Here is a 52,410-nt window from a genome sequence, read left to right as displayed (position 1 = left end):
CGGCCTCGCGCAGCGGGCCGCACTCGTCGGGGTGGAGCCCGTCGATGCCCGCCTCGCCGCTGGTCACCATGCAGTAGACGACCCGCTTGCCCTGGCCGGTCCACCCCGCCACGGCCGCCGCGGCGCCGTACTCGATGTCGTCGGGGTGGGCGACCACGAAGAGGGCGGTCTCCCAGTCCTCGGGGAGGGGCTCGAGACGGGGTGCGTCGCTCATGGTCCGAGCATCGCACCCGCGACCGCGCGTGTCTGCCCTCGTCAGGCCATGACGCCGACCGCCTGCGGCGCGAAGCCCGGGAAGACCTGCCCGACGGAGACGCCGAAGCGGCGGGTGACGACCTCGGTGAGCACGCTGCGGTAGTCGGTGGTCACGAGCAGGTCGGCGTCGAGGGCGTCGGTGAGCCCGGGCCAGGAGCCGAGGTAGCGCCCGCCGCGCACGCCCGCGCCGGCCACGAACATCACGTTGCCGAAGCCGTGGTCGGTGCCGTAGTCGTCGTTCTCCTTGACCCGCCGGCCGAACTCGCTCAGCGTCACGAGCGTGACGCGGTCGGCTGCCGGCCCGAGGTCGGCGAAGAAGGCGGCGATCGAGGAGGCGAGGTCGCCGGCGTTGCGCTTCATCTCGCCCCACTCGAGGGTGCCGAGGTCGGTGTGCATGTCCCAGTCGCCCTGGTCGACGGTGATCACCTCGGCGCCGACGCCGGAGCGGACGATCCGCGAGACGTCGGAGAGCGCCTTGCCCAGCTGGCTGCCCGGATAGGCGGTGGCGGGGCTGCCGGCGGGCAGGTCGCGGGCAGCGCCGAAGGTCTCGGCGCCCGCGATCGCGTCGCGTACGGCACGGCCCATCGGCGAGCGGCCCTTCCACGCGTGCTGGAGCGCCCGCAGCCGGCGCCCGTCGTCGTCCGCGCCGGCCACCTCGGCCTGGTCGACCCGGCCGACCACGAAAGCGGGGTTCGTGCCGAAGAGCGACGTCGGCACCTGGTTGCCCATCGCGGTGCCCTGCAGGGGAGAGGCCCTGGGCAGCTCGCCCAGGAGGCGGTTGAGCCAGCCGTTGCGGGCCGTCGACCCCGGCGCCGCGTCCTCGATGGCCTCCATCGCCGCGAAGTGGGAGCGGTTCGGGCTCGCCATCCCGGTGGCGTGCACGGCAGCGAGGGTGCCGGCGTTCCACATCGGCAGGAGCGGCGCGAGGGCGGGGTGCAGGCCGAACATGGCGTCCGGCGCCAGCAGCGCCGTGCGGGGTACGCCGATGCGCGGGCGCGCGGCGTAGTAGGCGGGGTCGCCGTGCGGCACCACCAGCGACAGCCCGTCGGCGGCGCCGCGCAGCGACAGGAGCACCAGCACCGAGCCGGTCGTCGAGGCCAGGCCGGCCGCGGTGCGCCCGGCGACGGCGTACGCCTGCGGTCCCGAGCCGGTGAGCCCGGAGCCGAGCGCGATCGCACCCCCGGCCAGGACGGTCCCACCGAGGAACGCGCGACGGCTGAGCGCCAGGCGGGCCTCGTCGTAGTCGGGGCAGCCGCAGGCAGGGGCGGAGCCGGAGGCAGATGAGGTGGGTCCGTGGGTCGTCATGTCAGCACCCCAGGTGGTCGGGGGAGTCGAGGACCGCGGCGAGCAGCCGGGGGAATCCCCATCGGTAGAGGTCGTGCTCGCGGTCGATCTTCTCCCGGCGGCGACAGCCCGTCGCCAGGGACGCGGTCTCGACCATGGACCTCGTCGCGCGTCGGTGGAGCAGGTCGCGGCACACGTCGTCGACGAGGTCCTCGAACCTGACCGGCTTCTTCGCCGGCACCCAGGCAGCGGGCTTGCGGTAGCGGAGGTCGGTGGTGGGCCACCAGCCGCCGGCCATCGACCAGTGCATGCTCATCGACCCGAGCGCCCGCGACGGCGAGGCCCAGACCGCGTCGGTCACGGGCGTGCCGTCGGGTCGCGGCCAGGCGTGCGGCGACAGCCCCAGGCCGGAGGCCTGCCAGAGCATGGCGTTGGCGCCGGAGTCGTTCTCCGACGGGCGGCCCACGTCGACACCGAGGGCGCGATAGGTCGCCACGACGTCCTCGCTGGGGTCGCGCAGCTTCTTGCCGGCCGAGGACCGGAACTCCTTGCTCGCCACGAGCGCCTGCAGCACCGGCACGATCGCGGTGTCGTTCGTGAGGTAGACCTTCGCCAGTCGTCTGACCAGCGAGGCCGGCGGGTCGTCGCGGACGAACTTGGTCGCGAGCCGCTCGGCGATCCGGTGCGCGGTGTCCGGGTGGTGCGCGAGGTAGCGCAGGTAGTCCCTGGTCAGGCGGCGTCCGTCGGCCTTCCGGTTCTTGTCGCGGAAGCCGCGGACCTGCACGGTGCCGGTCCAGTGGTCGTCCTCGACGTAGGACGCGGCCCACGTCTTCCACAGGTCGACGTGCCAGCCGGTCAGGATCCGCGACGAGGCCTTGACGTCGTCCTCGGTGTAGTTGCCCGCGCCGAGGGTGTGCAGCTCCAGCAGCTCGCGGCCCAGGTTCTCGTTGGGCGCGCGCTTGGTGGAGGTGGCCGCCGACAGGAAGATCAGCATCGCCGGGTGCGTCGTGGTCTCGACGAGCATCTGGTCGAAGCGACCGAGCGCGTGGCGCCGGATCGTGTCGCCGTAGTCGACACGCCAGGTGAAGTGGGCGTCACCGCTCACCGGCACGTGCAGCATGGCCTCCCAGAACTCGGTCATCTTCTCGAGCACCGGGCGGCGGGTGCGGATCCGACGCACGAGGAGCCAGCGGCCGTAGTCCTCCATCACCTGCCAGCCGCCGCGGACCTCCTGGACCTGGCGCTGCCAGAGGTCGGCGGGCTCCCGGTCGAGGTCGGGCCACCAGCCGCGCACCTGCTCGGCACCGCGATCGGGGACCGCGCCGGGACGGGTGAGCTGGCGCTCGAACCACGCCTGCGCGCCACCGGCACGGCGTACGTCCTGGGCGAGGGTGGCGTCGACGCCGTAGCCGAAGCGCGTCACCAGGTGACGCTGCGACGGGCTCAGCAGCTCTGCGCGGTCCTTGGCCACCCGAGGTCCTCCCATCCCGAGACGGCCCACTGTCCCACGACCCGTCGCGGGCGTGGAGCCGAACCCGATATCCGGTTGTCCCGGTCGCGCGGGTGGGGTCGGATGGGCCGGTGGACATCCGCGAGCTCGACGTGACCGACCCCGACGCCCGCCGCCGCTGGTACGACGTCCAGGACCGGTCCGCCCGGGCCGACCGTCCGTACGCCCTCCTCCAGGCGTTCGACGCCTTCGAGGTCTCCGCCACGCAGCCGGGGCCGTACGCTGAGCGCGTCCGCTGGGAGGCGCACGACGGCGACCGGCTGGTCGGCGTGGCCGAGCTCGAGCTCCCGCTCGCGGAGAACCTCGACCTCGGGTGGGCCGAGGTCCACGTGCTGCCCGAGCACCGCAGACGCGGGGTCGGCCGCGCGCTGTGGCACGTCCTGGCCGACCGCGCTCGGGCGGCCGGTCGGACCCGGGCGGGAGGCGAGGTCAGCGTCGACCTCGCCGTCGCCGGGGCAGGCTTCGACTTCGCCACGGCGATGGGCGCGGTCGAGAAGCACCGCGAGGACCACCTCGTCGCGGACCTGCCCGTCGCCCCGCTCGGGATCCACCCGGACTACGAGCTCGTCACCTGGCGCGGTCGCTGCCCCGACGAGCACCGCGAGCACTACCTCGCCATGCGCAACCAGATGAACGCCGACGTCCCGGCCGGAGAGCTCGACGTCGAGACCACGGTCCTCGACGACGCCAGGCTCGCCGCTTCCGAGGAGCGCCTCGCCCGCTCGTACGACGTCCGGGTGGCCGCCGCCCGCCGCCGGTCCGACGGCGTCCTCGGCGGCTACTCGCTCCTGTTCGTGCCCCACGGTGCCGACCACGCGTGGCAGGACGACACGCTCGTCATGCCCTCGCACCGCGGCCATCGGCTCGGCGGCGCGCTGAAGGCCGCCGCGTACGCCGCCCTGCCGCCGTCCATCACGCTCGTCCACACCTGGACCGCCCCGTCGAACACCGCGATGCACCGCACGAACACCGCGATGGGGTTCCGTGTCGTCGAGCACATGTACGAGGTCGAGATCCCCCTCGCATAGGGTGCGCACCGAGGGGCGGTAGCTCAGTCGGTCAGAGCAGAGGACTCATAATCCGATCCGGCCTCTGGGGCGGGGTGCAGTGGGGTGTGTGGGCGCGCTCAGGTTGAGCGTGGCTGAGCGTGAGTCGGGGTCCCGAACCGAAGTGGGGTGTAGCGGCGTCGATCTTGTGGCTGCCCCATGTTCTGCCCCACGTCAGGCGTCGAGCTGCTCGTCGACGTCGACGTCGAGGCGGCGCGCAGAGCGCTGTCGCGCGCGGGCGTCGCGGAGGCGGCGGAGGCGGCGTACGAGGAGCGGGTCGTACGCCAGGGCCTCGGGCCGGTCGATGAGCGCGTTGACGCGCTGGTAGTGCCGCGTCGACGAGCAGTCGAACGTGTCCCGGATGGCTTGCTCCTTGGCGCCGGCGTACTTCCACCAGTGGCGCTCGAAGTCGAGCACGGCCTTGTCGTCCTCAGTCAGTGTCCCCATGCCGCAGGACCGTAGGTGGGGCCACCGACAGCGCTAGCCTGCCGTCGTGTCCGATTCGGGATGGATCACGCAGCGCGAGGCCGCGCGTCTGTTGGGCGTGCACCCGAGCCTGATCCCGAAGATGCTGCGCCGCGGCGACCTGGTTGCGAGGAGAGAGCGGCCGTCGCTGTCCCGCGCTGCTGTGCTCGAGCTCGCCGGCGTGCGCGCTGCCGCGGCCGAAGCGCGGCGCGCGGTGAAGCCGTCGGGGCCGGTGCCGCCGGACGACGAGCACGACTGGCTCCTCGCCCGCGAGGCGGGCGTCGTGATGGGCGTCGGGCCCGAGGCGGTGAAGGTGCGCGCGCGGCGCGGGCGGCTGCCAAGCGTGGTGCACGACAGGCGCAGGTGGTTCCGCCGCGATCACCTCGAGCTGGTGAAGCGTGCGGACGAGGTCAAGCGGGGGAGAGCATCCCCTGGCTGACCCACATCTCGACGATGGCCCAGCCGTCGGGTTCGGGGGCGGCGACGGCGATGCGGCCGTCGTAGTGGCCGCCGGTGTTGCGCCAGCCGAGGAGGAGGGCGGGCTGTCGGCCTCGTGGTCCGTCGTACCAGCAGTGCTTGACCGGCGGCGGATGGTCGGCGGGCGTGGCGTCGGTGAGGGCGTCGGCCCAGGGCGCCGGTGGTGTGCCGTGGAAGTCGGACGTGCCGTGGCCGTAGCGCCGAGCGGCCTCGCGCTCGCGGGTGGTCTGGGTGCGCTGCGCGAGGGTCTCGCGTCCCCCGGGAGTCATGCCGCCTGCCATGGCGCCAGTGTGCGCGCCGGGTGCGACAACGCAGAACAGGCCCCGGTCGTCGCCCTCGGGATGAGGACGACGACCGGGGCCGTGTTGGTGTTGCGGGAGCGCGCCGAGGTAGCGTGCGGCGGTGTTCTTCTTGGGGTGGTTGTGGCGGTATCGGATGACGACGCTTTGGCTTGTTGTGGCCTGGGCGCGCGTCGAGTTCGGTCCGCCGAGCAACCTGACGACGTTCCCGGGCTACTGGGTTATCGTGGCGACCGGGTTTGTTGCCGCAGCCCTCTTCGACCGTCGCCGAGAGCGCGAGAGGTCCGCCGGGAGCTAGGGGACGTAGGTGCCGGCGACGACGTTGGCTGCCTTGCTGTGTCCCGTGGTGCCTGCTCCGGTGGTCAGCGCGCCCTTGATGATGTTGCCTGTGGTGAGGCAGCGGGTGGACTGGTTGACGATCGCCGATCCGGCGAAGATGTTGTCGGAGACCACCGTGTCGCTGGTGCCGCCCGCGTCGGCGCCTACGGCAAGATCCGCGACGACGGTGCCAGGTAGTCCACCGACGTTGGTGTCGCGGACAACGTTGCCCCGCACGATGGCGTCGTTGGTGTTGTAGACCCAGATCGCAATGCGGTTCTGCGCGCTGCCGTTGTCATAGGTGCCGGTGTTCGTGATGACGTTCCCCGAGATGACTGCGCCGGTACCCCAGTCCACGCCGATGCCGTAGCGGCCTGCCTCGCGGATGATGTTGTTGGAGATGTTGACGGCTCGAATGTTCCGCGCTGCGCCAGACGTTCCGCCGATCACACCGATGCCTCGCCCCTGGGATGCGGGCTTGAGGTTCATCCGGTTATTCGTGATGGCGATATCAGAGACCACGGCGGCGGGTGCGCCGTTCCAAATGATGCCGCCGAAGCACTCAAAGATGTCGTTGCGGCTGATCTCGAGGTGGCCCCAGTCCCACGGCTTGATGGCCCAGTGGACGCTACGGAAGACGTTGTTGGTGATGACGATTTCGGTACTGGCGGTGCCGCTGGTGTGTGAGCCGATCCCGGTCGCGGTGGAGTCGTGGAAGTAGCAGCCCGAGACGATGATGTTGTTGCACGGGGTGTTGTCGTAGGGTCCGAACCAGGGCCAGACCGCGCTGTCCTTCATCAGGTCGATCTGGACAAGCTCGGTGGAGAACACGTCAAGGCTGTTGTCGAATTCGCAGTTGAGGATCTGGCCGTGCTGCACGCCGTTGAGCTCGACACAGTGCCAAGTGCCGGACAGATTGGTCATCCGCATGTCCCGGATGGTGATCCCCTTGGCGTGGGCGAATCCGACCAGTGTGCAGTTGGTGGTGTGGTTGAACCCGTTGCCGTCGATGACTCCACCGGAGATGGTGATGTTCTTGGATGCGTCGTAGCCGCCGATGCTGCCGTCGCTTTTGTTGCGGATCATGTTGGCGTAGGCGCTGGTTCCTCGGAGGAGCACGGCACCGGAGTCTAGGTCGAGGTGCGTGTTTGACCCGATCTGTAGGCCGGTGCCGATGTTGTATGTGCCGTCTGGGACGTCGACCCGTGCGCCGCCGCGTGCCTCTGCTTCATCGAAGGCGGCCTGGAATGCGGGTGAGTCGTTGGTGATGCCGTCGCCCTTGGCCCCGAAGTCCTTGACGTTGAGGGCGCGGCGGTCCTGCCGGGCGTACCGGGATGAGAGTGCCTGCGTGGTTAGGCTGCTGGGCGTCTCAACGAGGGCCGTGGTCTGCCCGTCTGTGGTGCCGAGGTCGTCGACTACGCGCGCCTCTACATAGGCACGGTCGGCCTCAACCTCGTCCCGCAGCCCTTCCATCTCGTCGCGGAAGTCGGAGCGCCACGACGGGGGCGCGGTGATGTTGTCCCAAGCCTCGTCGATGTCCGCGAGGTTCTTGTTCGACGTCAGCGGGAAGCTGCTGGTGACGATCGTCTCGGGATCCCTTGTGCGGCTGCCGGTGGGGGCGCACTCGATGGTCACGCGGTAGCCGAAGGGGCGGGGGTTGTCGGCGCTGTTGGTGGTGACGAGGTCGGGGAAGGTGACGATCCCGAAGGCGTCGGGCACCTCGCGGCGGCCGCCGATGCGGATGGTGGTGCCGTCGACGACGATCAGGCCGTGGGGGGTGTCGGGCTCGACCCACACGGAGGCGTTGGCGTTGGTGAATCGCTCGCCGATGACTTCCTTGGCGTTGACGGTCAGGGTGGCGTAGGTGGCCATGGGCGGCGGTCCCTCTCGCGGTGGTGGTGGTGGAGGTCAGAAGCGGTGCTGGTCGCCAGCGCTGGCGTCGGGCTCACCCGGGTCGGCGGGCGGCAGCGGCGTGGGGATGCTGGACGCGGGGTCGAGCACGGCGCGCATCACCCACGACAGCGCGGAGACCGCGATGGACTGGAAGAACGCGAACCCGACGAGCACGCCGCCGAACTCGCCCCACGACGCGGCGGAGGTGACGGCGGACAGCAGGGACACGACCACCGCGGCGGCGATGGTGAACGCGAGGCCCTGGAGGAAGGTCCGCAGCGCGCGGTTGCGGGCGTCCGCGGCGAGGGGTCGACTGGTCATGGCTCAGTTCTCCTTGGTGAGGTGGTTGCGGATCCGCTTCGGGAGGAGCGGCCAGCGCAGGGTGTGGACGTAGGGGCGGTGGTCGGAGGAGTCGTCGTCGGCGACGAGCCAGCACCAGGGTGTGGACCAGCCCAGGACCCGCCGCGACGTGACGACACCGTCGATGAGCTGCCGGCCGTGGGTGCCACCCCGCTCGGGGCTCGAGCCGTCCCAGCCCTGCACGAGCCGCAGCGGCCGCGCGACGTACTTGGCGATCGCGCCCCGCTCGGAGGGGATGCGGTGGTTCTTGTTCCAGTCGGCCTCGAAGACCAGCTCTGCGTGCGGGTCGCTGGCGCGGATGTCGGCCGCGAGGACCCTGAGGCCGCGGGCGACGTCGCGCCAGATCTCGGCGCGCAGGTCCGTGTTGTCGAGCGGCGCGTGGAGGACGACCACGTAGAGGTGGCGCCGGTTGGGGCGGCCAACGACCTTCAGCGGCACGACAAGCGCCTCGACGGGCGGTGCCTCGCCGCCACCGTAGGCAGCGGACCGGCGCCATGTCATGGTCGTGAGCTTGCGCGTGTACGGCGTGCCGGCGAGCTCGAGGTGGCTGGTGCGCCACGTGGCCCAGCACTCCCCGGCGCCGCGGCCCTTGATCCAGGCGTAGTCCCATGCCTGGTCGGTGCCGAGGATGTCCTTCATGTCCTTCCAGCCGCGGCCGGAGGCTTCGGTGCCGGTGACGTAGGAGACCCGGTGGCGGGCGAGCAGGCGGCCGCGGGTGACCTTGCGGAGTCGGCGGACCGAGCGGGCAAGGGACGCGTCGGTGCGGTCGAATCGGCCGGAGGAGTGGATGCCGAGCGCGCGCCGTGGCGCCCGGGTGGTCACTTCGTCAGCGCCTTGAGTCGATCGATGTTGGTCGTCGCGCGCTTCGTCCAGCGACGCCACTTCGCGCGCCTGGCCCGGGCGACCTCGAGCTTTACGATCCGGCGCCGGCGCAGCTGCTGCTCGCGGTGCCAGGCGATGCCCTGGCGCCAGGTGCGCTTGGGCCACAGCGCGGCGTGGAGCGCGGAGTCGTCCGGCACGTCACCGAGGAGGCCGTCGCCGCCGGCGTATGCCTCGGTGATCTGGTTGCGTCCCTGCTGGTGGAGGTGGGGGCACCCGATGAGCACCCAGTGGGTGTGTCGGTTGTTCGCGAAGGAGCCGGTGACGCGCGGCCAGGACACGGCGCCCATCTGCCGGGCGACGTAGGAGATCCGCTCGTCGGTCTCCCAGATGTCGCCGGCACCGCCGCGGCTGTGCACCAGGGCGGACGCGCTGGCCATGCCGATGAGCTGCGCGATCGTGAGCGGCTTCGTGATGATGCCCTGCTCGAGGAGCTCTTCCTCGAGGGCGGGGATCCACTCAGCGTCGCAGGGGCAGCCGGGCTTGCCTCGGACGGGGACGGCGTAGGGCAGGGACATGGGTCACTCCTCGGGGAGAGGTGGGAGCCACCTGCAGGTGCAGTGGCCGAGGGGTTGCCGACAGCCGCCCGGGCAGAGCGGCTGGAAGACCTGAGAGGTCCGGGCGATGAGGTGGGCGAGGTGGACGCGCAGCCGGGTCACTCGGGCAGGACGCCGCGCCCGCACTCGTAGGTGGCGGTGGTGCCGTCGTCGTAGGTGACGGTCAGCGTGAACGGGGTGACGGACTCGCAAGCGATGGTCTCGATGCCGCGGCCAGGAGCACCGGGCGCACCGGGCGCACCGGGCGCACCGGGCGCACCGGGGTCACCCTTCGGGCCAACGGCTCCGGGCTCACCAGTAGGTCCTTGCGGACCTGGCTCGCCGCGGGGCCCGGGCTCGCCGGCGGGGCCGGTGTCTCCGGTGTCGCCCCTCGCTCCGGTGGGTCCAGTCGGGCCGATCTCTCCACGCGCGCCGTCCTGGCCGTCTGCTCCGGCGGGGCCTCCGGGACCGACAGGCCCGGTGGGGCCGGGGAGGCCGGGCTCGCCCGCCTTGCCGGCGGGGCCGGTGGCGCCGCGCGGGCCGGTGGCTCCGGGCTGCCCGTCGCGGCCGTCGGAGCCGTCGAGGCCGGGAGGTCCGACAGGGCCGCGCTCGCCGCGGGGTCCCGGGATCAGGACGGCCTGGTCGTCGGACTCGACGCGCTCAGCGGCTTCCTCGAGTGCCGCGCAGGAGAAGCCGGTCTCCGCGAGGTCGGCGCGCTGGACAGGGTCCGCGCACGCCTCCTGCGCCTGCTCGGCGAACGTCACCACCACGGCGCCGCGGTTGTCGGCCTTCTGGTTGGCGTCGCGGGTCAGGAAGTAGAACGCGATCGCGACGATCGCGAGGCCGGCGATCGAGACGAAGATCCACCAGCGGGGTGTGGGTCGGGGCATGGTCAGTCCTTCCGCATCGAGCGGGGCTTGGGCCACCAGGCGCACAGCGCCAACGTCAGCAGCGACAGGGTGAGTGTGAGGACCGAGACGCCGGTCGCGGGTGCGTCGACCCGCGTGTACCAGAAGGCGCCCCACGTCGCGCCGGCGAGGAAGCCGGAGCCGATGATGAGCAGCAGCCGGTAGTGCCACACGTGGTCGGGCTTGGCCCAGTCGGCCGGCCATGCGCGGACGCTGCGGTAGACGAGCCACAGGAACGCGACCGGCGCGACGAATCGCACGATCTCGCGGCAGGTCTCGTAGAACTCGGTCACGGGCACGTCATGTCCCTCCTCGGTTGCGGGCGTTCTGGTCGATGCCGATGGCGGCGAAGAGGCCGCCGCCGATGAGCAGCGAGAGGGCCGAGTCCCCCTTGGTCGCGACGTTGAAGATCAGGAGCAGCAGGAGCGCTCCGAGGATCGTCAGTCGCGCCCAGAGGGGGAGTCCGCCGTTGTTCGTCGTGGGCACGCATGGCTCCCTCCGAGGTCATGCCGTTCGCGCGGTTGGGGAGTCACGCCACACCGGCTGCGGCCAGTGCGTCCTCCATCGGGGAGGACAGCCCGGCCGGCTCGATCAGGACCGTGGAGTCCCGGTGCCGGGTCCTGGCGACACGGATCAGCGCCGTGGTGCCGCCGTCGAGGTCGGCGACGTCCTCGGCCAGCCCGTGGGCGGTGATGGTCTGCGCGGGCTGCCCGAGGTCCCACAGGTCGACGGGCTCCTGGCGGACGTTCACGACGTCGCCGTACTGCACCTCGACGGGGCGCTCCCAGCCCATGCCCGCCCGGCCCTGGGACAGGATCCCGGCGAGGATGCCGAGGGCGGCTTCCTCGGTGATCGGCTGACCTTCGGCGAGAAGGACGGTCAGCGTGCGCTCGCGGTAGCCCCACCGCTTCGTGGCCTCGACGTCCTCGTAGACCGCGGGCTCGTAGAGGCCAGTCGTGACGGAGTTGTAGCGCGCGATGAGGCAGGAGGCGTAGCCGTCGGCGTTGCGGCCGAGGCCGTCGACGTCGGGAAGCAAGTGCATCGTCGGCGCTGCCCAGTCCTGCATGAACGCGAAGCGGTAGGGGTCCACTCCCCACAGGTGGCCGCGCTCCTTGGCGGAGGCGTCCATGAACTCCGACACCGAGTGGGTCCGGTCCGGGTCGAGGTTCGGCATCCCACGCACGAGCGGCTCCGGCGACAGGTCGTAGATCGATCCAGTGCCATCGGGGCCGCGACGCCACGGCATCCCTCGCCCGATCGGACCATCCACGGCCGCGTGAACTGACGTCGCAGGGGCCAACGAACCGTCGAGGGCAGTGAATTCCTCACCGAGCCGCCACAGCCCGACTGCCTGCAGCAGCTCGCCGCGCGTCGGACGGTTTAGCCGGCCCGCGGCGATCCTGATGCCGCCGTAGTCGAGCGTCACCAGCGCGCCGGGCCGGAAGAGAGCGTGGCCTCGCGAGATGTCGAAGGTGATCGACTCCGTGCCACCCGGCCAGCATTTCACCAGCTCGAGGTCCCCCCACGGCATCATCAGCGACACGCGGCGGCCGTCGATCAGGAGGTCGGGCTGTTCCACCTCACACCACCAGGACGGGCATGTGCGTGTTCCCGGCGGGGCGGAAGGTGGCTTCGACGGTGGTGTCGAGCGCGCCGGTGGTGCCGACGTACAGGTGCGTCGTGCCCGGGTTCATCGACAGCGCGCCGGCCCAGGCGGGGAGTTCGGTCTCGAGGCTCATCGGCGCGGCGTCGTACTTTGGGCCGGAGCCGGCGTAGACGACGTCGTGGTCGACGTCGAGGTTGGCTGCGTCGACCCAGATCTTGCGGTTGAGGCCGGCGTTGGCGATGACGAGCCGGCCGAGGGTGCGGTTGAAGAAGAGGACCTCGTCAATGAACAGGTTCCGCTCGTCGGGTGCAGCAGCGTCCTTGACCCACCCGAGCTCGACGCGCACGTATGTGAGCGACCCGGGAGGCAGAGCCGCGCCCGGGAGGTCGACGGCGCCCAGGAGGTCGAGCTTCACCTCGCCTGCGGCCCACGTGAGGGTCTGGGTGCGGACCGTCTCGAGGATGATCCCACCGGTGGCACCGCGGAGCTGGATGGTCGCGGTGAGGGTGCCGGTGGTGGTGACGCCGCCGGCGACGGGGCGGGCGCAGACGAACATGGAGTGGCTGCCGGTGTAGAAGTCGGTGGCGGGTACCTCGAACGCGATGGCGCTGCCGGAGGTGAGGGTGCTCTGACTGCCGGAGAGGTTGGACGAGGTGGTCGCGCGGGTGTGGGTCGCGCCGCGGGAGATCGCGGGGTTGTACTGCGGGCCGCCGTAGATGAGGGCGATCCCGAGCGGAGTGGTGGCGGACTGCACCAGCAGTGACGCGGGCGTACGCCGGGAGCCCGGGACCTCCACCGCGCGGGTCTGCTGCCGGGCCTCGGTCGACCTGGGACCGGACTGCTTGCGGATGTCGACGAACGCCATTGCGGTGAGCGCACCGGCGACGCCCTCCGGGCTGCCAGCCGCCCACGTGAACCGCAAGGCATCCACAGTCGGGTCAGCCAGCGGAGTGCCGTCGTAGACGTGGTAGTTGCCGTCCATGCCCCTCAGCGCGAGAGTGCGCCAGGTGCTGCCGTTGGCGACCTCGACCTTGTCGGGGCGGTTGCCCCAGGCGGTGAGGTAGCGGTCGGTCGTGAGATCGACCGAGCCCGAGCGGGTCGCGGTCATCGTCGTGCTGCCAGCCTCGGGCGTCACGACGAGCTTCCCGGCCGACGTGGACAGCGTCGCGCCCGTCGCGGTCCAGCCCGTCGCCGAGGAGCAGTCGTCGACGGTGACCGGCACCGACGCGCCCTGAACCAGGGCCGGCATCGTGATCCACGAGTCCGCGTACGCATGGGGCAGCGCCGACAAGGTGAGGCCGTAGCGCAGCTCGCCGAGCTCGTAGCCCAGGTCCCAGTCCTTCGTGCTGGTGTCGTGGTGCAGGTCGGCGAAGTCGATGACGAACACCGTGGGCGCGACCCCCAGCTTGGCCGGGGGAGTCCACACCAGCTCGCAGCGGCGGCCGTCGATGAGGTCGAGCTCCTGCTCGCCACCGACGAGGGCCGAGTGGGACGGGGCAGACACCTTCAGCTTCAGTGGGATGCTGCGGTTGCTGTCGCGGTCCTTCGTCGACCTGGCGCCGTCGAGCATCGCGGTGCGCAGCGTCCGGCGGACCGCTTCGATGTTGCCCCAGCTGGTGCCGTTGGTGAACGTCTTGACGTGGTACTCCCCGAAGGGACCGTCGTTCCAGCCGGTCAGGTTGATCGAGCCGCCCGACCAGCGGACAACGAGTTCGGTCGCGGCAGTCACTGGGTGCTCCATTCGCCTCGGGTGCGTCGTGCTGCCTCGTTGCCCCACCCGCGCACAGCGAGGGCCGCCTCGCGGCCAGCCGCGACACCCGTGCGGGCCGGGCCTTCCTCGTTCAGCTCCTCCACCTGCGACGCGGTGCGCTCCTGCGCGGCCGCGAGGCTGCCGATCTGCGCCTCGAGGGCCTTGAGGGAAGCCGTCTGCGCCTGCAGCTCGACGAACTCCTGCTGCTGCACGGCCTGCGCCTGGGCGTACTCCGACCCGAACGCCAGCTGCCCGGCCCCGCCGGCAGCGGTGGAGCTCAGCGACTGGTACTGGCTGTAGAGGGCGGCGTACTGGCCGATCTCGCCGCGCTGGATCATCCCGGCGATGTCCTCGTTCGTGCCGGTGAGGAGCTGCGACAGCGCGTCCCCGGTCAGCCCCAGGTCTCCGAGCTGGGCCTGCAGGTCGATCCGCTCGGTCAGCCCGGCGTTGGCGTTGGTGAGGTTGGACAGCGCCCCACCGCCGGCGCCCTCGGCCCAGGGGTTGGAGGAGCTGCTGAAGAGGTCGAGCCCGAAGTTGGAGAGGGTGTTGCGGCCGGCGTCGGCCATCTTCGAGGCCCACATGTCGGTGGCCTCGGTCGCATCCTCGAGGGCCGCGCGCTGGGCGTCGACGGCGGCGGTCTGGTTCTCCGCGACACCGGTGAGGCGGTCGATCGCCGCCTGCAGGGAGTCGGAGTTGTCGACCACCGAGAACGCGGTCCGCGACCGCTTCCTCTCCACCTGCCCGCCGGTCGCGTACCGCATGGCGTTGTAGCCGTCGAACATGTGGACGCCGTACTTCTGCACCGCGGCGGCCTTCACGACGTACTCGCCGTTGGACGCCAGGATCGGGATGTCGTCCGACGTGCCCGTGCCCGGGCCGCGGAGCAGCCCGCCGCCAGCCTTCCTCGTCGCGCCGGGGGCGCCGGACAGGTAGGGCAGCTCGCCGCCGCCACCGCGGCGCACGCTGACGTTGACGACGATGTTGCGGTCGATCGCCGCGAGCTGGGCGTTGATCGAGGTGATCGCCTGCGCGGCCGCCTCCTTGTTCACCTTCACAGTGGTGGAGACCTCGCGCGGGACCTTCGTCGTGGCGTCGACGTACTTGTTGATCTCGTCCTGCCCGCGCTGCCAGGCACGGTTGGCCTTGCGGATCTCGGTCTCCGTGGCGTTCGCGAGCTGCCGCATCCGCAGCGCACCAGCCGGGCCGGCGTCCTCGAGCGCGGCGATGAGGCCCTTACGGAGCCCCTTGTCGGCGGCCTTCTCGGCGTTGAGGCGGAAGTTGCGGAGCGCGTCGGCCTGGCTGGCCATCTGGGCGATCCACTCGTTGAGGGAGACCGTCGAGTCGTCGAGCCCGTCGCCGAGGTTGAAGAACTCCCGGGCGGTGTCGTTGGCGGCCTTGCGGGCCTCCTTCAGCGCGTCAGCCTGCCCCTTCGTGAGGGGCTCAGCGCCAGCCATGGCGGAGCCGACGCCCTCGGTGGCGGCCGCGAGCTCGGCGTCTGCCTGCGCGGCCAGCTCGGCGTCGTTGGCCTGCGCCGCGAGGGCGTCGTTGTAGCCGGGGAGGAGCGACGTCAGGCTCTTCACCTGGCCCTCGGTGAGGTCGTACTGCTCGGCGATCGTGGCGAGCGCGTCACCGGCGAGGTCGGCGTTGCCCGACGACACCAGCCCGGCCAGCGCCTCGTCGAGGGAGTCGATCTCAGCCTTCGCTGCGCGGAGGCTGGAAGCCTCACCGAACAGGCCCTCGAAGGGGGTCTGCAAGGTGTCGGAGATCTCGTCGGCACGGCCCGGGTCGGCGATGCGGTCGATGCTGTCGCCGATGGAGTCGAACTCCTCACCGATCCGCCCAGAGAAGCCGTCGGGGAGGTTGGCCATGTCGATCAGCCGACCCTCGAGGGTCTCCACGCCAGGCAGAGCCTCGTCGGTGGCACGCTGGATGGCCTTGATGCCCTCAGCAGCGACAAGCAGCACGGCAAGACCGGCGCCGGCGGCGGCGAGGCCCTTCATCACGCCGGTGGCCTTGCTGCCCGACGCCTCGAGAGAGTCGAGGGCCTCGCGGGTGTCGGCGATCCCGCGGACCAGCTTCGACCCGACCCAGATGGACCCGCCGATCAGCGCGGCGCCGCCCATGATCACGCTGGTCGCGGTCTGCGCAGAGGAGGGCAGCTCGTTGTAGGCGTTGATCGCGGACGTCAGCCCTTGAGTGAGTCCGCGAAGGAACCCCTGTGACCCCGACCCGGTCCCGATGAGCGCCGTCTCGAACGCGCCGCCGAGCTCTTCGAGGTCGCCCTTCAGGTTGTCGAGCTTGGTCTCGGCGGTCTCGGCCGCGAACCCGGCGTCGTTGACCTGGGAGGTCCAGTTCGCGATGCCCTCGGCGCCGTTGTCGTAGATGATCGACGCGGCGCGTACGGCGTCGGAACCGAAGATCGTCTCGAGTGCCATCGCGCGCTGCTCGTCGGTGAGGCCGGACAGGCCGTCGCGGAGCTGCCCGGCGAGCGCGGTCATCCCGACGAAGTTGCCCTGGGCGTCGAACGCGCTGATGTTGTAGGCGTCCATCGCGTCGGCGGCGGCCTTGCTGTTCGGGGTGAGCGCCGCCAGCATCGTCTTGAACGACGTGCCGGCGTCCGACCCGAGGAGCGACTGCTCGGCCATCGCGGACAGCGCGCCGACGGTTTCCTCGAGCGACAGGCCCGTCTGGGCGGACACGGTGCCGGCCTGCTTCAGCGCGAGCACCATGTCGGACACGTCGCCCTGGGCCTTGCCGGCGCCGGCGGCGAGGAGGTCGGCCACGTGGGTGGCCTGGTCGCCGTCGAGCTTGAACTGCGCGAGGGCACCGGCCGCGGCCTCGGCTGCGTCGGCGACCTCGAGTCCGCCGGCGGCTGCCAGGTCGAGGGCGCCGGTGAGGCCGCCGTCGAGGATGTCTTTCGTCGACACGCCCGCCTTGGCGAGGTTCTCGATGCCAGCTGCGGCCTCAGTCGCGGAGAACGCGGTCTCGGCGCCGGCCTCGAGCGCGGCCTCGCGCAGCGACTTCATCCCGGCTTCGGTCTCGCGGGTCGCGGCCTGGACGCTCGACATGGCCTGGTCGAAGTTCGCGGTCTTCGTGATCGCCGCGCCGAGTCCGACCGACAGCGCGAGGGACGCGCGGCCGGCCTGCCCGCCGATGCGGTCGAGGGCTTGGTCGGCGCTGACCGTGGACCGCTCGACGCGGCGCATCGCGTCCTCGCCGACCTTGCCGGCCTTCTGCGCCTCGCTGATGTAGTTCGACGCCTCCATGGAGAGGCGGACGACCACGGACCGGGTCTCGCTCACAGCTCACCGCCTTCCAAGGTCGCGTCGGTACGGCGCCCCGCCGATGGCGCGGGCGGGGTCGGGGCGGTGGTGGTGCCGCCCATCTCGAACGGCGGGAGCGGCTGGACGGTGAAGTCGCGGCTCGTGTCGGTGGAGACGAACTTCCGCTCCGTGCCTTCACGGGCCGTGCAGGCGTGGCAGACGTACTCGTGGACGTCGTCGAACCAGCCGTCCATGTCGGAGTGCCAGGCCACGTCGATCGCGAAGCCGCAGCCGCCCGGGCAGCGGGTCTTCTCGTACGCCCTGAGCCCGCCGATGAGGGCGTGGTCCTCCGCGGTGTACGGCGGCCCGGAGATCGCGCGCGTGATGCGCTCGGGGTGCTCAGGGTCGCCGTACTCGTAGGTGACGATGGGGAGCCGTACGCCGAGGTAGAGCGTCGGCGCGATCCCGGCCTCGCGGGCGGCCGAGATCAGGTCCCTTAGGAGTGGGTCCTCCGCAAGGAGAGAGGCAATTTTGGGACGTCGATGCCGCCCTCGGTGCAGGCCTCCCACGCCTTGTTGACGAGCTCGTTTATCGAGCGCTGCGTGAAGACCTTCCGCAGCTCGCGGACCTGGTCGAGGGTCAGCTCGGGCTCGATCGCGGTCTTCGACAGCAGGAGGTTGAAGAAGTCCTTCTTGTCGCCCTTCTCGGGCATGTTCTTCTTCACGAACGGCGCCCACTCATCCGACGACATGCCGCGGAACCTGACCGACCACATGGCCTGAGCCATCTCGCGGCGCAGCACGGGGATCCGCTCGTTGATCTGCGCGACGCGGGTCCGGGCGGTGACGTCGCCGAGGGCCTCGTCGGTGTCGTCCTCCATGAGCTCGCCGGTGGCGGTGACGAGGGTGGCGAGCTCGTCGAGCAGCTCGTCGAACTCGGCCTGGAGGTCGCCGCGGACGCACACGTTGGCGGTGCGCTCGATGCGGCGTGCGCTGGCAAGGACCTCGTCGACGGTGAATCGCTTGGGCTTCACCAGCGCGATGGGGTCGGGCGCGGGCGTCGACGTGGGGTCGTCGCTCAGGGTGGTGTCGTCGTTCATCAGGTGGTGCTCCTGTCGAGGGAGGTCGAGGGGTGTCGAGGCGGGCTGTCGAGAGGCTGGGTGACGTCAGGGGTGGTGGGTGGCCCTCGACGTCCACCCACCACCCCGCTCAGGGGATGCGACCGGTCAGGCGCCGGCGGCGACCACGCCGTCGTCGCCGGACTGCGGCTCCATCGGCACGCGGCGCTTGATGTAGCCGCCCGCGTTCGAGGGCCGCTGCGGACGGTCGGTGAGGAGCTCCATCCACAGGTACTCGTCGCCGTCGGCCCAGTCGGCCGTCGAGAGCTTCCCGGACTCGCGGAGGAAGCCCCACACGGTCGTGCCCTTCTCCTTCACGGCCTGGTAGGCCTCGTCCTCGAGGAGGTCGGCGGCGCCGGTGACCTCGTCGAAGTAGCGGAAGAAGGTGGCGCCGGCCTGGAAGTTGTCGGCGCCGATCGCGTTGGCGTTGTTGGTGGTGCACAGCGCCTTCTCGTTGACCTTGTCGGAGTCGGCGGGGGAGAAGGTGAAGTCGGAGGCGAGGACCGCACACGACGCGTCGACGCCGGCGTTGAGGATCGTCGCGGTGACGGCGCTCGGGTTGGCCGGCTTCTCGGTGAGGATCGTGAACTTGAGGTGGCCGTCGGCCAGGCTCTTGGGCATGGGGTTACTCCTGTCCCGCGGCGGCCGCGGACTCGGTGTTGGCCGACGCGTCGGGGGTGACGACGTCGGTGGCGGGGGTGGCCGAACCCAGGGCGCGGGTCTCGGCAGCGGTCTGCTTCGGGGTCTTGCGGAACGGCTTGCCGAGGGTGGGGTGGTCCATCCAGTGCGCCGGCACCCGGTGCTTGAGGCCGGTGGCCCTGGAGTAGACGTTCACGAACTGGCCCATCGGGGACTCCTCAGGTGGTGGCGGTGATCTGGAACGGCAGGCGGACGTAGAGCCGCTCGGGCTTCATCTGGTCGTCGACGAGCAGCGGTCCGGGCTCGTAGCCGACGGGGAACCGGATCCGCCCGCACGCCAGGCCGGGGATCGTCGGCGTCCAGCGCAGGACCCGGCCGGTGATGCGGTCGATGAGCGCGAGGAGGTCCTCGACGTCGCCGGCGACGGCGGTCACGGGGAGGCTGATGGTGAGGTCGACGTTCTCGTCGGCCAGGTCGGCGTCAGGGCCGGGACCGCCGGCGCCGGGGTAGAGCACGAAGTAGGCCCGGACCCGCATGTCGCCGTTCGTGGGGTCCTTGGCGGGCGGGTCGTCGGGGATCGTGCCACCGGCGCTGACCAGCGTCTGCCCGGGCAGCGGCCGCCCGATCTGGCCGTAGTAGCCGGTCGCCTGGGTGACCCCGACGAGGCGGGTGGCGACAGCGTTCGCGACAGTGCGGCGGGACACGACGGCGGCCACCGGGTCAGGCCTCGGTCTCGGCGATCGTGGCCAGCGCGGCCTCGAACGGCGTCACACGCCGGTCGAACGCGTCGGCCAGGAACGGGCGGCCGGGCATCACGGAGGTGCCCTCGTGGACGTACAGGCCGTAGTCGACGGTCGGGCCCACCTCGCCGGTGATCTCACCGGTGCGGCCGTCGCCGGAGATGGTCGACGTCGTGGAGTTCATCATGTCGCCGGTGTCGACGGCGTCGTACGCCTCGATGAGCATCTTCGCGTCAGCCTCGATGTCGAAGATCGTCTTGCGGAACACCGCGGACCCCTTGGCGCCGACGCGGCCCCCGGCGGCGGACAGGCGGGTGCTGTAGGCAACGACGGTGGAGGCGTCGAACTCGATGCCCATCGCGGCCTCCTCAGTCGATGTGGGTGCAGAACAGGTGGCGCTCGAAGCGCTCGGTGCCGCGGCCGACGTGCTGGACCCGCAGGGTCGTGCCGACGAGCAGCTGGTCGGTCGCCGCGGTGACGTGCACCAGGTGGCCGGCGGTGACGCCGTCGTGGTCGGCGGCAATCGCGACGAGGAAGTCGACGACGATCTCGGTGTCCTCGCCGGTGCGGATGGTGTTCGCCTCGCCGTTGAGCTCGAGGACGCGGGCGGGCACCTCGGTGGCGTACGGCGGGACCGGGGTCGTCACCATGGCCTGCTCGTCGTCGGAGAAGACCTGCACGGTGCCGGGGACCCGGAGGGACACGCGGCCGCGGTGGGTGCCGGCGGCGACGACGCGGTGCGGGGCCTCCCAGTCGGCCGGGATCACCTGGCGTCGGCCGGAGCCGGTGTGGTGGCGCCTCACGGCCAGTAGCCCGGCTCGTGGCGGGTGAGCTCGGGGCCGCGGTGGCCAACGTTCATGGGGACGATCGCGAAGAACCCGTCGTCCGCGTCGTCGTCGGCCTTGTCGGCCTGCGAGCGCAGGGAGGCGGCGCGCTTGCGGAGCGAGTCGGCGACCTTCGCGCCGTCGGTCGCGAGGTCCTGAGTGCGGATCGCCTTCGAGGTCAGGGCCTCGTCGTCGGCGATGGTGTCGAGGGCCTGCGCGGCGGCCCGCTTCACGTTGCCGTCCTCGAGGGCGAGGAAGGTGGTGATCTCGTCGTCGGTGAAGACCGGGTCGGTGGTGGCGGTGTCGTTGATGAGGAGCCGGACCTGGCCTTCGGGGGTGCTGCTGGTCGCCATCACGGGCTCCTCACGTCACGGTGGTGGTGCCAGGCGGGGCGAGGAGCGCGAAGCCCCTCGCCCCACCTGGAGGCGATCCGAGAACGGATCAGGCGGAGCCGGTGCCCGCGTAGGTGTGGATGGGGTCCACCTGGGCGGCGCCGGTGACGTGCCGCACGCGGTAGCGCACGGAGTCGTCGTCGAAGTCGCCCTCGTCGGGCTGGCGGGCCTGGCCGGCGTTGGCCTTCTGCCGGATGTCCGGGGTCTCGAAGCCGCGCAGGAACGCGACCGCGATGGCCGGGCGGCCCTGGTTGGGCGTCGGGAGGACGAACCACGCCAGGCCGGGGAGCCGGTTGACGACCTCGAGGTCGACCGTGCCGCGGAGCGGGTTGGGCTCCACGGACGTGCGGCTGCCGCTGGTGACGCGCAGCTCGGTCGCGTTGAGGATCCGGCGGGCGGTGAACTCCTGCGCGGGACCCACCACGAGCTTCAGGCGGGGCGCCGGGACGATGTTGCCCTCGGCGTCCTTGCGCTGACGCACGGCCTCGATGGCCGTCTGCAGGTTGGCCTCGTTCAGCACCCCGGCGACCGGGGCGGTGTTGAGGTTCCCGTAGCCGGAAACCGCCGAGTAGTCCTTGAAGAACCCCGTGTTGGGGGCGCCCGTGGTCAGGTCGGCGATCTGCTCGAGCGCGGCGTTGGTCTCCGTGATGGAGGCCGCCTCGGCGAACCGGTTGGGGATCTGCATGAGCTCGTCCAGGTCGTCGTTGACCATGGCCTCCCACGAGAACCCGAACTGGCGGCCGAACTTCGCCACCTGGATCTCGAACTCGCGGGTGTCGGACTCGGCGCCCGGGTAGGCAGTGAGCTCGGGGACGCGGTCGAGAGCGGTGCGGCCGCCGAGGATGTCGACCATCTTCTTCGGCTTGAAGTTCCGCACCAGGGTCCGGGTCGCGAACCCGGCCCACTCCGCCTGGATGTTGGTGTACTGCTGGAGCAGCTCCCGGTCCAGGACGTCGCCGGTGGCGGAGACGAACAGGTCGGAGGTGGACAGCGCCTCGCGGACCTGGACGGCGGCACGGATGTCGCCCTCGAAGACGCGCTGCCACAGGGTGGCGGCCTCGACGATCGCGCCACGGCGGCGCGGGGTGTACTGGCGTCGCGTGATGGGCGAGACCCCCGCGAGGGTCTGGTCCTCGGTGAGCCCGAAGGTCTCCGCGACGTTGATGAGCGTGCTGGTCATCGTGGTCCTCCTCAGACCTTGGCGAGCTTGACGGGGACGATCTCGCCGGCGGTGGTGCCCTTGGCCTCGACCACGTGGCCGAAGAGGGTGTTGCCGGACGCGACCGGGGTGAGGGAGCCACCCGAGGTGATGTAGACGGCGCCACCGACGGTGATGGCGGTCGTGGTGGTGATCGGGAGGCGGTAGACGCCGGCGAGCCACACCGAGGCGTAGCCGTCGGCGTTGCCGCCCTCGCCCTCGGCGGTCGCGGTGACGCCGGGGAGGGCCCCGACCATGACCGGCGCGCCGGAGGCGGTGTCGGCGGCGACCGGGAGCGACAGCTTGTCGGCCGGGTCGTTGGGGTAGAAGTGCTCGTTGCGCATGGGTCAGGCCTCCTTGACCTGGCGGCCGAAGGCGGAGCCCACGGCGGAGTCGATGTCGGACTCGCTGATCGCGGCCGGCTCGGTGGCGATGCCACCGAATCCGGACACACGGCCGGCGCCTGCCGCCTCGGCGAGCCCGGCGAGGTAGGTCTCCTCGGTGGTCCGGGCGGCGTCGACGGCGGTGTCGAGGGCAGTGGTGTCGAGCTGGCCGGCCTCGGTCAGCGGGACGGTGCGGGTCGCGGCCTCGACGATCCGGTCGACCGTGGAGGTCGGCAGGGCCGCGTTGGCGGTGGTGACGCGGGACCGAGCGTGCGTGATCGCGGACTCGCGGGCGCGCAGCTGGTCGCGCTCCCGCTCGGCCGTGATGGCACGCTGCTCGGCGGTGGTTGCGCGCTCCTCGAGCGCGGTCACCCGGCCGGCGTCCTCGCGAAGGCGAGTGAGCTCGCTCTCCTCGATGTTGGGCATGGTGTCCTCCTCGGACTCCTCGGTGGTGGTGCTTCCCGGCCGGGCGACCGGGACGTAGGTGGTGACGGTGCGGACCTCGGTCCGCTCGCCAGTGAGGGTGACCGCGCCGTCGGCCGCGGCGTACGTCTGGCCGTACATGCGCTCGACGCCGTCGGCGCTGACCTGGAACCAGACGGTCGTCTCGTCGAAGTCGCGGACGTAGGTCCAGCGGTCTTCGCCGCCGTACGTCAGGCCCAGCGCGTTCTGCAGCTGCTCGCGGGTGTCGTTGTGGGTGGCCTCGACGACGCCGGCGGACTCGAGCACCGACAGCACCCGCCCGCCTCGACCGGCCCTGGTCACGAAGTCGACGGACGACAGGTCGGCCAGGCCCTCGATGATCGGACCCTTGCGGCCCTCGGCCTCACCGACCGTGATGTCGGTCGCCGACCCCCGGATCGAGAGGCCAACGTTCTTGGCGAACGCCTCGTCGGTCAGGAGCTCCTTGTACGCCTGAAGCGGGCGGACCTTCCCGAGGATCCCGCCGGTGGCCGGGTTCACCGTCCCGGCCTCCTCGATGACGGCGGCGAGGTCCCGCACGGACCGCTCGGGCCGGTCCGCGTTCTCCGCGGCCGAGGGGTGATCGAAGTACATGTGGGTGCCGACCGCGAACAGCGGCGCGGCAGCCTCCACGACGGCGCGGGAGTAGTAGCCCGACGACCCCCACCCGGGAGTGATGAACTCGACCTCGAGGAGGCCGGACTCAGCACTCGGGTTCGTGGTCGCCTCGGCGAGAGACCTCACGGACTCGTGCAGCGGCTGGGGCATGGTCAGACCTCCCGGTCACGGGTAGCGTTCTGTCGGTGGGAATGGACGACGACGCCGACTGCGCCGGGCACGTCTGGGACCTCGATCAGGTGGTCGTGGCGCGCGGTGCGTCGACGGTGTCGTCGTGCGCGCGCTGCGGGGCTGTGCGGTTCGAGCCGGGTCAGGCTGCGGTGCGCGACGACCGGCCGCCGCTCGGCGGTGCCGGCGCCACCCCGTAGGAGTCGCGCCACCCGTCCGTCGTACGCCGCACCGACCAGGCGTCCATCGGGAACTCCCCGCGCGCCCACGCCGCGTGCCGGGCGGGGCCGAGGACCTCACGCTGAGCCGCGGGGGACAGGGCTGCGAACCGGGTCGCCGCGTCGGGCAGCAGCGACGGAGGCTCCTCGATGTCGATCCCGAGGTCGGCCCAGCTCTTCGTAGTCGGGACCGCGGTGCAGCGGCCCTGCTGGTGGTCGTTCGGGCCCTGCTCGTCGACCGGGCGGACGGTCCCGTGCTGCGCCCAGCACGACGGGCAGGTGCGCGCGTCGAGTCTGGCCAGCCAGGTCCAGCCGTCGAGCACGTCGGCGTGCGCCATTCGGCCGACCCGGGCGGCCTCGCGGTGGGCGTCGAGGGTCTCGGTGCGGCTGATGACCAGCGCCCGGGTGAGGCCGCCGTTGAACCCGACCCGCTCGGCGCGGCGGACCATGCGGCGCGCGGTCTCGCGGGGGTTGGACCCTGCGGCGACACCACGGATGAGCTCACGGCGCACGACGTCGTACGCGGCCGGCGCGAGAGGCTTGTGGAGCGAGGTGATCTGCTCGGTGGCACGGGCGACGATCGCGGTGATCTGGTCGGCGTCGACGCGTGACCAGGTGGCGAGGTCGTCGGGGGACATGAAGTTCACCGGCAGCTGGGAGTCGATGACAGACGCCTGCGCGGCGCCGGCAGTGTCGACCACGGCCTGCAGGTCGCCCACGATCCGGACCTGTGACGCCGCGGCGAGGTCCTGCAGTTGGTCGGCTACGACCGCGAGGGCCGCACGGAGGCGGGTGGAGCGGAGCAGCTGCGCGCGGGAGATCTGCTCGCCGGCGACGAGCTGCTCGAGGAGCGCGGCGGTGAGGTCGGGTGCGATCTCGTCCCACGCGATGGCCCAGGCGCGGACCAGGTCGCGGGTCTGGGCGTCGGTGATGGCCTGGAGGGCGTCGCGGAGGTCCTGCTCGAGGCGCAGGGTGCGGTCGGTGATCGGCACGTCAGGACTGCCAGATCGTGGTGGGCGCGTCGACGAGTTCGACGTCGTCGTGCTCGCAGTCCTGGCAGGCGGTCGCGGTGTGGAAGCACAGCGAAGGCCCAACCGTCACGGCGTAGCGCACGCGGATCCCGGCGGACGTGAGGCAGCGGTTGCACCAGTGCCCGACCTCGACGCCGATGAGCTCGGTGGTGACGCGGAGGGTACGGCGCCCCATCACAGGGCTCCCGTGGGGTCCTGACCGCGGCGGAACCGCTGCGCCGCGGCGTCGCCGGCGGTGGCCTCGGGGTCGATGAAGGCGCCGTCCTCGTCGGTGACCTTCTTCATCACCTCGTCGACGTCCTTCACCCCGAGGGCGTTGAGGAGCAGCCGGACCGTGGTCAGCGGCGGGACCTTCCCGGTCCCGTCGGCGTTCACGATCGCCTCGACGAGCTTCACCGGGTCCAGGTCGGCCAGCGGCGGCCAGGTGAAGTCCAGCGTGGGCTCGACGCCGCCGCCGAGGATCGTGTGCTTCAGGCCCCAGTCGTCGACGAGGGTGGTCCCGGTGAGGCGGCCGCGGGGGGCCTCGACGGCGGCGGTGATGACGTGCCGCACGATCCGCTCGAACGCCGCCTGCCACAGCAGCCTGCGCATCCCCATCTCGAGAATGGTGGGCCGGTCGAGGGTCTCCGCGGTCGCGCGGGCACCGGACACGCCGGGGTCGGCGAGCAGCATCGTGACCGGGACGCCCATGCCCGCGGCGACCATCGCAGCGAGTGGCTTCCCGGACTGAGAGTCGATGGTCGCGCCGGACTTCGACACCGCCTCCAGCCCCTGCCCGGGGCCGAGGACAGCGGCCTGCCCGGCACCGGCAAGCCCGTCGGGCGACGCGGCCGCGGCTGCGCGGGCAGACGATGCGGCGCGGGCGGCGCGGGAGCGGGTGTCGCCGGTCATCTTGTACGCGATCTTCGACAGCGCCTTCGTGAGGCCGGCCCAGTCGACGAGGAAGTCGCGGTACATGCGGGCGTAGGCGATCGCGACGTAGGCGTCGGGGACGCCGTACTGCCAGCCGTCGAGGCGGTTGACCGACACGTGCAGGATCGGGGCGTCCCAGCGGACCTCGTGGCCGTTCAGCGACTTGATGCGGGTCGCGGGCCGGTAGCCGAGCGCGGGGTGCACGACCTTCCGGGTCTGCCGGCGGGCACGGGTGGTGCCGGTGCCGTACCCGGCCTCGAGGGTGGTCTCGACGTACTCGCGGACGTAGAACCACGGGTCGTCGCGGTCGTCGGGGTTGGTGATGATGTCGACGATCTCGTCGGTCGGGGTGGACCGGACCTGCACGCGCCCGACGAGGGGGCTGGTGAAGCAGGCGAGGAACACGTTGCCGTCGGTGCCGAGGGCCCGCTCGAGCTCTTCTTGGGCCTGGGAGCCGGTGAGGGAGCGGTCGTTGTCGGTCTCGAAGTCGGCGAGGAGGTCGTTGACCTGGGCTTGCAGGGCCTCGTCGTCGCGGACCTGGGCGGCGACCTCGAGGCCCTGGCCCCAGATGTAGCCGATGCGGAGCTGGAGGCCGCGCTTCACGAGGGGGTTGGACACGGCCATGGTGCGGCACGCTGCGGCGACTCGGCGGCGGCCGTCGGCGGTGAACTCGTCGGCGACGCCGTGGGACAGCGCGCGCCAGCCGCGGTCCTCGAGCTGCATGGTGAGGTCGGCGATCGCTTCCTGGGCGAGGAGGTTGCTCTCCTGCTCGGCGCGGAGCTGTTCCTGGAGGTTCTCGACTGCGGGGGCGGTGGTGTCGGGCACGGGGTGTCACCGCCTCTCGGGTTGCTCAACTTCCGGCCATCTCGGTGAGATCGGCGGATCTTTAGCAGGTCAGGGGACGTAGGAGCCGAAGTCCGCGAGCTCCTCGTCGAGGTCCTCCGCGGTCACGATCCCGCCCTCGAGGAGGGGCTGCAGGATCAGCCGGTTCAGCGCCTGCGACATCGCGTCGACGTCGTCGTCATGCGCGGCAGTCGGGAACCCGGCCGCCTCTTCGATCACGTCGTCGGCCCACGGCGCCAGCTCACTGTCGGGGAGCCACACGTTGCGGGCCTCGACGAGCGGCGACACCGCGGCAGCGCGGGCTTCCTTCCCGCCGTCCGGCTCCACCGGCACGATGCCCGGCACGGTCCGGGCGAGCATCGAGATCACCGCGGGCCCGTTGGCCTTGTCCTCAACGAGCTTCAGCACCGCCTGCGGCCACCGCGCGGCCAACGCCTTGAACGCGGCGAGGGTGTCGACGAAGTCCATCCGTCCGTGCATCCGGTCGAGCAGGAACGCGTCGGCGCCGCGGCGCATCCACACGTGCCCGGCGACGTAGTCGGTGCCCTCGGTCTTCTTGAACGTCATGTCCCAGCTGATGAGGAGCTCGTCGAAGTGCCCCACGATCACCCGGGCGCCGTCCTCGCGCTGCACCCACGGCAGCTGGTCGTACCGCTGCCACCAGTCCCGCTTGAACATGCTGCCCTCGGCCGAGGAGGGGCGGCCCTGGTAGAGCGCGTTCCACGTCCTGGTCCCGACGCGGGTGCGGATCGCCTCCCACTGCGCCGGCGTACGCCCGCGCGCGGACTCGAGGAACTCGCCCGGCGCCCGGCCTAGGGGGTCTGTCTCGCCCTTCTCCGGGTCGTGGTCGGCCTGGGCGGGGATGTTGAGGACCTCCCACAGGTGCCCGTCTTCGGCGGCGAGGAGCCGGCCTGCGAAGTCGTCCTCATGCCACCTGGTGAGGATCACCACGACCGGCGCACCGGGCGCGAGTCGGGTGGACGCGACGTCGGTCCACCAATCCCACACCGCCTGGCGGTAGACCTCGGAGTCGGCTTCCTTGCGGTCCTTGATCGGGTCGTCGATGACCATCAGGTCCGCGGGGCGGCCGGTGAGGCCGGCGCCGATGCCCACGCTGACGAGGCCGCCGTCGCGGCCGTCGAGCTGCCACTCGGACGCGGAGCCGTTGTCGACCGCGAGCGTCATGCCGAGTTCGGGGTTGGACTTGATCGTGTTGCGGATGGAGCGGCCGTTGCGGTTCGCGAGGCCCTGGCCGTAGGAGGCGCCGACGATGCGGGTCCACGGTCGTTGCTTGAGGTCGTGGAGCACGAAGTCCTTGGCGACCCGGGTGGACTTCCCTTCCTGTGGGGGCATCGTGATGATGAGCCGGCCGTCGGGGGTGTTCCGCACGCGCTCGAGGGCGGCGTCGACGCAGTCGAGGGCCGGGGTCTGGACGGTCGCGGGGTTGAGGCGCTTCGCGAGGGTGCCGGGTGTGCGCCAGGAGTCCTCGTCGGCCTTGTCGCGGACGGGGTCGGGGGCGCGGAGCTCGAACGCCCGGGCGGCGTGCTCCCACACGTTGAGCGGGTCAGAGGTGGTGGTCATCGTGCGCACCTCCGGACGTGCGAAGAACCCCTGCTACCGGGATTTGGGTAGGGGGTTCTTGAGGACATGAGACACCAGAACGAGCCCCGCCGTCAACTTTCTCGCGAGAGGGTCACCACGCAGCCACTAGGGACGCCTGCGCGATGCGGTTGTCCTCGTCGCGCCGCCAGTCGCGCTGCCGTTCGAGGCTGAACGCGCGAGCGGCGTAGAAGCCACCGACGATCGCAGCGCCGACAGCGGCCACGGTCGCCCAGGCTTCGAGCCATGACGGGAACTCGCTGACGCTGAGGTCGGAGTGCCACCAGGTGGCGTACGCGATAGCGATCGTGAGGAGCACGCCCACGACGGCGATCAACAGGATCTTTACTGTGTCCAGCTGGTGCCGGTCGGTATGCGGCTCCCCGTCGCTCGTCATGGCGACATCATGCCCGGGCTCGCCGACATCCACCGACAGGACGCTCATGCGCCCAGCCGGTCGTGCTCCTCGATGAACGACCGCACCCGCGCCGGCGCGAGACCGAGCCGTACGCCGGCCGCCTTCGGGTCCTCGCCGGCGGATACCGCGTCCGACCACGCCTCGTGCTCCCGCGCTCGCCGCTGCTGCTCGAGCCGCGCGGCCGCCACCCGACGGTTGAGGTCGAGCGCGGCGTCGGCGACGTCCGGCCAGAACACCAGCCGCATGCCCCACGTCTTGCCCGGCTCCCACACGCAGCACGACGCGACCTTGTTGCGGTCCATCCACTTGCGCACGGTGCCGGCCAGCACCAGGCCGTCGGTGATCTCCGATGCCGCGGTGGCGGCCATCGAGACGTGGGTCCACCCGTCACCGTTCGCGCCCTTCGTGAGCAGGTCGCGGCGTACGGCGGTGGCGTACTCGCCCGGGTCGTACGCCTTCCGGCAACCCGGGCACTCCCACGACTGCCCGGCCGACGGGTCCTCGATGCCGCCCTGGTCGCACTTCCCGCACGGCACGTACGCCGCCCGGACGTCCGCGACGGTCAGTGCCTCGGGGTAGCCGAGGCGGGCCCACCGGCGCAGCTCGCGGCGCGCGGGCGTGGAGTGGGTGCACCGTGCTGGTCGACGCCACCGGCGCTGCAGCGTGTCGCCGCACTCGAAGCACTCGACGCCGCGCTCGGGTTCGCGTTCGTCGTGCAGCGCGCGCTCGAGGCGCGCCCTCAGGTCGCGGACCTCGCGGGTGAAGGCCGGCCAGTCGGGGCCGTCGGGCTGCTGGGCGAGGTGGGGCAGCTGGGTGCGGAGGTAGTCCACGCAGGAGCCGACGGTCGCGATGGCGGCGGGGGTGTGGCCGAGCCAGGTGCGGTACTGGTCCTCCCAGTGGGCGAGGACGGCGAGCGGGGGGAGTGGGTCGGAGGCGTGGTGGTCCTCGAGGTAGTTCTCGTCGGTGTAGCCGGCGTACGTGCGCATGGCGGCGACGAGGACGGTGGGGCCGCGGAGGACCTGGGCAGTCCCGCCGGGGATCGGTGCGGCGGCGACGAGGCGGCCGTCACCACCACCGTCGGTCGCCTCGGCGGCGAGCTCGTCGTACGCCGTGGTGATGTCCTTCAGGTCCTGGTCGACGGCGTGCTGGCAGGTGGGGCAGGTGAGGGGCTGGTCGTTGGTGGCGTGGTTGCGGCCGCAGACGACACAGTGGGGTGCGGTGCAGGGGACGCAGCCGCGGTGGCCGGTGGGGTTGGGGCAGTCGTCGCGGTGCTCGCCTGTGACGCGCTCGCCGAGGTGGCGGTCGTAGTGGCAGGCGGGCGGGCGGTGGTCGGTCACGCGTGCTCCTGGCATGGTCGGGCGAGGATCAGGGTCGGGGCGGGGTCGCAGAGCCGGCGGGGTTCTTCGGTCCACTCGCAGGCGGTGCAGCCCCACGCGGCGGGGAGCTGCGTGAGGCAGGCGGTGCAGATCCGGGCGACAACCTCGGTGGCGCCGGTCTCGCGGGAGCGGACCTCTACGGGCTGCGACTGGTCGTGTGGGCAGGAGCGTTCGTCGGTCACGTGGTCTCCGGGGTGCTCGGTCGGGATGGTCGGAGGAGCGCGGCGATGGAGTCAGGGAACGGCAGCGGCGGTGCTTCGCCCTGCTCGACCATCGGCGCGGTGCGGATCCGGCCGAGTTCGGGGTCGCCGTCGTACTGCTTGCGGCCCTGGTCGTCGAGGACGAGACCGACGTAGCGGATGCAGCGGCCGCACTCGTCGCGGCTGATCCGGGTGCCGGCGAGCACGGCGTGTGGGTCGATGGCGTGGAACTCGCACCACTGCTTGAGCGCTTCCCACTCGGGGGTGTTGAACTCGATGAGGGCTTCTGTTGCGGTGTCGGCGTCGGCGGCGACCGCGGCGAGGCCCCTCCACGGGCGGCTCATGCGGGCACCTGCTCGCGGATCCGGTCGAGCAGCTCGGGGTCAGGGGTCACAGCCCCTCCCCTCGGCCAGCGGAGGCAGCGCGGGCGAGCAGCGCGGCGTCTCGGCACATGCGGCAGGGGGTCGCGGGCAGGTCGCAGCCGTCCTCGATGGCCTGCGCGATCCGCTCCCCCTCCTCCCGCCGCACCCGGTCGAGCAGGGGCGTCTCGGTGGTCTTGATATCGCGGCCTAGGTGCAGGCAGTAGCCCCACGTCCCAGCGAGGTAGCGGTAGCCGACCTGAGTGACGTCCACGGAGACCGGGCGGCAGGTCTGGAATCGTTCGCTGACGACGCTCCCGCATCCGGGGCACCGCTCGCCTGCCGTGGTCTCAGCCACCTCGGACGGCTCGGGGGCGGGGGTGTGGCCGTCCATGCAGGAGCAGTGCTCCTCGGGGAACCGGTCGCAGCTACACGGGTAGCGGCACTCGCTGCTCATCGCGCCCCACCGCCACTGAGAATCGAGCGGAGGGCACTTGCGATCCGCTGTGCCGCATCCCGCTCGGCCTCGACGACCCGCACACGCTCGGCCACGATGCGCTCGACCTCCGCGAGGACCGGGTTCCACGCGGGCTCGTACCCCTCGGCGAACACCGCGTCATGGAGGCGGTCGCGCTCGGCGTCGGTCAGCCCGTTCGCGTCGGTCTCGGTCTCGGGTGCGGCGGGGGGCTGGGGGGTCATCGCTGCGAGATACGCGCCGATGGCTTGGCGCGCGGTCTGGACTCGGATGTCGCAGGGGGTGGGCGGGATCTCGTCCAGCGTCTCGTTGGGGTAGAGCGCGTTGACGACCGCCGTCGTGGGGGCGTCAAGGCCAGCGTGCTGCGTGCTCTCGGTCTCAGGCATCTTCGGTTGTCCTCTCGTTCCCGCGCCTGGCATCCAGGTAGGCGGTGGTGGATGTGGTGGTCATCGGGTCTCCTGGGTGTCGAGGTGGGTGGTGGTCTGGTCGAGCGGGCGCTTGCAGTCCTCGCAGCGCTTCCGGCCGGGCACGCGTTGCACCCAGCCGCACGGGCAGTAGCCGGGCGGGATCGGGCCGACGTGACCGCCGAGCCCGACGTCGGGGCACAGGGAGCAGGTGAAGAGCGCCGACCAGGTGCCATTCGGGTTCAGGTACGCGCCGGCCTCGGTCCACTCGTGCTCGTGCATGTACGCCCGAGCGGGCCCAACGGACATCGGTCCCGGGTCCGGGAAGTAGCCGGTCACGGCAGCACCACCCACCGCTCGATCACGAGCCGGCACAGCGGGCAGGAGATCTCCATGCCCGGCTCGAGGGCATCCGTCCCGACGCCGGCGACCTGGCCGCAGAGGTGGTCACCGGTGACCCGGTCGATACCGTGCACCACCGACGGGCCGGCCTCAGCGTCGGCGCGCGCTCGGAGCGCGTCGTACGCCCACTGCGACACGAACACCGTCCACGACGGCACCCAGCCGGCGCCGCCGGCCGGATCCACGCCGACGACCATGTGCGTCGCCTCGCCAGGCCCCGGGCCGACGTCCTCGCCGAGCCACGCCAGCACCTCGGCGTAGCCGTGCCGCACTGTGCGGCGCGCGACCTCACGGTGCGACGGCACCGTCGGCAGGGCCGGCGAGACGAACACCTGCATGCCCTCGATGAACAGCGGCCGCGTCATGCCGCACCTCCGCCGACGACCTGACCGGGCACGACATCGCCGGCGAGACGCCGCAGCTCGTTCGGCACGACCTGCAGCGCCAACGACCGCTGCTCGTCCGTCAGCAGCAGCTGGTCCAGCACCGACCGGATCACCGCCGCCAGCTGCTGGCCAGCGGACTCCGCCAGCCGCACACGGCGCTCCTCGATCCCGACGTCGACGCACGTCTTCGCGACCTTCGCCAGCCGGTCCCGCTCCTCCTGCCACAGCCGGACGAACGCGTTGGTCTGCGCGGCGTACGTCGTGCCGTTCTCCGCGCCCTTCTCGAGCTGCGTCCCGTGGGTCTCCTTCACGCGACCCCACACGACCTCGTCCTTGTCCAGGTCCGCCACGATCGCGCCCAGCCACTGCACCGCGCCGGCGCACCGGTGCAGCTCCTCGAGCAGCGCGGAGTGCGGGTCCACCTCACGAGGCAGCCCGAACGCCTCCGCAGCGACCAGGGCCTGGCGTTCGGCCCGTCGACGCTCGCGGGCGTCGCGCGACTGCGGCGACTTCGAGCCGTGCATCGCGCAGACCGCGCTGTCCGGAGACGCGGCCCGCTTGCACCGCTCACCGGACTGCTTCGACGTCGCGGTGCACCGACGGTCGTTCGACGTGTCATCCATGGGGTCAGCCATCGATCTCGCCGTCCATGGGATCAACCCGCTCGGGGTGCCCGTCGGGCGTCGCGTGATCCGGGCAGGTCGGCTCTTCTGTGCTCCAGCCGAGCGCTTCGGCTGCAGCCTTCACCTCGGCGAACGTGTCGCCCTTGGTCTCGACCTCGGCGCCGCAGCCGCAGGTCAGCGTGAAGGTCATGCTCATGTGGTGGCTCCTGGGAGATCGGGGTGGTGGTGTTCGAGGGGGTGCCGGCGGTGCGTCCTCCGACCGGGTGAGGGGGTGGGTGTCCGGAGGAACCCCCTCTCCCGTAGGGAGAGACAGGTCCGGACAGCGTCTGACCTGCGGTTTTGTGTGAAATCGGGCTGTCTTTCGGGGGAGTGGGCAAGACAGCGGGTGGTGGTGGTGTTTGTGCAGGTCAGGGCTGTCTTGTGGGGTTTGCGGACAGCGCAAGACAGACGTGCTGTCTTGTTGGGGTGGGTCGCGAGCAAGACAGCTGCGAGGTGGGTTCGGCGCGTCGTCACAGCTCGTCCTCGATGGAGCGCTGGGAGGGGGTGCCGTTGAGGGAGAGCCACTGGTTCTTGTAGGGCATGGCGGGGCCGATGGCGCGTTCGATCTGGGCCTTGGTGATGCCGGTCTGCTTGACGAGCTCGCGGATGGAGAGGTACTCGCCGTGGTCGAGACGGGCGCGTCGGATGGTGTTCCAGTTCTTGTCGACGTCGGAGAGCACGGCGGCCCAGGGCCAGATGCCGCCGCGCTGGAGGGTGAAGGGCCAGGAGCGTTCTTCGCGGGCGCCGCGCCAGGGGGAGAGGGTGCCGTCGCGGTCGAGCCAGAGGCCGACCTCGGGCCAGCGCATCCACCCGGACCAGCCGTAGGGCTCGTGGGGGCGCTTGCGAGCGTTGCCGTTGCCGGTGGCCTTGGCGGCGTGGGCCTCGAGGACGATGGCGCAGTCGATCTGGTCACGGACGAGGTCGAGGGCCATGGCGACGGGCTTGGCGGACTTCTCCTCGGTGGGGTCGCCGTTGGCGAGCTTGTAGATGGGCCCGATGAGGAGGAGGTCCGGCTGGACGTATCGGCAGGTGTCGAGGAGCCAGTCGCGGTCGGTTTCGGTGGTGAGGTCGAGGCCGGCGGTGCGGAGCTCGATGCGGAGGCGGTCGGACTCGAGCTGGTGGCCGGCCTGGAAGCGGAGGGGCCGGTAGCGGCGGCGGGACTGTCGGCGGGTGTTCTCGACGTCGATGTGCAGGACGGTGATGGGGGTGATGGCCTCGAGGGTGAAGGGGTGGATGCCGGCGGCTGCCTGGACGGCGATCTGGCGCAGGAGGGTGGACTTCCCGGCGCCTTCCTCGGCGGTGATGATGACGCGTTCCTGTCGCTCGAGGAGGCCGGGGATGACCCAGTCGTAGGTGTCGTCGTCCTCTCCGTGGAGCAGCTCGTCGATGGTCTCGACGTGGTGGCGGATCCGCTGGTTGGTGGATGCGCCGAACCGGACGAGCTCCTGGTCCATGACGGTCACGGCGGCCTCGATGGCGTCCGTGACGTTCTCTGGTCGGGCTGACTGGATGGCGGAGCGGACCTTGCTCGTCGCTTCCTGGGCGGAGCGGAGGCGGGAGGTGTCGCGGACGATGCGGGCGTACTCGTCGAGCTGGCCGAAGCGCCCGGCCTGGACGAGCTCGAAGAGGTAGGGGGCGCCGCCGACCTTGTTGAGCTCCTTGACGCGGGTGAGGTGGTCGAGGACGAGTGCGGGTTCGGGAAGTGCGCCGGTGGCAGTGACGGCGTGGATGGAGTCCCAGATCGCGATGTGCTCTGGTCGGTAGATGTCGTCGCGGTCGATGAGAGTCGCGGCGAGGGGGGCCATGTCGGGGTTGACCATGAGGGTGCCGAGGAGGGCCTGTTCGGCGCCGCGGGAGTTGGGTGGGATGTCGGGGTCGAGGACCGGTGGTCGGTCGGTCTCTGGGTCGAAGGGCGGCTCGAGGTCGTAGGCGGTCACAGGGCGGCTCCGGTGAGTCGCAGGTGTGGGGTGCCGCGGTGCTGTGGGGCGGCGCCGACGTGGTCGTTGCCCCAACCGCAGGTCCAGGCGTGGCCGTGCTCGCAGAGGTAGTGCGCGGTGCCGTGGGCCCAGAAGTGGGGGAAGTAGATGGCCTCGATGCCGGCGGCGACGCAGACGTCGTGACAGTCGTCGGGCATCTCGCGGGCCTGCTCGGACCAGACGCTGTAGAAGGTCTGCTCGGCCGGGGTGGGCAGAGGCAGCTGGCCGCGGTTGTGGACGACGTTGTAGCGGGGCTGCTCGGCGATGATCGCTGCGCGTTCGGCTTCGAGGACGGCTTGGCGGTCGGGGTGCTGCTCGACGGTGACGTTGGCGACTTCGTGCCACCAGGGCTTGTCGTGGGAGTGGGCACGCCACCGGGTGCCGGGGTCGGCGGTGATGCCGACGTACAGCAGGGTGCCGTCGGCGGAGTGGAAGCGGTAGAGGGCGTGGGTGGCGCTCACGTGGTCCTTCTGGTCCGAGGTGGATGGGTCGGGGTGGGCCGCGGGGGCAGGAGTGCCGGCCAGGTGAAAGGAGTCCTGGCGGTGTGGGGGCGTCCTTCGGTCCGTTGGTCGCGTGCAGGCGGCGCGACGTCGGGTGGCGTTGACCCCCGCGGCCAGGTCTCAGGCGGGTGTGGTGAAGGGGTCGGGGACGGTGGAGAGGTGGCGGTTGCGGGCGTCGACGAGGTCGGGGTCTTCCTCCCAGCCCTCGGGGTCCTTGGCCCGGTCGACGTCCTCGTCCTCGGGATCGACGGGGTTGCCCTCGGAGTCGACCTCGTCGTGCGTCGGGTCGCTGCCGTCGTCACCCTCGGGCTCGTCGAGGACGTCCTGGGTGGAGTGGACGGCGGAGGCCTCGATGCTGCCGCAGAGGTCGCAGATGGGGGTGTCCTTCGCGGCGTCGTCGGGGAGGAACGGGTGCGGTCGGTAGCGCTGGCCGGAGGCGAGGACGTCGGCGACGGTGCGTTCGGTGCCGAGGGAGGTGTCGATCGCGAGTTGGCCGTCGGACTGCTGGCGGTTGAGGTAGCCGACGCGGGTGAGCTCGCGGAGGTGTTCCTCGAGGGCGGAGTCGGTGGCGGGTTCGACGAGGGTGAGGACGAGGTCGACCTTGCGGGCGCCGTCGGCCTTCTCGTGGGTCTCGTCGACCTTGACCTCGACGATGGCCATGTAGTGGCGGCCCTTGTTGCGGAACATCTCGCCGGCGAGCTGTTCGGTGACGCCGGTGGCGTCGAGGCCCTTGGCGCGGATCTTGGCGGTGTAGTCGGCTGGGTCGGTCATGCGGCTGTCTCTTCCTGCTGGATGGGTGTTGCCTGGGTGGGGTTGGTGCGTCGGGGTGCCTGGACGGCGGGGGCTTCGTAGAGGAGGACCCACTTGGTGATGCGGCCGGATCCGGGGACCTCGGCGGACAGGGCGGCTGACCAGCGGCCAGGGCCGGTGAGCCGGGCGTGGGCCTGGGCGGCGAGGAAGGGGATGTCGTGGGTGGCCTGGGCGCAGAGGGCGGTGAAGGGGAGCCGCTCGTTGGTGATGGGCCAGATGGCGCGGAAGCGGCTCACGAGGCGGCTCCGGTGGCGGTGAGGTACTGCTTGCGGAGGTCGAGGGGGATGCGGCCGCGGTCGCCGACGGGGATGCCGGTCTCGCGCGCCCAGGCGCGGACAAGGTCGGTCGGGGCCGCGGCTTCGATGCGCTCGACCTCGGCAATCCGCTCGAGCGCGGCCTGCTCCCGTGCGGCGCGTGCTGCCTCGCGGCGCTCCTCGCGCTCGGCTTCCTTCTCGGCGGCGCGGCGGGCGCGCTGGGCATCCCGCAGCGCGGCCTCCTCGCTCTCGCGCCGGGATGCGTCGAGCTCGGCGCGCCGGGCGTCGGCGGCCGCCGCGCGGACGCGCTCCTTGGCGATCTCCTCGTCGACGCGGTCGCGCAGCTCGAGGAGGTGCTCGAGGTGACTGCCCTGCCGTACGCCGCTCATGACGCCTCCTGCTGGTAGCGGTGACTGTTGAGCCCGGTCACGCGCTCGAGCTCGGCGAGCGAGCGGCCCGCCTCGGTCCAGCGGCGCACCAGCTCGGCCTTCTCGTCCTTCGTGAGGCGGACGCTGCGGTCGCCGTGCGTACGCCGGTAGATCGCGGCCTCGTCGAGTCCCGTGTCGTCGACGTCAGGCAGCAGCGACCCGGGCTTGTAGGTCGGGTCGTCGAGCAGCTCGTCGTCGAGCGCGAGCGGCGGCAGCCATCCGCGGTCCTTGGCGTAGCGGCGTGCGCGGGAGACTGAGATCTTGTCGCGGTGGGTCTCGGCCGGCGGGATGGTCATCGACAGCTCGTCGTACAGCGCAGCGACGGCCTTGGCGGTGATGGTGCGGACCTGCGGGCGGGTGCCGCTGCCGAGGTGGAAGTTGCTGCGCTGGATGCCGAGTCGGGCGGCGAGCTTGCTCTGCGACCAGCCGAGCGCGACGAGTGCCCGGATCCGGCGGGTGGTGCCGGTGGCGTCGACCTTGGCGCCGTCGGCGAGCTCGAGCTGGACGGCGAGGACCTTCTCGGCGGTGGTGCGCAGGACCCGCTTCGAGGGGCCGCGGACCAGGTCGCCGGCGCCGGCACACCCGCGTGACGGGCCGGTGCGTGGTGCGTAGACGCCCCACATGAGCTTCGAGAGGGAGCCGTTGGACACGCCGGCGGCGCGGGCGACGCGCTTGAGGCCCATGCCCTGCTCGCCGAGGGCGATGATGTGGGCGCGGACCGGGTTGGCGTCGACGAACTTGTCGTAGCGGCCGTAGGCCTTCTGTCGCTCGCGGTCGGTCTCGGCTTGGGCGTTGGCCTTGGCGCAGGGCAGGCAGCGGCAGCGGTCGAGGACGTAGGCGGCGCGCGTGCCGTGGTGGTGGTCGGCGATCTTGTGGAGGCACGGCTTCGGGGTCCGGTCGACGGTGGCCTCACGGGCGGCGGCGCGTTCGCGGGAGGCGTTCTTGCGGAGGTGCTTCTCGCAGGAGTGCTTGCGCTTGGCGTAGTCGGCGCGGCCGGCGGTGTCGTAGGTGCCCTTCCACCCGCAGGTGCGGCACCAGCGGGTGAAGGTCTTGGCGCTCGTGGTCATGACGCCACCTGGAGGACAGCGCCGCAGACGCGGCAGTGGCGCTGGTCGAGGTCGGGGCGGTGGCCGCCGGTGGCGGTGCAGCCGGCGGGGGTGAGCCAGTAGCGGATGTCCTGCTGCTCGCTGGTGGTCACGGGAACAGCACCTCCTTGTGCTGGGGGGCCTCCCCGGCCGTGGTGGGGGAGACCACGGCCGGGGAGGTGGTGGCCTCTCCGGCCGCGCGCACGGGGGAGGAGGCGCAGGCCGGAGAGGGGTCGAGGGGCTCGATGAGGATCAGGACGCCGGGACGGTCGAGGGCGTACTCGCTCTCCCCGGCGTAGAACTTGCGGGCGCGGACGTCGACGATCTGGCCGTCGTCGGCCCACACTTCGGCGTCGGTGAGCGCGTCGAAGCAGGCGCGCTGCAGCTTGTCGAGGTCGTTCTTGTGGGTCGGGTAGAGCGGCGCGCTGTCCTTGATGAGGTGGGCGTTGCGGCCGGTCCGGTAGTGGCTCTTGGGCCTGTCGAAGGAGAAGCGGATGGTGACGCGGACGGGTCCGGTGAAGCGGTCGTGGTAGCGGCTGGCGTCGACGGCGTGGTCCTTGACCTTCTTGCGCCAGGGCTTGAGGACCTTGGAGTTGTCGTCGTGCATGCCGTAGCGGTTGCGGGTCTTGGACCCCTGGGTGATGGGAGTGCCGTGGACGACGATCACGAGGTTGGTCATGGTCGGCTGCTCCCGTCACCGCGGGCGAGGGCGAGGTAGGTGATGCCGACGCACGCGGCGACGAGGATGGCGATGAGGAGGACGCGGCTCACAGCCCCTCCCCTCGGCCAACGGAGGCAGCGCGGGCGATCCAGGCGGCGTCGGCGTAGACGGCGCGCTCTACGGGGCCCGGAGTGCCGCGCTCGGGAGTCGGTAGCGAGCGCGCCTCGATGGCCTGCGCGATCCGCTCCCCCTCCTCCCGCCGCACCCGGTCGAGCAGGGCGGGGGTGAGTGCGCTCTCGTCTATCGCGGCCAGCAGTCGACCCACAGCGGCGTGCCACCCCTCGGGCAAGTAGCAGCCGGGCCCCTGCGAGTAGGCCGAACGCAGACTGTCGACCCACACCTCGACCTCCCCGGCGTCCGGCTCGGCGGCACAGAGGATCGGGCTCATGTCATCGCGAAAGGCCATGACGTGCGGGGTCAGGTGGCGGCCACACTCATTGCAGCACCGGTTCGGGCTGCAAAGATGCGCCTCGACCTCCCGCTCGCCTGCCGTGGTCTCAGCCACCTCGGACGGCACGGGGGTTGGGGTCCGCTTGCGGCCGCAGATCGGGCAGTGGTGCAGGTCCGTCGACCACGTGGGGCTTAGTGGGTGCGCGAACGAGCAGACCCACCTCTCCCCGCTCATCGCGCCCCACCGCCAGCGAGAAGGGCGCGGAGGTCGGTCGCCCACTCGTCGGGGGTCCGGTTGCACGCCGCATTGGGGCCGGGGTAGTCCTCCGCCCACTCGTCCGCCAGCGCCTCCACTCCCGCCCTCAGCCGCTCGTGGGCTGCCTTCTCGGCCTCGTGTGCAGCCTCGGCGGACTCAGCACGGGCGGTCATCGCTGCCAGTTCCCGCGTGCGTCGAGCGGCAACCTGGGCCATGCGTGCGGCGTCGTTCACCGCTCGGGCCGTGGCTTCCTTCTGTTGCGCGTAGGCACCAACCTCGACCACCGCATCCCGCTCGCCCTCGACGACCCGCACACGCTCGGCCACGATGCGCTCGACGGCCGCAATGAGTCCCGAGTCGTCGCCCGGCCAGCCCGTGTCGAGGTCGCCCACGAACCACGGCGCGATGATCTCCCGTTCGGCCTCGGTCAGCCCGTTCGCGTCGGTCTCGGTCTCGGGTGCGGCGGGGTGCTGGGCGGTCATCGGGCACCTCCGGCGAGCGTCGTCCAGTCGGTCGGGCCGAGGATCCGGCTCGCACGCTCCTGCGCCCGGGCGAGCTGGAAGTGCGCGTAGCCCGAGCGGCCGGCACGGATGGACGCGACCGCAGCCTTCGCCGCTACGTCGAGGACCAGGTCCGCCTGCTGCACCCGGTCACGTAATGCGGCGAGGTCGGCGTTCTCCTGCCACACGGTCGGGCGTACGACGTTGTCCGTGCTCATCGGGCACCCCCGACCAGCGCCGGTGCGCACGCACGGTGCAGCGGCCATTCCCCGCAGCACCCGTCGTGCTCGGTGCCCTTCTTGTCGAAGTACTCCCGCAGCCCGTCCATCTGCTTCCGCTTCCACCCCACCTGCGACTGGTGGAGCGCGGGCAGCGTCATGCCCGGGAACTTGCTGGCGTGCTTGCGCATGATCGCCGGCCACAGCAGGCACGCCGCGAGGGCGTCGGCGCCGGCGTTGTGAGCGTCATCGAGCTTCACGCCATAGGTGGTGCACAGCTGCTCGAGCTTCCGGCCGCCCTTGCGGTACGGGTCGACGTGCTTGTCGAGGACCATCACGTCGACGACGGGCTGGATCTTCGTGTGGCCGCCCATGCGGTCGACCAGGGTGGGGACCTCGAGGCGACGGTTCTCGGTCTCGAGGAGGGTCAGGTCGTAGGACAGGTTGGCGCCGACAATGGGGATGCCGCGGCCCATGGCGGTGGCGAGGCGTCCGGAGATCTCGAACAGCGCCTGGGAGGGGTCGGCGTGGGTGGCCTCGCGGATGGCGCGGTCGCGCGTGTAGCCGTGGATCGCGGCGGCGCCCTCGGGGATGTCGATGCCGGGGTCGACGACGTAGGAGGTGAGGTGACGCTTCCGACCGTCGTCCCAGATCGCGACCAGAGCGGCCGTGACGATGCGGTCGCCCCACACGTCGACCCCCGAAGTTTCTAGGTCAAATCCGAGACAGTCGAACCCGTCCCACTTGCTGCTGGCCATCAGGAGGCCTCCTTCGGGAGGAAGGTGCCCGTGGCCGAACGGCCGCGGGTCTCGTAGCCGTGCCGGCGGCGGTTGCGCGACTGCTGCGACTGGGTCGCCCAACGACAGTTGCCGGGCTCGTATCCGCGGTCGTTGTCGACGCGGTCGAGCGAGTAGAGAGGACGCCCGGCTGCGGTCCGACCCTCGGGGCGCGGCCCCATGTCGGCGACGAAGTTCCAGAAGCCCTGGCGGCCAGTCCAGCGGTCGCAGACGGTGATGCCGCGTCCGCCGTAGCTGGCGTATCGGAGGTGGGTCGCCCGGGTGCAGCGGCCGACCATGTCGTTGTAGATGTCGTAGAGCGGGTGGCTGGTCTTGCCTCCGCGCCAGTTGGAGTTGGTCGCGCCCCAGTCGCTGCCGTTGCTCATGCGGCACGCTCCACGAGGATGTTGAGGTACGCCTGCAGCTCCTCGCCGGACGCCTCGCTGACCTTGCTCGGGCCGTCGACGTCACCGCCGTTCAGGAACCCCGCGACGTCCTGCTCGATGTCCGGCAACGTCATGCCGCGCTCGCCACCGGCCTTCACGATGTCGGCCCACACCTGGTCGGCATCCGGGCCGACAGTCTCGGCCGGGTAGGCGCCGTCAGCGTCGGGCTGCGGCTCCTCAGCTGCACGGGGCGGGGAGGCGGCGGGGGTCGAGGTCGCCGCCTCCCCAGATCCTGCCTCGGGGGATGAGGCAGCCTTGACCGCCGCGGCGCGGCGGCGGAAGTACTCCACGAACGCCTCGCGCTGCGCCGAGGGGGTGGAGTCCTGCCCGACGAGCTCGTGGCCGTCGCGCATCTCGTTCCAGATGACCGTCAGCGAGTCGATGTCCTCAGCGGCGTCGACCTGCGGCAGCCACTCGGCGTACGGGTCGCTCTTGGGCGCCTCGAGCGCCGCCGGGCCAGAGCCCGCACCCTCGAGCGCGGGCGTTCCGCCGACGCCGCCGACGATCTCGACGAGCCGCTGCTTCGTGACGTGCAGGTCGAGGAACGGCACGACGTACCGCGACGTCTGCGGGCCCTTGTCCGTCTGGACGATCGACGACCGCTCGGCCAGGCCGAGGGTGGCCGGCACCAGGTCGCCGACGTGCATCGCGAGCTCAGCCATGGACGGCAGCTCGGCGGCGGCGTTCCAGCCCTTCGATTCCATCCGCCACACGCCGAGGGACTCGATCTCCGACAGCATCACCGACAGGCGGGTGGTGGGCTTCTCGATCGCGGCGATGTGGTTGGGGTCGCCCGGGTCGCAGAAGTTGCCGGCGACGTCCTTCTCGCCGTCGCAGCGGTGCTGGCAGCCGCCCTTGGTCCAGTACTCGTGCCACTGGGAGAAGCCGCCCTTGACGACGATGACGGGGATCGCGGTGGCCTCGGAGAGGACCTCGAACTCGGACTTGCCGTCGTTGTCCCAGGGGCGGGCGTCGCCGCCGTAGGTGTTGGCGATCTCGGTGATGAGGCGCTCGGAGGGGCTGGTGAAGCGGAACCGCTCGAGCTTGGCGGGGCGGGTGTACTCGCGGCCCTGCTTGCTGGTGCCGGTGATCTTGTGGCCGAGGCGGATTCGGCCCTGCTCGGCCATGCGGCGCTGGGTGGTGATGATGGGCATGTCAGGACTCCTTGCGGATGACGAAGGTGACCGGCCGCGGGAGGCCGGACTGGTGGATGGCGCCGCAGTCGTCGCCGACCTGCGCGTCGTAGGGCACGGCGCGCGAGAGCACACGGTGCCGGGCGAGGTGGCTGGCGACCTGCGCGCCGAGGTCGACGAGGTCCTCGGCGACGAACGACGCGGCAGGGACCTTGGGCCGGTCGGTGGTCACGTGGAAGGTCCCCATCACGCCACCTCGCCCTTCGGCTCGGCCACGACCGGGGCGTCGACCTGTTCCCACGCCTTCACGTCCTGCGAGTGGAAGAGCCGCTGCAGCGCGACCGCACCGAGGAACGCCTTGTGGACCTCACGGCCAGACGGCTGCGGGATCAGCGCGTGTGCCGTGGTGCGCCAGTTGAGGATCGCGGCGCCCTCGAACTTCGGGACCTTCACCACGGTCTCGTCGGGCAGCACAGCCTCGTCGGCGTACCGGAGGCCCGACAGCTGCAGCGGCTGGTCGGCGTAGACGACGTCGGCGGGCTTCTTCGCGCTCGACTTCCCGTCGATCAGCCACAGCTTGCGCCGCGACCAGGACGTGAACGTCGTGCGGCCAGTGGCCTCGTCGTACGCCAGGGGCAGATGGAGCCACAGGTCGCCGGTCCCGGCGTACTCGTGCTTCCACGACACCACGGTCGTCTCGGCGGCCTCGACGTGCCGGTCGAGGTCGATGCGCCAGCGGTCCAGGAACAGCAGGTGCTGGTGCACGAACGGCTCGACCTCGGGGTCGTAGGGCAGCGGCTGCTGCAGCACGTGCCCGTGAGCGTGGGCGTGGACCCGGGTGCCGAGGTCGGAGGCCTTCTCCCACTCGTTCTTGTGCTCGGCCTTGATCTGCGCGGTCACGCAGAACCGGCAGTTGCCGCACCGCTCGGCGACACGCTTGCGGGCGCACGGCCCCTCGGGGGACTGCCGCGACGTCGCGACCATGAGCGGCAGGTAGTCCCACGCGGCGGCCGCGGTGGCCTTGGCGGCAGCGGGGACGAGCGCGGGCTTGGCGATCACGGACTGGGCGTTGGTGACGGACATGAGGCCGTCGCCCTCTGCGCGCTCGAGGGGGCAGCCGTCGCGGCCGCAGGAGCCGTAGTAGCGGCCCTTGCCGCGGATGTCGCGGGCGTGGAGCGGGGCGGTCATCGGTGGTCCTCCTGCATGTCGCGCCACCGGTCGTACGCCGACTGCTCGGCGAGGTCGGCGGCGATCTCGTGACGGATCTCGGTGCACCCCGAGCACGTCGACGACGCGAGGCAGTCCGGGCAGAGCCGGTGGGTGCCGCAGTCGCGGAGCTCGTCGGCCTCGAGGAGGTCGAGGCACTCGGTGCAGGGCAGCACCTCGACCTGGTCGTCGTCGGGGTAGGAGCGCACGGCGGGCGCGATGGTGACCGTCATGCCGCACCGCCGCTCTGCGCGCGGGCCGCTTCGACGTCGGCGGCGAACGCGGCGAGCACGTCGACCCCGGCGGGGGAGCGCAGGTGCGCCGGCGGGGGCAGCATGTCGTCGGGGTGGGGGTCGAAGCCACGGTCGATCGCGTCGTCGAGACGCGAGGTGCGGTAGTCGCCTGCGGTGATCACGACGCCACCTCCTGCTCGCGGGTGAGCTCGAGGGCGTCGTCGGTGTGGGCGGTGAACCCGGGCTCGAGGAGCCAGTTGACGACCGACTCGCCGACGAACCAGGCGGACACCCACAGGGCCGACATGGTCGCGCCTGCCAGGAAGCCCCAGAGGGCGGCGGAGATGTCGTCGAGGCCCATGGCCTGCAGCAGCTCGATCACGAGACGACCTCGATCTCGTCGCGAGCGAACGGCAGGACGACCTCGTAGGTCGGGCCGTCCGGCTCGCCGATGAACCGGGGCACCTCGAGGAGGACCTCGGTGACGTGCCCACCGGCCATGCCGCGGAACACCGACTGCACGACACCCTCGCGGCCGTCGTGGGCGCCGCGGAGGATGCGGGCCCGGTCACCCTTGCGGGGCAGGCCCTGGATCCGCGTGGTGGCGGCGGGGCGGGAGAAGCGGATCTCGACGCGGATGCCGAGCAGCGGGAGCCGGCCGGTGACACGGACCCGCTCGCGGCCCCTGCGCAGGGGCTCGACGACGGTGTCGTCGACGTGGATCGTGTCGACCCAGGCGTCGGACTCCTCGACGGTCCCGGTGAGCCAGACACGGACACAGCGGTCGCCGTGACCGATCTCCTCGGGGTCTGAAAGGCCGTGCTCGATCGCATGGTCGATGACGGCCTTCTTGCCAAGGAGGCCCATCTCGGGGACCCGCTTGCGCGGGATGGTGTTGGTGCTGGTGATCCCGGTCATGGGATGCTTCCTTCCAGTTCGTGCGCCCTGGTCTGCTGCCAAGCTCTGGCCGGGGCGCCGGCTATTTCGGGGTCGTGCAGGGACGGCCGTCAGGCCGACTTGAGCGCTGCGTGCGGGCACGAGGTGCCGAGCACCCAGGCGTCGAGGCAGTCGCGGTGGATCCGCCAACGGCCGCCCGTCTTCGGCTGCCCGCCGTGGAGCTCGCCGGCCTCGAGGGCGCGGCGCACGGTGACGGGGTGCCGTCCGGCGTGGTCGCCTGCCTGGCTGGTGTTGAACCAGATCCGCTCGCCTTCCATCAGGCGACCGCGTCCGCGGATTCGGTGGTCTTGGCGGTCTTGCCGGTGGGGACCTTGATCGCGATCTGCTCGACGTCGAGGGCCGTGGCGAGGCGGGCGAGGAGGATGTCGGTGAGGGGCTTGCGGCCGGCCTCGATGTTGGAGAGGTAGGAGTAGGAGATGTCCACCTGCGTGGCCAGGGCTCCCAGGTCCCAGCCCCGTGTCTGGCGGATCGTGCGGAGAGTGGCGCCGACTCGCTGGCGCTCCTCCTGCTCCCGCTGGGAAGTGGTCTTCGGAGTCATGGGAAGACCGTAAGGAACATCAGGGAACAAGTCAAGGGGAACAGGGCAGATCGTTCGGAAGAACCCATCCTCGCAGTTCAGCCCGTGTCACATCTCGGTAGTTACGCCTCGGTATTCCCGTCGGTGTTCCCGGTTGTACGAGATGCACCCCGTTGATGTTCCCTGACTTTTCCGGAAACACTCCGGCTCGTGATCCAGAGACGAGGCCTCGATGCCGCAGAACCCCAACCAGCGCCGAGCGTCAGACGCCGTGGCGAAGTGGCTGGCGAAGAACTACAAGAACAACGGGTGGCTCGCCGAGGCCGCCGAAGCCGACGCGGGAACGATCGGCGACTTCCTCAACGGGCAGCGCTGGCCGAAGCTCGGCACCCAGGGGCGGATCGAGTCCGCGCTTGGCTGGCCATCCGGCACCATCCGCCAGATCGGTCTCGGCGGAGAGATCCCTGAGAGCCTCTTCGACGGACCCGCTGTCGGTGCCCCCGCGCAGGATGACGACTTCGTTGCGGCACCCGGGCCGCGCCAGTCAGGGGGAATCAGTGACGACGAGGTCCTGCAGGTGCTCGACACGATGCAGCAGCAGATCGACCAGCTGCGCCGACGGGTGGAAGGCCGGCGCCAGGCTCCCTGATCCGTGGGTCGCGCTCGCGGCCCGTCCGGACCTGAGCATGATTCGGCTCCCGATCGCCGAGCCTGGTCGCTACTACCACGGCCGGCGGGCGATCGTGTTGCGGAGCGGGATGCTGCTCGAGGACGAGCGGCGCTACTTGTGGCACGAGCTTGTCCACGCAGACAGGAACGACCGGGCCTGCCATGGGTCGATCGCCGCAGAGGTCAGCGTCGAGCGGGAAGCCGCGCGGCGGGCGATGCCGATGTCGTCCCTGCTCTGGGCGTTCCAGCTTGAGTGGCAGCGGCACCTGGTCGCCAGCTTGCTCAAGCTGCCGGAGGAGTGGGTGCAGTTCCGGCTGCACGCCGCTCATCCGGCCGAGAAGAACCAGCTGCGCGCCTTGCATCGGGTACGGCGGCAGGGGGAGACCGACGAACAGGAGTCAGCATGAACGAGAAGAAGTCCTTCACCGGCTGGATGGAGCGGCCCGTGTGGGAGCGCGCGGCCCTGGTGGTCCTGATCCTGATCTGCGTCGTGGGCGTGATCGCGGTGCTCGGCAACCGTGGGTAGCCGTGGCGTGGGCTGAGCGGCTGCCGTCCGGGCGGTGGCGCGGGGTCTACCGTGACGCCCAGGGAGGCCGGCAGCGAGTGCCCGGCACGCACACCCACAAGCCGAAGGCGGTGCGCGCGGCCGCGGCCGCGGAGGAGAAGGCCAGGCGCCGGATGCACGGCGACCCGGACGCGCGGAAGCGAACATGGGGCGACTGGGTCGAGGAGTGGTGGCCGACCCGCGACATCGAGGCGTCCACACGGCGCGTCGACCTACGCCGCCGCGAGCTCCACCTCGACCCGCACTGGGCCGACGTCCCGATCGGCGCGATCACCCGGCAGCGGGTGAAGGCCTGGATCGCTGACCTCCGCGCCGCCGGCGCCGGGCCGACGACAGTGCAACGGTGTGCGCACCTGCTGTCGGCGTCGCTGTCGGCCGCGATGGACGCCGAGATCATCGACTCGAACCCGGCCGCGCGGCTGAAGCTCGCCGGCAGCGCCAAGGCGATGGAGCGCTACCTCGAGGACGACGAGTCCGCGGCGCTGTGGCAGCAGATGCCCACCCAGCTCGACCGGCTGATCCTCGACACCTACCTCGGCACCGGCGTACGCCCGGGCGAGGGGGCGGGGTTCCACTGGAACCGGTTCGACCTGGACCGCGCCACCGTGCGGGTGGTCGAGACGTACGACCAGGAGGACGGCACGATCAAGGCCTACCCGAAGGGCCGAAGGATCAGGGACCTGCCGCTCCCGCCGGACCTGGTCGACGCGCTGCGTGCGTGGAAGGCGCTGCGCGAGGCGGCGGGGGAGGACCTCGAGGGCGGCTGCGGGCTCAAGCACTCCGCCGGGGTCTGTCGGTCGTCGCTGGTGCTGACGTCGCCGTCGGGGACGCCGCTGCGGGTGGGGAACTGGGACACGCGGGTCTTCAAGCCGGCGCTCGTGGCCGCGGGCGTGGGGCACGCGCGGGTCTACGACCTGCGGCACACCTACGCGTCGCGGCTCCTGCAGGCCGGGGTGTCGTTGGCCGAGGTGGGGCAGCTGCTGGGGCATGTCTCGCCGCAGACCACGCAGATCTATGCTCATCTCGCCAAGAAGCCGTCCGCGGTGGTCTTGGCCGCGATCAGTGCCCCACGTTTGCCCCACGCAGCGGTGGTCGACTCGGGTTCCTGAGCGTGAGGGGCGGTAGCTCAGTCGGTCAGAGCAGAGGACTCATAATCCTTGGGTCGTGGGTTCGAGCCCCACCCGCCCTACGACGCGTGTGCGATCGGTCAGCCCTCGTCGGCGATCAGGTAGCCGTCGCCGCTCTCCTGGAGCAGCAACCGTCCCGGCTGGGTGGTGGTCCGGCCCGACGTGGTGACGTAGGTGACCGTGTAGCTGACCGCCATGCCGTCGACGTCGGCACGGATGTCGGACGCAGATGCGGACTCGATCGTGCTCCAGAAGCCGGAGTAGTCGTCGAAGCCTCCGCTCTCCGCCTGGAACTCAGGCGTCAGGAGCTGGAAGGTCGACTCCGGGTCGGAGGTGACGCGCGAGAAGTAGTCGTCGACGAAGGCCTGCATGGCCGAGGCGTCGTCCGCCGGCGTCGGCTCCTCGGGGGTGGGGTCGTCGGTGGTGGGCTCGGTCGTCGGCTCCGCCGTGGGTTCGTCGGTGGGCGCGTCGCTCGACGGGGTGTCGGACGGCTCCGGCTCTTGGCTCTGCCCCGCGGGTGCCTCAGCGGTGTTGTCGCTGCCGTCGTTGTCGGGCCAGAGGAACCAGGCGCCGAGCCCGATCAGCAGCACGAGCGCCGCGACGGTCACGATCCTCGCGAGCGGGAGCCCGTCACGTCGGGGAGCGCCCGAGGCCGGCGCGGCGGCGACCGGCGTGCGCGGCGGCTCGGGCGTGGTAGCCGATGGGGCCGCGCCGGGCACCGCGCCCAGGGTGAGGGTCGCCTCGCTGTCGGGACGAGGGCCTGCGGCCGCGGCGGCCGCTGTGCCGCTCGCGACGCGCCGCAGCTCGTCGCGCACCCGCTCGACCGACCAGCGCTCGTCGGGGTCCTTCTGCATCATCCCGGCCAGCACCGCCGCCAGCGGGTGGTCGTCCGGCAGGCGAGGCGGGTCGGCGTGGACGATCCGGTAGAGGCCCCCGAGCACGTTCTGGCCCATGTCGTACGGCGCCCGGCCGACGACCGCGTGGAACAGGGTCGCTCCGAGCGACCACACGTCGCTCGCCGTGGTCGCGACCGATCCGGACGCGACCTCCGGGGCGAGGTAGGCGGGGGACCCGGTCACGAGGCCGGTGCGGGTGAGGGCCGCGTCGTCCGCCGACCGCGCGATGCCGAAGTCACCGAGCTTCGCGTGGTCCTGGTCGTCGACCATGATGTTGCTGGGCTTGACGTCGCGGTGCACGATCCCGGCGCGGGTGGCCTCGACGAGTCCGTCGGCGGCCTGGGCGAGGATCCCGGCGGCCCGGGCGGGCTCCAGCGCCCCCTCGGCCACCACGACCTCCGTGAGCGTGCGTCCCTCGACGTGCTCCATGACGAGCCAGTAGCAGTCCTCGTCCTTGACGAGGTCCAGGATCGACACGACGTGCGGATGGCTGATCCCCGCGGCCAGACGGGCCTCGCGCTCGGCGCGGGCGACGTCGTCCTCCGTGGTGCCGGGGAGCAGCCCCATCCGCTTGATGGCGACGTGCCTGTCCAGCACCTCGTCGTGCCCGAGGTGGACGACACCGGCGCCGCCGCGACCGATCTCGCGGACGAGGGTGTACCTGCCTGCAATCACCGTGGATGCCCCTTTCGTGGCTCCGCCTCAGGCTAGACACGTGCCCGGGCATCGCCGCACACCCGTGGGGACCAGTGGCGGAGACGCAGGCTCAGCCCTCGTTCGCGATCAGGAAGCCTTCGCCCTGCTTCTGCAGCTGCAACCGGATCTGATCGGTGTTCTCCCGGCCGTCCTGCATGACGTACCTGACCGTGTAGGCCACCGTCATGTCGCTCGGGTTGCTCGCGACCTCGAGCAGCTCCGCCGAGCGCACCGTGCTCCAGAAGCCGATGTAGCCCTCGTACCCGTCACTGGCCTCCTGGAAACCGGGGGTCAGCTGCTCGAAGGCCGCGCGCGGGTCGGTGGTGACGGTCGCGAGGTAGGAGGCGATGAAGGCATCCATCTGCTCCTTGGTGTCCTCCGCCGACGCCGGGCTGGCGCTCGGTTGCGGCTCGCTCGTCTGTGACGACTCGGGAGGTGCGCCCGCGCCGTCGTCGGGCGCGGCCTGGGGGGTGTCGCGACCGGCGAGGACGTACGCCGTGACGACCGCGGCGAGCGCGAGCGCGGCCGCACCCGCCAGCCAGGCCCACCGGATCCGGTCACGCGTCGGCTTCGCAGCGGTGGGGGTGGGCGCCAACGGCAGGACGCCGGTCTGCTCCGGGGGAGCGGGGGAGACCGGCGCCACCGCGACGGTGGAGCGCTGGCCCCGTGACACGCGCAGGAGCTCGTCGCGCACGCGCTGCATCGGCCAGCGCTGCTCGGGGTCGCGGTGCATCATCACCGACAGCAGGCCCGCGAGCGCGTGGTCCTGGGGCAGGCGCGGCGGGTCCTCGTGGACGATCTTGTACAGCGCGCCGATGAGGTTGTCGCCGACGTCGTACGGCGGGCGCCCCGTGACGGCGTGGTAGGCCGTGGCTCCGAGCGACCACACGTCGCTGGCTGCCGTCGCGGACGAGCCTGAGGCGACCTCGGGCGCGAGGTAGGCGGGGGAACCGGTCACCAGGCCGGTCTGGGTGAGCGAGGCGTCGTCGTCGGAGCGCGCGATCCCGAAGTCGTTCAGCTTGGCCGCGCCGCCGGCGATCATGATGTTGCTGGGCTTGACGTCGCGGTGCACGATCCCGTGGCTGTGCGCCTCGACGAGGGCGTCCGCGACCTGCGCCAGGAGCGTGGCGGCGTCCGTCGCGTCGAGGGGACCGGACGCCTGCACGCGCTCGCTGAGCGTCACCCCGTCGACGTACTCCATGACGAGCCAACGGACGTCGTCCTCGTTGACCAGGTCGAAGACCGACACCACGTGGGGGTGGTTGAGCGCGGCAGCCAGGCGTGCCTCACGCTCGGCCCGCTCGAGCTCGGCGTCCCCGGAGCCCGGCACGAGCCCGATCCGCTTGATCGCGACCTGGCGGCCCAGCACCTCGTCGAGGGCCAGGTGCACCGTCCCGGAGCCGCCTCGACCGATCTGTCGCTCGAGCCTGTACCTGCCTGCGATCACGTGCCGTCCCCTCTCCGCGCTCGCCCTAGGCTAGTGCCCGACCACCAACCCGACCCCACCCGAAGGAACTGACGTGACGAGCTCCAACGTCCTCGACGAGCTGGAGTGGCGCGGCCTCATCGCGCACTCCACCGACCGCGATGCGCTGCGCGCAGCGCTGGCCGAGGGGAGCGTCAGGTTCTACGTGGGCTTCGACCCCACCGCGCCGAGCCTCCACATGGGAAACCTCGTCCAGCTGGTCACTGCGCGACGCCTCCAGATGGCCGGCCACACGCCGTTCATCCTGGTCGGCGGGGCCACCGGGATGATCGGCGATCCACGTGACTCCGGCGAGCGCGTGCTCAACTCGCTCGACACCGTCAAGGAGTGGACCGAGCGGGTGCGCCAGCAGGTCTCCCGCTTCGTCTCCTTCGAGGGGGAGAACGCGGCCAGGACGGTCAACAACTACGACTGGACGGCCTCGCTGTCCACCATCGACTTCCTGCGCGACATCGGCAAGCACTTCCCGGTCAACCGGATGCTGGCCCGCGACACGGTCAAGCGGCGCCTGGAGTCGGGCATCAGCTACACCGAGTTCTCCTACGTCCTGCTCCAGTCGATGGACTACCTCAACCTGCACCGTGAGCACGGCGTCGCACTCCAGTTCGGCGGCTCCGACCAGTGGGGCAACATCACCGGGGGCGCCGAGCTCGTACGCCGCGTCACCGGTGGCAGCGCCCACGGCTTCGCGACGCCGCTCATCACCAAGACCGACGGCACCAAGTACGGCAAGACCGAGGGCGGTGCCCTCTGGCTCGACGCGGAGATGCTCTCCCCGTACGCCTTCCACCAGTTCTGGCTCAACGTCGAGGACGAGAAGGTGGGTGAGCTGCTGCGCATCTTCACCTTCCTGACGCGCGAGGAGATCGAGGACCTCGAGCAGCAGACGGAGGAGAAGCCCTTCCTGCGTGCCGGGCAGAAGCGACTGGCCGACGAGGTCACCGCGCTGGTGCACGGTGCCGACGAGGTGGAGCACGCCAAGGCGGCGGCCGCCGCGCTCTTCGGCGGGGGAGACCTTGCGTCGATCCAGGCGGCCACGCTCGCCTCGGCGCTGCGCGAGGCCGGAGGTACGACGGTCCCGGCCGCCGAGCTGCCCGGGATCCTCGACCTCCTCGTCGCCAGCGGACTGGCCAAGAGCAAGGGCGAGGCGCGGCGGACGGTGTCCGAGGGCGGCGCCTACCTGAACAACGTGCGGGTCGAGGACCCCGAGCTCCAGCCCACGGCCACCGACCTGGTCGGTGGCTCGTGGCTGGTGCTGCGCCGTGGCAAGAAGAAGTTCGCCGGCGTCGAAGTGGTCTGAACAGCTGTTGCGCGGCTCCTCCCGGGCGGCGTGGTGGGGGGCTCGTACGCCCTCCGCCACGCCGCCCGAGTCGTCCCACGCGTCTCAACAGGCCTCTGACCTGCGGAAACGCTGATGTGCTCGCGGTCACACCGCTTCGATTTGCGCGTTCTGCCGGTCAGGATTAATGTTCTCTTTGTCGCCAGGGAGCGGCGGGGAGCAAGGCCGGTCAGGCCGGGCTCCCGGCCCCGGGCAGGACAACCCGAAGCGGTCATCGGTCACGGTGACACCACCGGGTCAGAGCGAAACAGTCGAGGATTTGCCACGACAGAAAGTCGCTCGCTAAGTTTCACCAGTTGCTCCGCGCAACCGAGATCCTCACTGGATCGCGATGTGGATGCGTCTGATTCTTGAGAACTCAACAGTGTGTTTGATTAGTCGACGAATTAGTTTGTTATGCCCCGTTGGCTCTTCTTCTTCGGCCTTTTGGGGTTGGGGTGGTTGGGTCGCGGTTTCTTTGACAATGATTCTGACAGATGTCAGTTTTGTTCAGTCAGGGGATGTGGCTCTTATTGATTGTGGCTGGCCTGGCCTTTGGTTGGGTTGGTTCA

70 protein-coding genes and 1 tRNA gene (1 of these 71 only partly in view) are annotated in these 52,410 nt (G+C 71.2%); 8 read left to right on the top strand and 63 right to left on the bottom strand.

The genetic code is table 11. The features are described from left to right. The 3 genes in view from IRX98_RS18150 to IRX98_RS18140 are tightly spaced (at most 41 nt apart) and all read right to left on the bottom strand, a layout consistent with a single transcriptional unit that may run on beyond the window. Positions 1 to 214, bottom strand: the beginning of a protein-coding gene (locus IRX98_RS18150; RefSeq protein WP_224279172.1) for a PIG-L deacetylase family protein. The gene continues 527 nt to the left of window position 1, outside the view; 214 of the gene's 741 nt are visible here — the first part of the coding sequence; the start codon lies at positions 212 to 214; its stop codon lies off the left edge, out of view. Between the two features lie 41 nt (positions 215 to 255). Then, positions 256 to 1,560: a DUF1501 domain-containing protein gene (locus IRX98_RS18145; RefSeq protein WP_224279170.1), complete on the bottom strand. Its 1,305-nt coding sequence runs from the start codon at positions 1,558 to 1,560 to the stop codon at positions 256 to 258. Position 1,561: 1 nt separating this feature from the next. Further along, a complete protein-coding gene (locus IRX98_RS18140; RefSeq protein ID WP_224279168.1) occupies positions 1,562 to 3,010 on the bottom strand; it encodes a DUF1800 domain-containing protein in 1,449 nt (482 codons plus the stop codon). A gap of 110 nt (positions 3,011 to 3,120) precedes the next feature. Between IRX98_RS18140 and IRX98_RS18135 the strand changes: the two genes are divergently transcribed. Further along, a complete protein-coding gene (locus IRX98_RS18135; protein ID WP_224279165.1) occupies positions 3,121 to 4,077 on the top strand; it encodes a GNAT family N-acetyltransferase in 957 nt (318 codons plus the stop codon). Positions 4,078 to 4,269: 192 nt separating this feature from the next. Here the strand turns inward: IRX98_RS18135 and IRX98_RS18130 are convergent, their stop codons facing one another. Next, complete coding sequence (locus IRX98_RS18130) at positions 4,270 to 4,542, bottom strand: DUF3263 domain-containing protein (protein WP_224279163.1); 273 nt, start codon at positions 4,540 to 4,542, stop codon at positions 4,270 to 4,272. A 46-nt stretch (positions 4,543 to 4,588) separates the two neighbouring features. On the opposite strand from IRX98_RS18130, the gene IRX98_RS18125 reads away from it, so the two are divergent. Next, entirely contained in the window at positions 4,589 to 4,999 is a 411-nt protein-coding gene (locus IRX98_RS18125) for a hypothetical protein (protein ID WP_224279161.1), read from the top strand. On the opposite strand, the gene IRX98_RS18120 is transcribed toward IRX98_RS18125, so the two are convergent. The 57 genes from IRX98_RS18120 to IRX98_RS17845 all read right to left on the bottom strand — a co-directional run bounded on the left by IRX98_RS18120 (position 4,971) and on the right by IRX98_RS17845 (position 45,102). Further along, complete coding sequence (locus IRX98_RS18120; RefSeq protein WP_224279159.1) at positions 4,971 to 5,318, bottom strand: hypothetical protein; 348 nt, start codon at positions 5,316 to 5,318, stop codon at positions 4,971 to 4,973. The genes IRX98_RS18125 and IRX98_RS18120 overlap by 29 nt on opposite strands. A 312-nt stretch (positions 5,319 to 5,630) precedes the next feature. Then, positions 5,631 to 7,526: a right-handed parallel beta-helix repeat-containing protein gene (locus IRX98_RS18115; protein ID WP_224279158.1), complete on the bottom strand. Its 1,896-nt coding sequence runs from the start codon at positions 7,524 to 7,526 to the stop codon at positions 5,631 to 5,633. Between the two features lie 36 nt (positions 7,527 to 7,562). Then, on the bottom strand, positions 7,563 to 7,868 hold the full coding sequence (locus tag IRX98_RS18110) for a hypothetical protein (protein ID WP_224279157.1): 306 nt from the start codon (positions 7,866 to 7,868) through the stop codon (positions 7,563 to 7,565). Between the two features lie 3 nt (positions 7,869 to 7,871). Continuing rightward, positions 7,872 to 8,729, bottom strand: a complete 858-nt coding sequence (locus IRX98_RS18105; RefSeq protein WP_224279156.1) for a hypothetical protein — start codon at positions 8,727 to 8,729, stop codon at positions 7,872 to 7,874. After that, entirely contained in the window at positions 8,726 to 9,304 is a 579-nt protein-coding gene (locus tag IRX98_RS18100; protein WP_224279155.1) for a hypothetical protein, read from the bottom strand. The genes IRX98_RS18105 and IRX98_RS18100 overlap by 4 nt, the downstream gene beginning before the upstream one ends. A gap of 137 nt (positions 9,305 to 9,441) precedes the next feature. Next, positions 9,442 to 10,212 carry a collagen-like domain-containing protein gene (locus IRX98_RS18095; protein WP_224279154.1) on the bottom strand — a complete coding sequence of 257 codons (771 nt, stop codon included), beginning with the start codon at positions 10,210 to 10,212 and terminating at the stop codon, positions 9,442 to 9,444. Between the two features lie 2 nt (positions 10,213 to 10,214). Continuing rightward, positions 10,215 to 10,529, bottom strand: coding sequence for a hypothetical protein (locus tag IRX98_RS18090; protein WP_224279153.1), 315 nt, complete (start codon positions 10,527 to 10,529; stop codon positions 10,215 to 10,217). 1 nt (position 10,530) lies between these two features. Further along, complete coding sequence (locus IRX98_RS18085) at positions 10,531 to 10,716, bottom strand: hypothetical protein (RefSeq protein WP_224279152.1); 186 nt, start codon at positions 10,714 to 10,716, stop codon at positions 10,531 to 10,533. A 43-nt stretch (positions 10,717 to 10,759) separates the two neighbouring features. Continuing rightward, positions 10,760 to 11,809, bottom strand: coding sequence for a hypothetical protein (locus tag IRX98_RS18080; protein ID WP_224279149.1), 1,050 nt, complete (start codon positions 11,807 to 11,809; stop codon positions 10,760 to 10,762). A gap of 1 nt (position 11,810) precedes the next feature. Beyond that, positions 11,811 to 13,565: a hypothetical protein gene (locus tag IRX98_RS18075; protein WP_224279147.1), complete on the bottom strand. Its 1,755-nt coding sequence runs from the start codon at positions 13,563 to 13,565 to the stop codon at positions 11,811 to 11,813. Further along, a complete protein-coding gene (locus tag IRX98_RS18070) occupies positions 13,562 to 16,888 on the bottom strand; it encodes a phage tail tape measure protein (RefSeq protein ID WP_224279145.1) in 3,327 nt (1,108 codons plus the stop codon). Before IRX98_RS18070 ends, IRX98_RS18075 begins: the two co-directional genes overlap by 4 nt. Then, positions 16,885 to 17,418 carry a hypothetical protein gene (locus IRX98_RS18065; protein WP_224279143.1) on the bottom strand — a complete coding sequence of 178 codons (534 nt, stop codon included), beginning with the start codon at positions 17,416 to 17,418 and terminating at the stop codon, positions 16,885 to 16,887. The genes IRX98_RS18070 and IRX98_RS18065 overlap by 4 nt, the downstream gene beginning before the upstream one ends. Then, positions 17,346 to 17,948: a hypothetical protein gene (locus tag IRX98_RS18060; RefSeq protein ID WP_224279141.1), complete on the bottom strand. Its 603-nt coding sequence runs from the start codon at positions 17,946 to 17,948 to the stop codon at positions 17,346 to 17,348. The genes IRX98_RS18065 and IRX98_RS18060 overlap by 73 nt, the downstream gene beginning before the upstream one ends. 126 nt (positions 17,949 to 18,074) lie before the next feature. Then, the gene (locus IRX98_RS18055; protein ID WP_224279140.1) at positions 18,075 to 18,587 is read right to left on the bottom strand and encodes a phage tail tube protein; all 513 of its coding nucleotides are present in this window, start codon (positions 18,585 to 18,587) and stop codon (positions 18,075 to 18,077) included. 4 nt (positions 18,588 to 18,591) lie between these two features. Beyond that, on the bottom strand, positions 18,592 to 18,813 hold the full coding sequence (locus tag IRX98_RS18050) for a hypothetical protein (RefSeq protein ID WP_224279138.1): 222 nt from the start codon (positions 18,811 to 18,813) through the stop codon (positions 18,592 to 18,594). Positions 18,814 to 18,823: 10 nt separating this feature from the next. Beyond that, a complete protein-coding gene (locus tag IRX98_RS18045) occupies positions 18,824 to 19,321 on the bottom strand; it encodes a hypothetical protein (RefSeq protein WP_224279136.1) in 498 nt (165 codons plus the stop codon). A 4-nt stretch (positions 19,322 to 19,325) separates the two neighbouring features. Beyond that, entirely contained in the window at positions 19,326 to 19,703 is a 378-nt protein-coding gene (locus IRX98_RS18040) for a hypothetical protein (RefSeq protein WP_224279134.1), read from the bottom strand. Between the two features lie 10 nt (positions 19,704 to 19,713). Beyond that, a complete protein-coding gene (locus IRX98_RS18035; RefSeq protein WP_224279132.1) occupies positions 19,714 to 20,148 on the bottom strand; it encodes a DUF6093 family protein in 435 nt (144 codons plus the stop codon). After that, positions 20,145 to 20,522, bottom strand: a complete 378-nt coding sequence (locus tag IRX98_RS18030) for a hypothetical protein (RefSeq protein ID WP_224279130.1) — start codon at positions 20,520 to 20,522, stop codon at positions 20,145 to 20,147. Before IRX98_RS18030 ends, IRX98_RS18035 begins: the two co-directional genes overlap by 4 nt. An 88-nt stretch (positions 20,523 to 20,610) precedes the next feature. Next, entirely contained in the window at positions 20,611 to 21,741 is a 1,131-nt protein-coding gene (locus IRX98_RS18025) for a phage major capsid protein (RefSeq protein WP_224279128.1), read from the bottom strand. Positions 21,742 to 21,752: 11 nt separating this feature from the next. Then, positions 21,753 to 22,103 carry a DUF2190 family protein gene (locus IRX98_RS18020; RefSeq protein WP_224279126.1) on the bottom strand — a complete coding sequence of 117 codons (351 nt, stop codon included), beginning with the start codon at positions 22,101 to 22,103 and terminating at the stop codon, positions 21,753 to 21,755. Positions 22,104 to 22,106: 3 nt separating this feature from the next. Next, positions 22,107 to 23,372 (bottom strand): hypothetical protein, encoded by a 1,266-nt coding sequence (locus tag IRX98_RS18015; RefSeq protein ID WP_224279124.1) that lies wholly within the window; start codon positions 23,370 to 23,372, stop codon positions 22,107 to 22,109. Between the two features lie 160 nt (positions 23,373 to 23,532). Next, a complete protein-coding gene (locus IRX98_RS18010) occupies positions 23,533 to 24,600 on the bottom strand; it encodes a phage minor head protein (RefSeq protein WP_224279122.1) in 1,068 nt (355 codons plus the stop codon). A 1-nt stretch (position 24,601) separates the two neighbouring features. Then, a complete protein-coding gene (locus tag IRX98_RS18005; RefSeq protein WP_224279120.1) occupies positions 24,602 to 24,814 on the bottom strand; it encodes a hypothetical protein in 213 nt (70 codons plus the stop codon). Beyond that, complete coding sequence (locus IRX98_RS18000) at positions 24,814 to 26,376, bottom strand: hypothetical protein (protein ID WP_224279118.1); 1,563 nt, start codon at positions 26,374 to 26,376, stop codon at positions 24,814 to 24,816. The genes IRX98_RS18005 and IRX98_RS18000 overlap by 1 nt, the downstream gene beginning before the upstream one ends. A 69-nt stretch (positions 26,377 to 26,445) precedes the next feature. Further along, the gene (gene terL / locus IRX98_RS17995; RefSeq protein ID WP_224279117.1) at positions 26,446 to 27,975 is read right to left on the bottom strand and encodes a phage terminase large subunit; all 1,530 of its coding nucleotides are present in this window, start codon (positions 27,973 to 27,975) and stop codon (positions 26,446 to 26,448) included. Between the two features lie 112 nt (positions 27,976 to 28,087). After that, positions 28,088 to 28,438, bottom strand: coding sequence for a hypothetical protein (locus IRX98_RS17990; RefSeq protein WP_224279115.1), 351 nt, complete (start codon positions 28,436 to 28,438; stop codon positions 28,088 to 28,090). Then, complete coding sequence (locus tag IRX98_RS17985) at positions 28,435 to 29,748, bottom strand: hypothetical protein (RefSeq protein ID WP_224279113.1); 1,314 nt, start codon at positions 29,746 to 29,748, stop codon at positions 28,435 to 28,437. The genes IRX98_RS17990 and IRX98_RS17985 overlap by 4 nt, the downstream gene beginning before the upstream one ends. A 217-nt stretch (positions 29,749 to 29,965) precedes the next feature. After that, complete coding sequence (locus IRX98_RS17980; protein ID WP_224279111.1) at positions 29,966 to 30,331, bottom strand: hypothetical protein; 366 nt, start codon at positions 30,329 to 30,331, stop codon at positions 29,966 to 29,968. A 46-nt stretch (positions 30,332 to 30,377) separates the two neighbouring features. Further along, positions 30,378 to 30,740, bottom strand: a complete 363-nt coding sequence (locus IRX98_RS17975) for a hypothetical protein (RefSeq protein ID WP_224279109.1) — start codon at positions 30,738 to 30,740, stop codon at positions 30,378 to 30,380. Between the two features lie 59 nt (positions 30,741 to 30,799). After that, positions 30,800 to 31,207 (bottom strand): hypothetical protein, encoded by a 408-nt coding sequence (locus IRX98_RS17970; protein WP_224279107.1) that lies wholly within the window; start codon positions 31,205 to 31,207, stop codon positions 30,800 to 30,802. Between the two features lie 60 nt (positions 31,208 to 31,267). Further along, positions 31,268 to 31,534 carry a hypothetical protein gene (locus IRX98_RS17965; RefSeq protein WP_224279105.1) on the bottom strand — a complete coding sequence of 89 codons (267 nt, stop codon included), beginning with the start codon at positions 31,532 to 31,534 and terminating at the stop codon, positions 31,268 to 31,270. 26 nt (positions 31,535 to 31,560) lie between these two features. Continuing rightward, positions 31,561 to 31,992, bottom strand: a complete 432-nt coding sequence (locus tag IRX98_RS17960) for a hypothetical protein (RefSeq protein ID WP_224279103.1) — start codon at positions 31,990 to 31,992, stop codon at positions 31,561 to 31,563. Beyond that, positions 31,989 to 32,636, bottom strand: coding sequence for a hypothetical protein (locus IRX98_RS17955; protein WP_224279101.1), 648 nt, complete (start codon positions 32,634 to 32,636; stop codon positions 31,989 to 31,991). The genes IRX98_RS17960 and IRX98_RS17955 overlap by 4 nt, the downstream gene beginning before the upstream one ends. A 4-nt stretch (positions 32,637 to 32,640) precedes the next feature. Further along, positions 32,641 to 32,832: a hypothetical protein gene (locus IRX98_RS17950; RefSeq protein ID WP_224279099.1), complete on the bottom strand. Its 192-nt coding sequence runs from the start codon at positions 32,830 to 32,832 to the stop codon at positions 32,641 to 32,643. A gap of 313 nt (positions 32,833 to 33,145) precedes the next feature. Next, complete coding sequence (locus tag IRX98_RS17945) at positions 33,146 to 34,612, bottom strand: AAA family ATPase (RefSeq protein ID WP_224279097.1); 1,467 nt, start codon at positions 34,610 to 34,612, stop codon at positions 33,146 to 33,148. Then, positions 34,609 to 35,112, bottom strand: a complete 504-nt coding sequence (locus IRX98_RS17940; RefSeq protein WP_224279095.1) for a GIY-YIG nuclease family protein — start codon at positions 35,110 to 35,112, stop codon at positions 34,609 to 34,611. The genes IRX98_RS17945 and IRX98_RS17940 overlap by 4 nt, the downstream gene beginning before the upstream one ends. Before the next feature lie 159 nt (positions 35,113 to 35,271). Continuing rightward, positions 35,272 to 35,922 carry a hypothetical protein gene (locus IRX98_RS17935; RefSeq protein ID WP_224279093.1) on the bottom strand — a complete coding sequence of 217 codons (651 nt, stop codon included), beginning with the start codon at positions 35,920 to 35,922 and terminating at the stop codon, positions 35,272 to 35,274. Further along, complete coding sequence (locus IRX98_RS17930; protein WP_224279092.1) at positions 35,919 to 36,197, bottom strand: hypothetical protein; 279 nt, start codon at positions 36,195 to 36,197, stop codon at positions 35,919 to 35,921. The genes IRX98_RS17935 and IRX98_RS17930 overlap by 4 nt, the downstream gene beginning before the upstream one ends. Then, the gene (locus tag IRX98_RS17925) at positions 36,194 to 36,604 is read right to left on the bottom strand and encodes an Lsr2 family DNA-binding protein (RefSeq protein WP_224279091.1); all 411 of its coding nucleotides are present in this window, start codon (positions 36,602 to 36,604) and stop codon (positions 36,194 to 36,196) included. Before IRX98_RS17925 ends, IRX98_RS17930 begins: the two co-directional genes overlap by 4 nt. Continuing rightward, a complete protein-coding gene (locus IRX98_RS17920; RefSeq protein WP_224279090.1) occupies positions 36,601 to 37,710 on the bottom strand; it encodes a hypothetical protein in 1,110 nt (369 codons plus the stop codon). Before IRX98_RS17920 ends, IRX98_RS17925 begins: the two co-directional genes overlap by 4 nt. Next, complete coding sequence (locus tag IRX98_RS23190) at positions 37,707 to 37,841, bottom strand: hypothetical protein (protein ID WP_268929035.1); 135 nt, start codon at positions 37,839 to 37,841, stop codon at positions 37,707 to 37,709. Before IRX98_RS23190 ends, IRX98_RS17920 begins: the two co-directional genes overlap by 4 nt. After that, positions 37,838 to 38,407: a RusA family crossover junction endodeoxyribonuclease gene (locus IRX98_RS17915; protein WP_224279089.1), complete on the bottom strand. Its 570-nt coding sequence runs from the start codon at positions 38,405 to 38,407 to the stop codon at positions 37,838 to 37,840. Before IRX98_RS17915 ends, IRX98_RS23190 begins: the two co-directional genes overlap by 4 nt. A gap of 88 nt (positions 38,408 to 38,495) precedes the next feature. Beyond that, positions 38,496 to 38,855 (bottom strand): hypothetical protein, encoded by a 360-nt coding sequence (locus IRX98_RS17910; protein WP_224279088.1) that lies wholly within the window; start codon positions 38,853 to 38,855, stop codon positions 38,496 to 38,498. 215 nt (positions 38,856 to 39,070) lie between these two features. Continuing rightward, positions 39,071 to 39,577 (bottom strand): hypothetical protein, encoded by a 507-nt coding sequence (locus tag IRX98_RS17905; protein WP_224279087.1) that lies wholly within the window; start codon positions 39,575 to 39,577, stop codon positions 39,071 to 39,073. Then, positions 39,574 to 39,813 carry a hypothetical protein gene (locus IRX98_RS17900; RefSeq protein WP_224279086.1) on the bottom strand — a complete coding sequence of 80 codons (240 nt, stop codon included), beginning with the start codon at positions 39,811 to 39,813 and terminating at the stop codon, positions 39,574 to 39,576. The genes IRX98_RS17905 and IRX98_RS17900 overlap by 4 nt, the downstream gene beginning before the upstream one ends. Further along, positions 39,810 to 40,571, bottom strand: a complete 762-nt coding sequence (locus tag IRX98_RS17895; RefSeq protein WP_224279084.1) for an exonuclease domain-containing protein — start codon at positions 40,569 to 40,571, stop codon at positions 39,810 to 39,812. The genes IRX98_RS17900 and IRX98_RS17895 overlap by 4 nt, the downstream gene beginning before the upstream one ends. Continuing rightward, positions 40,571 to 40,975 carry a hypothetical protein gene (locus IRX98_RS17890; protein ID WP_224279082.1) on the bottom strand — a complete coding sequence of 135 codons (405 nt, stop codon included), beginning with the start codon at positions 40,973 to 40,975 and terminating at the stop codon, positions 40,571 to 40,573. Before IRX98_RS17890 ends, IRX98_RS17895 begins: the two co-directional genes overlap by 1 nt. After that, entirely contained in the window at positions 40,972 to 42,189 is a 1,218-nt protein-coding gene (locus IRX98_RS17885) for a recombination directionality factor (RefSeq protein WP_224279080.1), read from the bottom strand. The genes IRX98_RS17890 and IRX98_RS17885 overlap by 4 nt, the downstream gene beginning before the upstream one ends. Before the next feature lies 1 nt (position 42,190). Then, positions 42,191 to 42,415 (bottom strand): hypothetical protein, encoded by a 225-nt coding sequence (locus IRX98_RS17880; RefSeq protein WP_224279078.1) that lies wholly within the window; start codon positions 42,413 to 42,415, stop codon positions 42,191 to 42,193. After that, complete coding sequence (locus tag IRX98_RS17875) at positions 42,415 to 43,356, bottom strand: hypothetical protein (RefSeq protein ID WP_224279076.1); 942 nt, start codon at positions 43,354 to 43,356, stop codon at positions 42,415 to 42,417. Before IRX98_RS17875 ends, IRX98_RS17880 begins: the two co-directional genes overlap by 1 nt. Next, the gene (locus tag IRX98_RS17870; RefSeq protein ID WP_224279074.1) at positions 43,353 to 43,607 is read right to left on the bottom strand and encodes a hypothetical protein; all 255 of its coding nucleotides are present in this window, start codon (positions 43,605 to 43,607) and stop codon (positions 43,353 to 43,355) included. Before IRX98_RS17870 ends, IRX98_RS17875 begins: the two co-directional genes overlap by 4 nt. Beyond that, positions 43,604 to 43,789: a hypothetical protein gene (locus IRX98_RS17865; RefSeq protein WP_224279072.1), complete on the bottom strand. Its 186-nt coding sequence runs from the start codon at positions 43,787 to 43,789 to the stop codon at positions 43,604 to 43,606. The genes IRX98_RS17870 and IRX98_RS17865 overlap by 4 nt, the downstream gene beginning before the upstream one ends. Next, positions 43,786 to 43,989 carry a hypothetical protein gene (locus IRX98_RS17860; RefSeq protein WP_224279070.1) on the bottom strand — a complete coding sequence of 68 codons (204 nt, stop codon included), beginning with the start codon at positions 43,987 to 43,989 and terminating at the stop codon, positions 43,786 to 43,788. The genes IRX98_RS17865 and IRX98_RS17860 overlap by 4 nt, the downstream gene beginning before the upstream one ends. After that, positions 43,986 to 44,525 (bottom strand): KOW domain-containing RNA-binding protein, encoded by a 540-nt coding sequence (locus tag IRX98_RS17855; protein ID WP_224279068.1) that lies wholly within the window; start codon positions 44,523 to 44,525, stop codon positions 43,986 to 43,988. The genes IRX98_RS17860 and IRX98_RS17855 overlap by 4 nt, the downstream gene beginning before the upstream one ends. A gap of 89 nt (positions 44,526 to 44,614) precedes the next feature. Beyond that, complete coding sequence (locus tag IRX98_RS17850; protein WP_224279067.1) at positions 44,615 to 44,821, bottom strand: helix-turn-helix domain-containing protein; 207 nt, start codon at positions 44,819 to 44,821, stop codon at positions 44,615 to 44,617. Continuing rightward, a complete protein-coding gene (locus IRX98_RS17845) occupies positions 44,821 to 45,102 on the bottom strand; it encodes a helix-turn-helix domain-containing protein (protein WP_224279065.1) in 282 nt (93 codons plus the stop codon). Before IRX98_RS17845 ends, IRX98_RS17850 begins: the two co-directional genes overlap by 1 nt. A 211-nt stretch (positions 45,103 to 45,313) precedes the next feature. Between IRX98_RS17845 and IRX98_RS17840 the strand changes: the two genes are divergently transcribed. The 5 genes from IRX98_RS17840 (at position 45,314) to IRX98_RS17825 (ending at position 47,504) form a co-directional block, all read left to right on the top strand. Next, complete coding sequence (locus IRX98_RS17840) at positions 45,314 to 45,730, top strand: hypothetical protein (protein ID WP_224279063.1); 417 nt, start codon at positions 45,314 to 45,316, stop codon at positions 45,728 to 45,730. 37 nt (positions 45,731 to 45,767) lie between these two features. Beyond that, entirely contained in the window at positions 45,768 to 46,157 is a 390-nt protein-coding gene (locus IRX98_RS17835) for a hypothetical protein (RefSeq protein ID WP_224279061.1), read from the top strand. Further along, positions 46,154 to 46,276: a hypothetical protein gene (locus IRX98_RS23185; protein ID WP_268929034.1), complete on the top strand. Its 123-nt coding sequence runs from the start codon at positions 46,154 to 46,156 to the stop codon at positions 46,274 to 46,276. The genes IRX98_RS17835 and IRX98_RS23185 overlap by 4 nt, the downstream gene beginning before the upstream one ends. A gap of 2 nt (positions 46,277 to 46,278) precedes the next feature. Beyond that, positions 46,279 to 47,424, top strand: a complete 1,146-nt coding sequence (locus IRX98_RS23615; protein ID WP_224279059.1) for a tyrosine-type recombinase/integrase — start codon at positions 46,279 to 46,281, stop codon at positions 47,422 to 47,424. A 6-nt stretch (positions 47,425 to 47,430) separates the two neighbouring features. Further along, positions 47,431 to 47,504: transfer RNA gene (locus IRX98_RS17825), tRNA-Ile, on the top strand. An 18-nt stretch (positions 47,505 to 47,522) separates the two neighbouring features. On the opposite strand, the gene IRX98_RS17820 is transcribed toward IRX98_RS17825, so the two are convergent. Both IRX98_RS17820 and IRX98_RS17815 read right to left on the bottom strand, forming a co-directional pair. Beyond that, positions 47,523 to 49,013, bottom strand: a complete 1,491-nt coding sequence (locus tag IRX98_RS17820) for a serine/threonine-protein kinase (RefSeq protein WP_224279057.1) — start codon at positions 49,011 to 49,013, stop codon at positions 47,523 to 47,525. A gap of 91 nt (positions 49,014 to 49,104) precedes the next feature. Then, positions 49,105 to 50,481 carry a serine/threonine-protein kinase gene (locus IRX98_RS17815; RefSeq protein ID WP_224279055.1) on the bottom strand — a complete coding sequence of 459 codons (1,377 nt, stop codon included), beginning with the start codon at positions 50,479 to 50,481 and terminating at the stop codon, positions 49,105 to 49,107. Positions 50,482 to 50,554: 73 nt separating this feature from the next. Between IRX98_RS17815 and tyrS the strand changes: the two genes are divergently transcribed. After that, positions 50,555 to 51,820 carry a tyrosine--tRNA ligase gene (gene tyrS / locus IRX98_RS17810; protein WP_224279053.1) on the top strand — a complete coding sequence of 422 codons (1,266 nt, stop codon included), beginning with the start codon at positions 50,555 to 50,557 and terminating at the stop codon, positions 51,818 to 51,820. Positions 51,821 to 52,410 lie beyond the last annotated feature (590 nt).

This window comes from Nocardioides lacusdianchii (genome assembly GCF_020102855.1).
Classification (GTDB): Bacteria; Actinomycetota; Actinomycetes; order Propionibacteriales; family Nocardioidaceae; genus Nocardioides; species Nocardioides lacusdianchii.
The sequence above is the reverse complement of the archived record's forward strand: the minus strand, read 5'-3'. Positions and strand labels throughout refer to the sequence as shown.

What these genes read in the sequence shown, in the direction of transcription:
- IRX98_RS17880 (WP_224279078.1), bottom strand. Translation starts at nt 42,415, where the DNA reads ATGGGGACCTTCCACGTGACCACCGACCGGCCCAAGGTCCCTGCCGCG.
- IRX98_RS17910 (WP_224279088.1), bottom strand. Translation starts at nt 38,855, where the DNA reads ATGGCCTTTCGCGATGACATGAGCCCGATCCTCTGTGCCGCCGAGCCG.
- IRX98_RS17905 (WP_224279087.1), bottom strand. Translation starts at nt 39,577, where the DNA reads ATGACCGCCCAGCACCCCGCCGCACCCGAGACCGAGACCGACGCGAAC.
- IRX98_RS18110 (WP_224279157.1), bottom strand. Translation starts at nt 7,868, where the DNA reads ATGACCAGTCGACCCCTCGCCGCGGACGCCCGCAACCGCGCGCTGCGG.
- IRX98_RS17840 (WP_224279063.1), top strand. Translation starts at nt 45,314, where the DNA reads ATGCCGCAGAACCCCAACCAGCGCCGAGCGTCAGACGCCGTGGCGAAG.
- IRX98_RS17875 (WP_224279076.1), bottom strand. Translation starts at nt 43,356, where the DNA reads ATGACCGCCCCGCTCCACGCCCGCGACATCCGCGGCAAGGGCCGCTAC.
- IRX98_RS23185 (WP_268929034.1), top strand. Translation starts at nt 46,154, where the DNA reads ATGAACGAGAAGAAGTCCTTCACCGGCTGGATGGAGCGGCCCGTGTGG.
- IRX98_RS17935 (WP_224279093.1), bottom strand. Translation starts at nt 35,922, where the DNA reads ATGACCGACCCAGCCGACTACACCGCCAAGATCCGCGCCAAGGGCCTC.
- IRX98_RS17960 (WP_224279103.1), bottom strand. Translation starts at nt 31,992, where the DNA reads ATGACGCGGCCGCTGTTCATCGAGGGCATGCAGGTGTTCGTCTCGCCG.
- IRX98_RS17970 (WP_224279107.1), bottom strand. Translation starts at nt 31,207, where the DNA reads ATGCCTGAGACCGAGAGCACGCAGCACGCTGGCCTTGACGCCCCCACG.
- IRX98_RS18020 (WP_224279126.1), bottom strand. Translation starts at nt 22,103, where the DNA reads ATGCGCAACGAGCACTTCTACCCCAACGACCCGGCCGACAAGCTGTCG.
- IRX98_RS18060 (WP_224279141.1), bottom strand. Translation starts at nt 17,948, where the DNA reads ATGAACGACGACACCACCCTGAGCGACGACCCCACGTCGACGCCCGCG.
- IRX98_RS18120 (WP_224279159.1), bottom strand. Translation starts at nt 5,318, where the DNA reads ATGGCAGGCGGCATGACTCCCGGGGGACGCGAGACCCTCGCGCAGCGC.
- IRX98_RS17845 (WP_224279065.1), bottom strand. Translation starts at nt 45,102, where the DNA reads ATGACTCCGAAGACCACTTCCCAGCGGGAGCAGGAGGAGCGCCAGCGA.
- IRX98_RS18025 (WP_224279128.1), bottom strand. Translation starts at nt 21,741, where the DNA reads ATGACCAGCACGCTCATCAACGTCGCGGAGACCTTCGGGCTCACCGAG.
- IRX98_RS18115 (WP_224279158.1), bottom strand. Translation starts at nt 7,526, where the DNA reads ATGGCCACCTACGCCACCCTGACCGTCAACGCCAAGGAAGTCATCGGC.
- IRX98_RS17925 (WP_224279091.1), bottom strand. Translation starts at nt 36,604, where the DNA reads ATGAGCGGCGTACGGCAGGGCAGTCACCTCGAGCACCTCCTCGAGCTG.
- IRX98_RS17900 (WP_224279086.1), bottom strand. Translation starts at nt 39,813, where the DNA reads ATGAGCACGGACAACGTCGTACGCCCGACCGTGTGGCAGGAGAACGCC.
- IRX98_RS17950 (WP_224279099.1), bottom strand. Translation starts at nt 32,832, where the DNA reads ATGAGCATGACCTTCACGCTGACCTGCGGCTGCGGCGCCGAGGTCGAG.
- IRX98_RS18030 (WP_224279130.1), bottom strand. Translation starts at nt 20,522, where the DNA reads ATGGCGACCAGCAGCACCCCCGAAGGCCAGGTCCGGCTCCTCATCAAC.
- IRX98_RS17890 (WP_224279082.1), bottom strand. Translation starts at nt 40,975, where the DNA reads ATGAGCAACGGCAGCGACTGGGGCGCGACCAACTCCAACTGGCGCGGA.
- IRX98_RS18100 (WP_224279155.1), bottom strand. Translation starts at nt 9,304, where the DNA reads ATGTCCCTGCCCTACGCCGTCCCCGTCCGAGGCAAGCCCGGCTGCCCC.
- IRX98_RS18015 (WP_224279124.1), bottom strand. Translation starts at nt 23,372, where the DNA reads ATGCCCCAGCCGCTGCACGAGTCCGTGAGGTCTCTCGCCGAGGCGACC.
- IRX98_RS18040 (WP_224279134.1), bottom strand. Translation starts at nt 19,703, where the DNA reads ATGGGCATCGAGTTCGACGCCTCCACCGTCGTTGCCTACAGCACCCGC.
- IRX98_RS18130 (WP_224279163.1), bottom strand. Translation starts at nt 4,542, where the DNA reads ATGGGGACACTGACTGAGGACGACAAGGCCGTGCTCGACTTCGAGCGC.
- IRX98_RS18055 (WP_224279140.1), bottom strand. Translation starts at nt 18,587, where the DNA reads ATGCCCAAGAGCCTGGCCGACGGCCACCTCAAGTTCACGATCCTCACC.
- IRX98_RS17990 (WP_224279115.1), bottom strand. Translation starts at nt 28,438, where the DNA reads ATGAGCGTCCTGTCGGTGGATGTCGGCGAGCCCGGGCATGATGTCGCC.
- IRX98_RS17895 (WP_224279084.1), bottom strand. Translation starts at nt 40,571, where the DNA reads ATGGCCAGCAGCAAGTGGGACGGGTTCGACTGTCTCGGATTTGACCTA.
- IRX98_RS17835 (WP_224279061.1), top strand. Translation starts at nt 45,768, where the DNA reads ATGATTCGGCTCCCGATCGCCGAGCCTGGTCGCTACTACCACGGCCGG.
- IRX98_RS17975 (WP_224279109.1), bottom strand. Translation starts at nt 30,740, where the DNA reads ATGGACGGCCACACCCCCGCCCCCGAGCCGTCCGAGGTGGCTGAGACC.
- IRX98_RS18005 (WP_224279120.1), bottom strand. Translation starts at nt 24,814, where the DNA reads ATGGGGCGCCGTACCCTCCGCGTCACCACCGAGCTCATCGGCGTCGAG.
- IRX98_RS18145 (WP_224279170.1), bottom strand. Translation starts at nt 1,560, where the DNA reads ATGACGACCCACGGACCCACCTCATCTGCCTCCGGCTCCGCCCCTGCC.
- IRX98_RS17850 (WP_224279067.1), bottom strand. Translation starts at nt 44,821, where the DNA reads ATGGAAGGCGAGCGGATCTGGTTCAACACCAGCCAGGCAGGCGACCAC.
- IRX98_RS17920 (WP_224279090.1), bottom strand. Translation starts at nt 37,710, where the DNA reads ATGACCACGAGCGCCAAGACCTTCACCCGCTGGTGCCGCACCTGCGGG.
- IRX98_RS17965 (WP_224279105.1), bottom strand. Translation starts at nt 31,534, where the DNA reads ATGTCCGTTGGGCCCGCTCGGGCGTACATGCACGAGCACGAGTGGACC.
- IRX98_RS18095 (WP_224279154.1), bottom strand. Translation starts at nt 10,212, where the DNA reads ATGCCCCGACCCACACCCCGCTGGTGGATCTTCGTCTCGATCGCCGGC.
- IRX98_RS17885 (WP_224279080.1), bottom strand. Translation starts at nt 42,189, where the DNA reads ATGCCCATCATCACCACCCAGCGCCGCATGGCCGAGCAGGGCCGAATC.
- IRX98_RS17955 (WP_224279101.1), bottom strand. Translation starts at nt 32,636, where the DNA reads ATGGATGACACGTCGAACGACCGTCGGTGCACCGCGACGTCGAAGCAG.
- IRX98_RS17980 (WP_224279111.1), bottom strand. Translation starts at nt 30,331, where the DNA reads ATGAGCCGCCCGTGGAGGGGCCTCGCCGCGGTCGCCGCCGACGCCGAC.
- IRX98_RS17855 (WP_224279068.1), bottom strand. Translation starts at nt 44,525, where the DNA reads ATGACCGGGATCACCAGCACCAACACCATCCCGCGCAAGCGGGTCCCC.
- terL (WP_224279117.1), bottom strand. Translation starts at nt 27,975, where the DNA reads ATGACCACCACCTCTGACCCGCTCAACGTGTGGGAGCACGCCGCCCGG.
- IRX98_RS17915 (WP_224279089.1), bottom strand. Translation starts at nt 38,407, where the DNA reads ATGACCAACCTCGTGATCGTCGTCCACGGCACTCCCATCACCCAGGGG.
- IRX98_RS18050 (WP_224279138.1), bottom strand. Translation starts at nt 18,813, where the DNA reads ATGGGCCAGTTCGTGAACGTCTACTCCAGGGCCACCGGCCTCAAGCAC.
- IRX98_RS17870 (WP_224279074.1), bottom strand. Translation starts at nt 43,607, where the DNA reads ATGACGGTCACCATCGCGCCCGCCGTGCGCTCCTACCCCGACGACGAC.